The organism is Thalassotalea agarivorans, assembly GCF_030295955.1.
Classification (GTDB): Bacteria; Pseudomonadota; Gammaproteobacteria; order Enterobacterales; family Alteromonadaceae; genus Thalassotalea_D; species Thalassotalea_D agarivorans.
On record NZ_AP027363.1, the window covers coordinates 1,153,428 to 1,211,098 of the forward strand.

Consider the following 57,671-nt stretch of genomic DNA (forward strand, 5'->3'; position numbering starts at 1 on the left):
CTAGCTTGCCGAGCATGTAATTTGTTGGGCTGGGCGATGAACTGGGCAAGGAAGAATAATAATGCTGCAACAATGATTTGGCTAAAATAGCTGATCAACACGGCTAACCTTACCTGTGAATCGCTGGCACCGGTCGCGCTTGGAAACATTTCAATGAGTTCTGGTAAGTACGATTGAGGATCAGCAATGCCTCTTAAAGGGTAAATTATTGTGATTAATGCGGCGAGATATAAAATCCATTTTATTACGGTCATGTTTAAAACTCACTCTTTAACAAGGTGGTTAGTTAACAGACTATTAACATAGGAAAAATGAGGTCAATTCGTCAAGCGATTGTATTGACCTCAGCAACTTTTTTTTACTATAGCTGTTTGTTAAACCAAAGCGTCGCTTGTGTTATAGCAGTATCTACTTCTTCTTGTTGATCGTAAAAATTAAACTGATGAAATGGCGACTCTAATGATGTTTCCATCCAAAACAGTTGTTTGTTGCTTGTCGCAATATTGTCAAAGTAAGTCTTGGTGTACTCAGGCAATACAGCGCCATCAGAATGAATCATTAACGTTGGCGTATGCAATTGTTTTGCACTAGGCATAGGATCAAGTGTTAACCAATCTTCCCATGATGCAACCGCAAATTTATCTGCACTCCATTGCGGCACTGCGCCGCGCTTAGGGTTTAAATAGTAGTCGTATTCACCGAACATAGCTGCACTTTCATCAGTGGTTGAAATACTTGGGATATACTCCATAGCGCCCGTGTCTCGGTAAAGTTGCTTTGCTTGCTTTGCTGCCGCAATTTTTTGAGCAACTCCATCTTCACCGCCATAAAACAACTTCACGGCCTCACTGTCATGTAGCCAAGACGCTGTGGTAACGACTGATTTAATGCGAGTATCAGTTGCGGCTGCTTGCAGGGTATACATTGCTCCTGCACAGATACCCAATGCCCCTATTTTATCCTTTGAAACGTAAGGCAGTGTTTGCAAGTAGTCGATAGCAAAGTGAATGTCCTCTACTTTTTGCGCTGGATTCTCGTGAAAGCGCATGGCACCATCACTTTCTCCAAAGTTTCTAAAATCAAAAGCTAAGGCCACGAAACCTTGTTCAGCGAGTTTTTCTGCGTAAAGGCCTGACATTTGCTCTTTTACCGTAGTCCAGCTGCCAGAAACAATCACTGCAGGGTATTGCTGCTGCTCGTCGAAATTACTGGGTAAATAAACATTTCCAACGACGGTTTCACCGCTTGCCTTGAATGTTACTTTCCTCATGCTAACGTTTTTCATTTCACTCGCCTCTTTTAAAAATGCTTTGTTTCCTTTTTGACCATGCACAATTAAGGTCATATCTGTAATTTTCCAGCCCGACTTAACTTTAGTTAACTTATGATGATACCGCCCAAAAATATCCCAATACTCGATGTTTTCTGCAATATGGGTGGCGTAAACATGAGAATAAACTTCTGCAGTTTCGCCATTTACGCGGACATCAAAGTTGCTCAATTGATGCAATGTACTGACATGCTCTAACAACGACTGCCAGCCCGAGACAAGATCTTTAGCTGCAACGTTACTTCCTGCTTGCCCAGACATGCTTGAGTAGTCAACAAACACTGAATCCGAAAAGTAAGATTCTGCTGTTGTCCATGATTTACTGTCGATGGCATTTACCATGTTAATGATGGTGTCTTGAACCTGTATTTTGGTGGCTAACTCGTTTGCATTGGCAGTGGCGCCAGAGATTAGCATACCGATTGAATAGATAACTGCTGGTATAGATGCTTTCATATGTTGCTCCCGATAGGTGACTAAACCAAACCTTCAACTGAGTTTGTATAGCCATTTTACGAAGCGAGTATGTTTTGCGATTGTAAAAAAGTGCGCAATGTTTTGTACATTATTGCGCATTAATTTATTAGGGATAGGGACTAAAGTTGTTTTAGGTATTGACCTGGTGTTTGTTCGAATTGGGTTTTAAAGGCGCGCGTAAAGTGTGCTTGATCATTAAAGCCTGTTGCATGAGCAACTTCTGCGATATTGGTTGTACCGTTTGTCATCATTGTTTTGGCGGCCTCTAGCCGTTTTGATATTAAGTACTGGTAAGGCGTAACCGACATCAGTTTTTTAAATTCCCTTAGGAAATGAAATTTACTGCAATGCACCTGCTGCGCAAGTTCGTCAATACTCACATTTGTGCCTAAATTGTTTTCAATATAATTGTCGATCTTTTGAATGTGTGAAGCATCAAACTTCGATACTGTCGTTTTAGACTCGGCTAAATCTAAATAATTTGAGTAATGTTTGATGTAATGGCTAGCCAACAAAGACAATAAGTTTGAAACAAAAGCACTACCGTTTTGTCCTCCTGCTTTTGCGTCTAGGAAAAACAATTCGATGATCCCTTTTATGGTGTCATCTTCGACATTGTAGTTGTTTAGAAACTGCAGTGATTTTCCTGTTAAATTAAAAGGGCTTTGCGCAAGCAAAGTGTCTTCTTCGATTGCTAAGATAATGAAGTAGCAGGGTTCAGCTATATCATGTGTAAATGGCGTAGCAGGGGGGTTAATCCATATATTTCCTGGCGCTGATTTTAGTGCTTGCATACCGCCTGGCGTTTCTACTTGCCAACTTAATTCCTGATCTAAAGCCAGTGCAAAATAAAAATATGGGGTGTAAACGTTGTTTGGATAAAAGTGCGGTGAACATCCTTTTTCTAAAATCACGCCTTGCCAATTGAGCCCCGCACTAGAAACCTCAATTTCTAAAACCTCACCACAATCGGATAGCTTATTGGATTCATGGTCAAAAAATTGTAATTGCGATTTCATTAACTCACCCGAATTCTGATTAATGTGCTTCCAAAGGTTTTACGTTATTAAACCGCATTCGCGTTTTGTCTGTCTATTTATAAAAGAGGGGTACGCCGTTTTTTGAATTTATTTAATCTGCAACCTGCAAGTTCGATAACTTAACTTAGTGCTAAAACATTACCCGGGTACCACTTACATAGAATATCTGCCGTTTGTCATGTTTCTCATTTTTCGCCTGATACATCCATTAAATTGGCTTCAACGCAACAAGATAATGTAGATAGGAGAACAACATGTTAAACACTAAACTGATAAAATTTGCCTCAGGGATATTGCTAATGGTGGCGTCGACATTAACCTTTGCAGGGCAAGATTTGACGGGCAGTTGGAAAGGCTCAATAGAGCTTTCTGAAAATAGTGCAATCAAGCTTGTCTTTAATTTTAAAAAGGAAGAAGGGCAGTACGTTGCATCAATTGACGTACCACAACAAAATCAATTTGGCCTTCCATTTAGCTCAGTGATAGTTGATGGAGACAAGCTAGAATTGACCCTTGAAGCCGCTAAAATGATGTACAAAGGCACCATTAAACAGGGGGGCATAGAAGGACAGTATAGCCAAGGGAATTTTGTTGCCCCTCTATCGCTAACTCCAGCAAAAACGGTAGCCAAACGCGCCATCAAGCCTCAAGAGCCTAAAGGAGATTTGCCCTATACAGTTGAGTCGGTATTGATAGAAAACAAGGCATCAGGTGTTACACTTTCAGGCACATTGACTTTGCCCAACCAAAACCCGCTTGCTGTGGCGATATTAATATCAGGCTCAGGCCCTACAAACCGAGATGCAGATATTGCAGGGCACAAATACTTCTTGGTGCTTGCTGATAAGTTAACGCGCCAGGGTATTGCAGTACTTCGGTATGATGACAGGGGCGTCGGTAAATCAACGGGAAACTTTGAATTAGCGACGAGCGAAGACTTCGCAGAAGATGCACATGCGGCATTAACTTTCGTTAAAACACACGCAACGCTTAAACATTCAAAAGTTGGATATGTCGGGCACAGTGAAGGTGGTCTCATCGGCGCAATTGCAGGCGCAAAATATAAAGATGCGGACTTTTTCGTGAGCATGGCAGGGGTTGGTACTTCTGGTGCTCAAATACTTATCGACCAGTCTTATCATATTCAAAAGTTGATGGGCATGAATGACGTTGCGCTAGAGATAGACGACAACAACCAACGAGAAATCATGAAAGCGATTGAAGCTGATATTGACGCTAATTCACTCGAAGCGTTACTCGTTGAGCAAGGTGCAGATAGACGCGCAGCAAAAGCAAAAACGGCATTGTTCCTGAGCCCTTGGTTTTCTTACTTCGTCAAAGCGCAGCCCAAAGAGTATTTACAACAACTAACCATGCCAGTATTCGCCATTAATGGTGAGCTTGATAGCCAAGTATTAGCGCCACAGAACATTGAAGGCTTTAAAAAATCAGTTAATGACGAACAACTGACGACTAAGGTGTATGCTCAGCTCAATCACTTATTTCAACCAGCCAAAACTGGTCTACCTAATGAATACGGTGAGATTGATATTACCATTGAAGAGAGTGTTGTATTAGATATCAGCAGTTGGATAAAAGCGTCAATATAATCTAACAGCCTCTCTAGGAGATCGCTCTAGTAGAGGCTGTTAATTACCTGAAGTATTTAGTATAAATACCTCACTTACAATAATAATTTCAACATCTTGCATCTCAAGTGAAGAGAACTATGAGCAAAACAAATAAAAGCGCTAAAACGTTTTATATTGCCCAGTTGATTGGCTGGCTGTTGTTTGCAGTATTCAACCTTTTTGCGCGCCAGTACTTTGTCCATTTTAATACCGCAGAATTAGTGAACTCTTTGGTATTAGCTGCAAATTTGTTCGTCATAACATCACTACTGAGAGTCTACTACAAAAAGGTCTTTAACTTAGCTAAGTTGTTAAAGTGCTTTGGTCACCTAATCATTGGCTCTATCCTTGGCTGCATAGCAAGTTTATTAATGTATGCCGCTATTGTTTACCCGAATCTTTCATTGCTTTTTGACGTTGAAATAAACAATTTTTTCCAGCAGTTACTGATGAGTAGCCCAGTTATTTTTATGCTCATATTGATGTGGTCGATTATCTATTTGGTATTTAAGAAGCAGTTTGCGTTAAATCGCGCGCAAGCGAAGCAAAAAGCACTTAAAACATCACTAAATGAGGCAAAGCTAGATATATTATTAAGTCAGCTCAATCCTCACTTTTTGTTTAACGCAATTAATAATATTCGAGCGCTGACATTAGAAGATAGCCATAAAGCAAGGGATATGCTGACGACCTTGTCTGAGGTTATGCGCTACACAATGCAAATAGATAAAGCTCCTTTAATTTCGCTTGAAGAAGAGATTGAAGTGGTCAAGCATTATGTCGCACTAAATCAATTGCAGTTCGATAACAAGCTTGACGTCCAGTATCACATTGACGCCGAAACAACGGGATTTTCGTTGCCGCCGATGATACTTCAGCTATTAGTGGAAAATGCGATAAAACATGGTATCGGGCGAATAAAAGAGGGTGGTCAGGTTGTTATTTCGACGTCTATCACAGACGACGGATGGCAATTGGTCGTAGACAACAGTGGCCAACTAAAGCCGGCTGATGGAAAAGGCATAGGGTTGAAAAACATTAGACAAAGACTAGCCCATGTTTATGGCAGTGCAGCTACATTTAGCATAGAAAACAGCCAAGTAGGCGTCACAGCAACAGTAAACTTACCTATTGGAAACAATAATGATTAGTGCAATGATTGTCGAAGATTCTCGATTGGCTCGGTTAGAGCTGAAGGAACAATTAAAATCGATACCTTGGATAAGCCTGGTCGCAGAAGCTGATAATATCTCAGACGCCGCCATGCGATTCGCTCAATATAAACCTGATCTTATTTTTCTCGATATTGATCTGCCTGACGGCACAGGATTCGACTTTTTAACGCAGCTGGAAGTAGCACCCAAAGTTATTTTCACCACGGCATACCAAGAGTTTGCATTACAGGCATTTGAAAAGAATGCTGTTGATTACCTACTAAAACCTTATACCTCAGCGCGGTTGCTAGAAGCGTGTGAAAGACTCGATTTAGCAAAATTAAATGGAACACAATCGCTGGAGCCAAGTGATACATTGACTGCACAAAGTCAGTTTTTCGTTAAAGATGGGACTAAATGTTGGTTGATCAAGTTAAGCCAAGTAGAGCGCTTTGAATCCATGGGTAATTATACTCGTGTGCACTTTGAAGGAAATCACCCTATGGTTTATCGCAGCCTATCTCAAATAGAGAAGAAACTACCAAGTGATAAGTTTTTTCGCGTAAACAGGCAGAATATTGTGCAATTAAGTTACGTCGAAAACGTAGAACAATGCAGTTCGGGAGCTTTAGAAATTACTTTAGTATCAGGTGAAAAAGTTGAAATTTCGAGAAGACAAGCCAGTATTTTTAGAGAGCTCTATTCTCTTTAGTAAGTCAATTCACAGAGGGCTAACCTGCTGTCAAGTGGACCTATCTATTTATAATTCATTATTCATCAGTTAGAACAACGATGTTACGCGTTAAAAAATTGGCGTAATGAAGTTGAAACTATTAGAATTTGCTCTCTTAATATACAAAGTCACACACCTGTTAAAGTTTCATCTTGTGGAGTAAAAATGAAATTACTAGTTAATGCGACATTAGGCGCTTTATTATCGGTAATGAGCATGCCGTCAATTGCTGCCGACTCGCCGATTTCAAAACAACAAAAAGAAACGGCTCAGCAGTTAATGGAAACCGCACTTAAAAGTGATTTGGCGTATGATATCGTTGAATCGTTAACCACTGAGATTGGTCCACGATTAGGTGGTTCAGAAGCTGAAAAACGTGCAAGAGATTGGGGCGCGAACTTAGGAAAAGAGTTAGGCTTTGATAAAGTGGCGATCGAAGAGTTTACGATGCCGTTTTGGGATAGAGGTCATTTACATATTGCATTGACGTCTCCATATAATCAAGAGCTTTACGGCTCGGCGCTTGGTGGCGCAGCGCCAAGTGAAAAAGAAATCAATGCACCTATCGTCTATTTCAGAGACATTCACGCGCTAACCGCGATAAAAGACGGTTCGTTAAAAGGTAAAGTAGCCTTTGTAGATGGCGAGCCAATGGTGAAGAGCCAAACAGGCGCAGGCTATGGCCCATCAAATCAAAAACGTCGAATTGGTTGGCAACATGCACAGCGCGGTGGTGCTAGTGCGCTTGTCATTCGCTCGGTAGGTTCTGATTCTCATCGTTTTCCGCATACGGGTATGATGAGTAAAAAAGATGACAAATGGACAACTATTCCGGTAATCGCTATATCTAACCCAGACGCTGATCATTTGCGCCGTTTACACAACTTAGGTAAGCCATTGTCTATATCGCTTCATTCAGGCTCTGATTGGCAAGGTGAAGTGACTAGCGGTAACGTTGTATTAGACATTATTGGTAGTGAAAAGCCTGAAGAAATTGTACTTATTGGTGGTCACTTAGATAGCTGGGATTTAGGTACAGGTGCCGTTGACGATGGTGCAGGAATTGCAATTACCACAGCAGCAGCAAAGTTAATTGCCAACTTACCTAAACGTCCAAAACGTACTATTCGAGTGGTGATGTTTGGCGCGGAAGAAGTCGGTTTATTAGGTGCGTATGCATATGCTGAAAAACACGAAGCGAACCTTCATAACCACGTTGTTGCAACAGAGTCAGACTTTGGAGCACGAAACGTATGGCGTCTTACATCTGACGTTAACCCAGAAGCGACTGTGTTAGTTGACGAGATTGCTAAAATTATTGCGCCGTTGGGTATCATTCGCGGTGGTTCAGATGTAAAAGGTGGTGGTCCTGATATCATCCCAATGGCGAATAAAGGTGTGCCGACAATTCGCTTGCAGCAAGAGGGTACAGATTACTTTGACTTGCATCACACACCTGATGACACGCTGGATAAGATTGACCCTGAAGAGTTGAAGCAGAATGTAGCGGCTTATGCAGCGACAATATTCTTGTTTGCAGATACGCATATCGATTTGAAAAAGAAAAACTAACCTTTAACGAATCAAACAAATAAAAAGGAGACATATATTGTCTCCTTTTTTTAATGCTTAGTTTATCCTTGCCGTGGCAACCGCCCCTCAGGTGTTAACTATTTTATGCAACCTCAGTCTTATCTTTAAACTCGCATAAATCTTCAATAATACAGCTGCCACAGCGAGGCTTACGGGCTACACAAGTATATCTGCCATGTAATATCAGCCAGTGGTGCACATCTACTTTGAATTCCTTAGGTACAACTTTAAGCAGCTTTTGCTCAACAAGGTCGACGTTTTTACCCATGGCAAATTTAGTGCGGTTTGATACGCGATAGATATGAGTATCTACCGCAATCGTTGGCCACCCAAAGGCAGTGTTTAAAACAACATTCGCTGTTTTTCTACCAACACCAGGCAAAGCCTCCAACGCCGCTCTGTCTTCTGGTACTTCGCCGCCGTGTTTGTCCACCAAGATTTGGCAGGTTTTCATGGTATTGACGGCTTTAGTATTAAACAGGCCAATGGTCTTGATATAGTCTTTAAGTTTATCTAAACCTAAATCTAAAATTGCTTGCGGCGTATTGGCAACCGGGAATAGTTTATCTGTCGCTTTGTTTACGCCAACATCTGTTGCTTGCGCTGACAGCAATACCGCAATGAGTAATTCAAACGGTGAAGAAAAATTAAGCTCAGTGGTTGGGTGAGGGTTGTCGTCTCGAAGACGAGTCAAAATCTCAAGTCGTTTTTCTTTGTTCATAGGTCTTTATGCCCATTTAATTAGCGTCAAAATTTACACGTACGCGTTCAATATTTGATTGTTTTTCCGGTTTAGCTTCTGCTAACTTGTCATCAATCATGTTCTTAATTGCAATGAGAAAACCCATGGCAAAGAAAGCGCCCGGTGGCAGTATTGCTAATAGAAATTGATTATCTAAATTCATCACTTCTATGCGTAATTGACTTGCCCATTCTCCTAGCAATAATTCAGCGCCATCAAACAAGGTACCTTGTCCTAATATTTCGCGGGCAGCGCCAAGAATCATAAGCACGGCTAAAAAGCCTAAACCCATCATTAAACCGTCAAAGGCAGATTCTTTTACACCATTTTTCGACGCGTAAGCTTCAGCGCGCCCAATAATGGCACAGTTGGTGACAATCAGCGGCAAAAATATACCTAACGATTGATACAAACCGAAGGTATATGCATTCATCAGCAATTGCACACAGGTCACAAAGCTGGCAATGATCAAAACAAAAATCGGAATGCGCACTTCTTTTGGCACCCACTGGCGAATAGCTGATACCGTGGCATTGGAACCAATTAATACCAGCAAGGTCGCTAAACCAAGGCCAATCGCATTGGTAAGTGTTGAGGTCACAGCTAACAATGGACATAGGCCAAGTAGCTGTACTATACCAGGGTTATTTTTCCACAAGCCTTGAATAGCAAGGTTTTTATATTCATCAGAGCGATTCATTACGATCTCTACATGCTGGGAATTGAGTAAACATGGCGTCTTTGTTGCGCTCAAAGTAAAGCGCCGTATCTTTTACCGCTTTTACAACGGCACGAGGTGTTATGGTGGCACCGGTAAATTGATCAAATACACCACCGTCTTTTTGCACTTGCCAGCGAGGGTCATCATTTTGCGACACACTGCGCCCGTTAAAGCTTAAAATCCAATCGCTACGCTTTTCTTCAATTTTATCGCCAAGGCCGGGTGTTTCATTATGCTTTAATACACGAACACCACTTACGCTACCGTCATAGTTCATCGCTACCAGTAATTCTATATTGCCATTATAGCCATCAGGTGCGCGGGTTGTGATCGCCGCAGCGCTTGGCTGACCTTCTAGTGTTGCTAGGTAGGCAAGTTCGACAAAGTCATTACTTTGGCTGCCAATAAGCCTGACACAGTCTTGGTACAAATCATTATCATGCTGAGCGGGGGGTATTACTTGGTTTAACGTATTGAGTAAATACTGCTGCTCTTGAAGTTTTATCGTGTCTTTCGTCAGCAAATGAACACCACCTACTAGCGCGGTACAAGCAATCGCAAAGGCAGATAGAATAAGCGCATTTTTTTGAATGGCTTGGCGCATTATTTACCTCCTTTTGCGTGACCATAGGTGCGTGGTCGTGTGTATTGATCGATGAGTGGCGTTGCCATGTTACACAACAATACAGCGAAAGCCACGGCATCAGGATAACCGCCATATTTGCGTATAATAAACACTAAAAATCCACAAAGCGCACCAAACACAAGGCGTCCCTTAACACTTGTCGCGCCTGAAACAGGGTCGGTTAATATAAAGAATGCTCCGAACATCGTTGCACCGCTTAACCAATGGAACATGGTGCTGGCGTTGTGATCAGGGCTCGCAATATAAGCGATTAAAGAACATACGAATAAACTTGTTAAAAAGCTTACCGGCATACTCCAGTGAATGGCTTTTTTGTACAATAAAAATAAACCACCGAGTAAGAAACCGGCGTTAATCCACTCCCAACCCAAACTGAAGTGTTGGCCAAACACAGGGCTGTTATAACTTTCACCTATCGTTAAGCCTAACGTTAAATTAGTTTTTAAGGTATCCAGTGGCGTCGCCATGGTATAACCATCAATATGCGTTTTTAACTGTTCAACTGAATAGCCCGAATGAGTAAATCCCGTAAATATCGCACTGATACTATCAATCAGAGTGACATCATGTTGCAGTAGCTGCAAAGGTGGTTGCCAAGCGGTCATTTGGACTGGAAATGAGATCAGTAGCATGACATACGCAGCCATTGCCGGGTTGAAGATGTTGTGCCCAAGTCCACCGTATAGATGTTTTACAATACTAATGGAGAAAACCATGCCAAGTGCAACAATCCACCACGGCGCTAATGCAGGTACCGAAATACCTAGCAGTACCGCAGTTAAGATGGCACTGCCATCAAAAAGTTGTTCACGTACTGGTTGTTTTCTCAGCCCTAAACACACAAATTCAGTGATTAATGCAAACGCAATAGCTATCCCGATTTGGATAAGGTTACCCCAACCAAAAAAGTACCATTGCGCTAAGACACCAGGGATGGTGGCATAAATAACGAGGCGCATTAAGGCAGACGTTGAATCCTTAACGTGATTATGAGGTGAACTTGCAATCCAATAGGCCATGTTATTCAGCTTCTCTTTGTTCTTTCTTTGCTTTTGCCTTTGCTACTGCGGCAGCAATACGTTGCTTCTTAGCATCTGCGTTATTTTCCGCTGCTTCATCTAGCGGTAAATCAATTTGTGCTGCTTTTTGCTTGGCTTTAGCTTTTGCAACAGCTGCAGAAACTTTCGCCTTTTTCTCAGCAGCAGAAGGTGTTGCTGTTTCTGCAACTTTACTTGTTTTTTTAGCTTTGCTAGCAGTTGTTTTACGCGTAGTTGCCTTTTTAGTGGTCTTTTTGGCAGATGTTGATTTAGCCGGCGCTTTTTTATCAACACTTTCGCCATCCGCTTTTTGTTTTTCTGCTTTTTTCGCTTTAGCTTTTGCAACAGCACTCGCTACTGCTTTAGTGGTCTTTTTCTTGGTTTCTGAGGTTTTGTCTGACTCAGTCGTTGTTTTGTCACTAAGCGCGGCCTTTTTTGCTTTAGCTTTGGCAACGGCAGCGCTCACCGCGGCAGACTTTTTCTTAGCAGTAGCGTCCGTCGGAGTTTTGTCTTCAGCGGCGTTAGTTGCAGAAGCTGCTTCGGCTTCCTTGGCGACTTTTTTTGCTTTTGCTTTGGCTACCGCTGCAGACACTGCTTTAGCTTTCGGTTTTTCTGCTACTTGCTCAAGTTGTGTATCTTGCGTTTCAGTGTCATTACCTTGCTGCTCAGCCTGCGCCGCTTTTTTGGCCTTAGCTCGTGCAACAGCAGCTGCTACTGCAGATGACTTATCTGCTGATTTTGGTTGCTCTTGTGTAGCTGCTTGCGCTGCCTTTTTCGCTTTTGCGCGCGCAACCGCTGCTGCAACTGGTGATGTGTCACTATTCGTTTCTGTGGTTTGCTCTGCCTTTTTCGCTTTAACACGAGCAAGTGCAGCTGCAACTGCTGATTTTTCCTTGTTGCCTTCTTCCGTGCCTGCATTCATACGCGCTTTGCGCGCCTCTGCAGCGAGTCGATGTTTTTCTTCACGCGCAAGTTTGTCGCGCTCTAGTCTAGCCTTACGTGCTTCAAAGCGTGCTTTTGCCTTTTCAGCTTTTACTTCTGCGAAATCTAATTGTCTGATTTCCGCTTTAGCAACACGATAATAATGCACCAAGGGTATTTGACTTGGGCAAACATAGGCGCAAGCGCCACATTCAATGCAATCAAATAGATTAAGCTTACGCAGCTGATCGTAGTCTTGTGCTTTTGCGCTCCATTGCATTTCTTGCGGCAATAACACCGCTGGGCACACTTCTGCACATTGACCACAACGAATACATTCTTGTTCTTGTTGGTCTAAATTGAGCTCGTCCGGCGAGGGCGCCAAGATACAGTTGGTGATTTTTACAACAGGCACATCGGCAGATGGCAAGCTAAAGCCCATCATTGGGCCGCCCATAATAATATGGCGTCTACCATCGTTATTGTATGCCGCTTGTTCAAGCAAGAAGGATACTGGTGTACCTAACAAAGCACGCATATTTTGCGGCTTGTCTAATGCTTGCCCGGTCACAGTGACTACCCGTGATATTAACGGCGTGTCATGTAATATGGCGTCTGCGATTGCTTGGCAGGTACCAACGTTGTGCATCACAATACCGATTTGGCTTGGTAACGTACCAGAGGGAACTTCTTTACCCGTTAAGATTTTGATCAGCTGTTTTTCGCCACCAGACGGATACAGAGAAGGAATGACGCACACTCTAATGTTGCTATGTTGTTCACAAAGCTTTTGTAAAATGGCGATAGCCTTAGGTTTGTTGTCTTCGATGCCAATTAAAATTTGTTTGGGTGAAAGCAGCCCATCAAGAATCTTAATACCTTCAAGAATTTCACTGGCTTGTTCTTGAATCAACAAATCGTCCGCAGTGATGTACGGTTCACATTCAGCCGCATTGATAATCAGGAAATCTACTTCAGCGCTAGTATTTACTTTGATTAACGTAGGAAAACCCGCACCACCCATACCAGCGATACCAGCATTAGCAATCTTATTCAATACGGTTTGCTTGTCTAATTGACTTGGGTCGTTGCACGCTTCGCGCGGGCGCCACTTATCCTGTCCATCAGGTGTTAATATCAAACAGAGTTCCTTCATCGCTGAAGGATGGGCAATAGTATGCTTCTCAATAGCAGAGACAATACCACTTGTTGGTGCATGCACAGGGACTTGCATTGGGTTGCCACTTTGGGTGAGTGGCTGCCCTTTTAGTACCTTGTCGCCAACTTGGACTAATAATTTGCCAGCACTGCCAATATGTTGCTGCAATGGAATAATCAGTTTATCCGGCAGCGGAAGTTGGCGAATAGGCTTATTTTCAGTGAGAAATTTTTGCTCCGGTGGATGAACACCACCGTGAAATTGCCAATAATGCTTTTTGTCGAGTCTTGCTAAAATATTTTCCATCACAGCTTACTTCACCTCCGTGATAGGAATACTTTCTAAATCCCACTGCCACGTTTGAGGCGTTTGCTGGACAGGGCGCATCTCAATACAATCAACAGGGCATGGCGCAACACATAAGTCACAACCGGTACATTCGTCAGCAATAATCGTATGCATCTGTTTAGAAGCACCAATAATGGCATCTACCGGACAGGCTTGAATACACTTAGTACAGCCAATGCAGTCTTCTTCGATAATAAAAGCTACTTTTGGTGTATTGTCTGCTTCATGGCTTTCATCCATGGGGATCGCTTCGACGCCCATTAAGTCCGCAATTTTCTTTATTGTGTCTTCACCACCGGGTGCGCACTTGTTAATCGCGTCACCATTGGCAACTGCTTCGGCATAGGGTTTACAGCCGGGGTAACCACATTGGCCGCATTGTGTTTGAGGTAAGATAGCGTCGATTTGCTCGACGATTGGGTCGCCCTCTACTTTGTATTTTTCAGAGGCAAAACCTAATAACGCACCAAAGGCAGCAGCAAGCAGACCTAATACGGCAATAGCAATGAGTGCTTCCATTACACTTTCACCAAGCCAGTAAAGCCCATAAAGGCAAGCGCCATAAGTCCTGCGGTTACCATAGCAATTGCTGAACCTCTAAAGGCTTTTGGCACATTTGCGTTTGCAATTTTTTCACGCATGGCAGAAAACAAAATAAGCACGAGAGAAAAACCGGCGGCAGCGCCAAAGCCGTAAAAAATTGATTGAAGGAAATTGTGTTGTTCATAAATGTTCAAAAGAGCGACACCAAGTACAGCGCAGTTGGTGGTGATAAGAGGTAAAAATATTCCTAAAACACGGTAAAGATTTGCACTGGTTTTATGCACAACCATTTCGGTAAATTGCACGACTACGGCAATGACCAGGATGAAAGACATGGTTGTTAAAAATTCAAGATCTAGCGGCTGAAGAATATAGGTATTGACGATGTAGCTAAGTAGCGACGCCAATGTCATCACGAATGTCGTAGCTAACGACATACCAATAGCCGTGTCAGTTTTAGACGATACCCCCATGAAAGGGCATAGACCTAAAAACTTAACCAGGACAAAGTTGTTTACTAGCACTGTGCCAACCAGCAACAGTAAATAGTCTGTCATAATGAAAACATTTGATTGCAAGTGGTTGTTATTATCCTTGTTTCTGTCGGAATTAACAACCGACAGAAACTAGGGTTTTTCATATTTAGGTGGGATAGGGGAGGTAGTGCCTAAAGATTCTGCGGTTTACCGATGTAAAAGCCTTGGCACCCGTCCACAAACAATCGTTCTAAGGTGTGTTTCTCTTCCTGTGTTTCAACGCTTTCAGCGAGGACATAAATACTTAATCTATGCGCCAAATCTACCATCAAGCGAAGGAAATACTGATTATTCTTATCTTCGTCAATATCACGCGTATAGGTAGCGTCCATTTTGATAAAGTCCGGCTTAAGATCTCTAAAGAATTTAAATGAGGTTAAACCAACACCAAAGCGCTCAACGGTAATACGAGAACCGACGCGATGTAACATATCGATGAATCGCTTACTGGTTCTAATGTTTTGTTGTAAGCCATATTCGGTAATCTCAAATACAAGCTTAGGTGCAACTTTAGGTTCTCTAAGTAGGCGACGCTCTAACCAAACCAAGAACTGCTCGTCATGGATGGTACGTGCACTAATATTGATGCCGTAACTTTGATCGTACAAATTCTTGTTATTAATTTCAGCAATCGCTGTTTCAATCACAAGTTTGTCGACAGCGACGATGCGATCAAGTTTTTCCGCCATGGCGATAAATGACGCTGTCGGCAACATTTCTTCGTTGCTATTTAAAAAGCGCGCAAGGATTTCGCCGTAAGCACGTGTGTTTCGATTACTTGGCTTGATATGTTGAACAAGCAAAATAATACGCTCGTTTTCAAGTACACCATCAATTTCTTGGCGCCAATTTTGGTTACCATAGTTCGCACTAGTGCTTTTTAATATGTCAGTATCACGTTGCGAATGATATGAATTAACTTGTTGCGTTTGAGCAACACTAATACCCGTATCGGCAAGTGCTAACAATTCACCTAAAGGCTTTTGTTTGTCAAAATAGACCAAACCAGTATTGGCTACAGAATCTAATTCAGAAGAGGTCTGGAAGTCGTCAAATTGTCGTGACAAATCTTTTGCATACTCTTCAGCGTCTTGCAGTTTGGTATTAGGAATGATGGTGGCAAAGTCAGAGCTATTAATTCTGAACAATTCAGCGCCTTGATATTTTTGCGCTGACTTTTTCATAATTTCCGCAACGGCAAGTATGTATTTATCGCCTTCGTGGTAACCATGAATTTGGTTGATGGTTTGTAATTCTGAACAACGCGTAATTAATAGCACACCAAATTCTATTTCATCGTTTTGGTTGATCTTGTTTTCATAGAACTGAACAAACGCATTACGGTTATAAAAACCGGTTAGCTTTTCGTAATAGGCTTCTTTTTCAAGTGCAGATGAGTTCTCTACTTGAGATTCAATCAATTGATGAATTTCACTTAAGCCCTTTTTCAGCTCAGGGATTTCAACAATATCAGGATCAGCACCGCGCGCTACATCGGGCTTCATGACGTGATCAATTTCTTGCTTAATTTGGCGGTTGAAACCGTCAAAGATACGCTTGTACTTAGTGGTACTTAGGTACGCTGACAAGGTCAAAAATAGCGCAGTTGCAGCGATCATGATCAAAATTATTGTAGAGACAAGTGATACTTGTTTTGAAAAGTCCAGCAAATAACTGATTTTAACTTGATGATCTTTAATGATGATTTGTTTCGGTTGCGGCGAGACTAAATTAACCAAAAAGTTAGTTTTACTATTTTTATAGTTAGTCAGCTTGTCACCCGAAATAATATCGATGTTCAATTGCTGAAAGGTAAAGCTTCGTTGCAAAGTTTTGCTAAGAAGGTTAGCTTCTGTGTTGTTCAACGTTTGTGTAGCAAGACTACGTATCGTCTGCTGAGAGTCTTGCTGAACTTGTTCTAAGTAGCTCGACAAAACCGTTAAACTTAATACTGCCATGGTGATGCTAAACAACACACCTAAAACAGTATTTCGAATCAGAAGTTGAGAAAACGTGTACATATTCGCGTCCAATGCCTCAATAAATTAAGCAAATCATCATTAGCCAGCTCATGCGACTTTGCACGAGTTGTTGCTAATTTTAGGATATTTCAATGTTAAATGGCGCTTGAAGTTTGATTTTTATTATTTTCAAACGTTGTTGCGGTTGGCTTTTTATACAAAAATCGCTCGCAACGGGCGCAAGTATATAATTTTATACCATGAAACGAGGCTATAAACTAGCGTAAAAATCGACAACTATTGTATATTTTGTGTTCTGTTTTTCTCAAATACTTCAATAAATTACAGTTTTTTGCTTTTGATGATTCGAAAAAAAAGTAAATTTTATCAAAACGCAGAAAATGCATCAGAAAAAAACTATGTGATTAAAAGTAAATCAACTTGTATTACTAGTGTTGTGGCTATATAATTCGTGCAGTTTTTAATTATTGTATGCACCACTGAGTAGTTTTGCGTTTTTAACTCAAAACTATTGCATAGAATAATTCGACGGGATAGCCCGTCACACAAAGGGTTCAGTGAAATAAAGCCCCGCGTGCAGGGGCTTTTTTGTTTCTGAAAGTGAACATTTTAACCTTTTGATTAGGTTTATTCGCTGGGCTATACGCCCTTTTTTTGTTTCTGGAGAACACATTTGGCTAAATTTGAACAAAAATTGACTGAGATTTTGCGTCCGGCTGTCGAAGAGACAGGCAAGGAATTATTAGGTGTTGAATTTATCAGCGCAGGCAACAATTCAGTTTTACGTTTGTTTATCGATCACCCAGACGGCATTAACGTCGACGACTGTGCGGAAGTTAGTCATCAAGTTGGTGCAATTTTGGATGTCGAGGACCCTATTAGTACAGAATACAATTTAGAGGTGTCTTCACCTGGTTTAGACCGACCTCTATTTGAAAAAGCCCACTTTGAAGCCGTTGTGGGTGAAATTATTAATGTCAAAACGTCAATGCCTATTGATGGTCGTCGCAAATTCAAAGGGACGTTAGAAGCGATAGAAAATGACACTTTGATTGTAATCGTTGATGGTCAAGATTATGAACTGACTATCGGTAATGTAGATAAAGCAAATCTTGTCCATCAATTCGACAAGTAATTTAAAAGGCGAAAAGCATGACTAAGGAAGTATTACTAGTAGTTGATACCGTTTCGAATGAAAAAGCTGTATCGAGAGAGAGTATATTCCAAGCATTAGAAACTGCATTGGAAACAGCGACAAAGAAAAAGTACGAAGGTGATATTGCCGTTCGCGTTGAAATTGATCGTGAAACAGGTGAGTTTGATACATTTCGTCGTTGGTTAGTTGTTGATGATGCTGAGCAACCATTAGAAAATCCATATGCCGAAATTTCTCTTGCGGCAGCACAGTATGATGACAGCACAAAGGAAGTTGGCGATTACGTTGAAGAACAAATTGAATCAGTAAAGTTTGACCGTATTACGACACAAACAGCTAAGCAAGTTATCGTACAGAAAGTTCGAGAAGCAGAGCGCGCTTTGATTGTTGATGCATATCAAGATCAAGTAGGTGAGCTAATCACCGGTGTTGTTAAGAAAGCAAGCCGTGACAACGTTATTTTAGATTTAGGCAATAACGCAGAAGCAATTATCTATCGCGATGACATGTTGCCACGCGAAGTATTCCGTCCGGGCGATCGAGTACGCGGTTTGTTGTATGCGATTAAGCCTGAAGCACGTGGTGCGCAGTTATTTGTGAGCCGCACTAAGCCAGAAATGCTGGTTGAGTTATTCCGTGTTGAAGTACCAGAAATTGGTGAAGAAATGCTTGAGATCAAGGGCGCCGCTCGTGATCCAGGTTCTCGTGCCAAAATCGCAGTTAAAAGTAACGATAAGCGTATCGACCCAGTTGGTGCGTGTGTTGGTATGCGTGGTTCTCGTGTGCAAGCTGTATCTGGCGAATTGGGCGGTGAGCGCGTTGATATCGTATTGTTTGACGACAATCCAGCACAATTTGTTATCAATGCGATGGCGCCTGCTGAAGTAGCATCTATTATTGTTGATGAAGACAGACGCACAATGGACATCGCAGTTGAAGAAGACAACCTAGCAATGGCGATTGGTCGTAGTGGTCAAAACGTTCGTTTAGCAAGCCAATTAACGGCTTGGGAACTGAACGTAATGACAACAGCTGATATGCAAGAGAAGCATCAAGCTGAAAATGACAAAGTATTAGGTCTATTCACTGAGAAGTTAGATATTGACGAAGACTTTGCAACGATTCTTGCTGACGAAGGTTTCACGTCTTTAGAAGAAATTGCTTACGTACCAGTACAAGAGTTATTGGAAATCGATGGTATGGATGAAGATATCGTCGAAGAACTGCGTAACCGTGCAAAAGCAGCGTTAACTACACAAGCGTTAGCTGACGAAGAATCATTAGAAGGTGCAGAACCAGCTGAAGATTTATTAAACCTTGAAGGTTTAGACAAGCACCTAGCATACGTATTAGCGAGTAAAGGCGTTGTAACGTTAGAAGACCTGGCGGAGCAGGGCGTAGACGACCTAGTAGATATTGAAGAGCTAAATGAAGAGCAAGCAGGTGAATTAATAATGGCTGCTCGTAACATTTGTTGGTTTAGCGAAGAAGAGTAATCCCAGGAGAAAAAATTAGATGGCAGAAGTAACAGTTGAACAACTTGCCGAAGAAATTGGTGCTACCGTTGATAAATTGGTAAGCCAATTTGAAGAAACTGGGGTGAAGAAAGTTGCCACAGATGTCGTTTCGGAAGAAGAAAAAGAAGCACTATTAGAGCATCTTAAAAAACAACATGGCGATGATTCAGCGGCTAAACCAAACAAAATGACGTTAAGCCGTAAGAAAAAATCAACGCTTGTATTGGGCTCAGGTAGCAAGGCTAAATCTGTGCAAGTAGAAGTACGTAAAAAACGTACTTACGTAAAACGCAGTGAGCTAGAAGAGCAGCAAATTAAAGAAGCTGAAGAAAAAGCGGCAGCAGAAGCTAAGGCGCAAGCTGAAGCAAACGCGAAAGCAGCAGCGGAAGCAGCAGCGAAGGAAAAAATTGCAGCCGAAGCGGCAGCAAAAGCGCGTGCAGAAGCAGCGGCTGAAGAAAAAGCGAAAGCAAAAGCTGAAGCAGATGCTAAAGCGAAAGAAGCAGCAAAAGCTAAAGCGAAAGAAATAGAAGCTAAGCCACAACCAGATCCGCAAGAATCTGAAGAAGCTAAGAAGCTAAGAGAAGCGCAAGAAGCTGAAGCTCGTGCTAAGGCAGAAGCTGAAGCAGCGGCAGCAGCAGAAGCGGCTCGTAAATTAGCGGAAGAAAATGAAGCTCGTTGGAAAGCGCAAGAAGAAGAGCGTAAAGCACATGAAAATGATGTTGTGCATTTAACCTCTTCTAAATATGCCCAAGAAGCTGAAGACGCAGTAGACAAAGAAGAAGAAGGTGGCGGTCGCCGTCGCAAGAAGAAAAAAGCAGGCAAGCAGCAAGATGCTCAAGTAGCCTTCAAAGGCAAAGGGAAGAAAGGCAAGAAAACGCTTTCTGCTCCGCAAAGCTTACAGCACGGTTTCCAAAAGCCTGTTGAAAAGAAAACCAAAGAAATTCGCATTGGTGAAACAATTTCAGTCGCTGAACTAGCTAACAAAATGGCGGTTAAAGGTGCTGAAGTTGTAAAAGAAATGTTCAAAATGGGGGCAATGGCAACCATTAACCAAGTGATTGACCAAGAAACAGCGGCGCTAGTTGCTGAAGAAATGGGTCACAATGTTGTACTAGTGAAAGAAAATGCCCTTGAAGAAGCGGTGCTATCAGATCGTGGTGATGCAGGTGATGCGGTTACACGTGCACCGGTTGTTACTATCATGGGTCACGTTGACCACGGTAAAACATCATTACTTGATTACATTCGCGAAGCTAAGGTAGCTGCCGGCGAAGCAGGTGGTATTACACAGCACATTGGTGCATACCACGTAGAAACTGAAGGTGGCATGGTAACCTTCTTAGATACACCAGGTCACGCGGCGTTTACATCAATGCGTTCACGTGGTGCGAAAGCAACAGATATCGTTATTATCGTTGTTGCTGCAGATGACGGCGTGATGCCGCAAACAATTGAAGCAATTCAGCATGCTAAGGCAGCTGAGGTGCCAATTATTATCGCAGTTAACAAAATGGATAAAGAAACAGCTGATCCTGATCGCGTTAAGAATGAGTTGTCGCAGCACGATATTATCCCAGAAGATTGGGGTGGTGATACGCAATTTGTTCACGTTTCTGCGAAAACCGGTTTGGGTATTGATGAGTTACTTGAGTCAGTATTACTACAATCAGAAGTACTTGAATTAACCGCTATTGTCGACAAGATGGCAAATGGTGTCGTAATTGAATCTAAGCTTGATAAAGGCCGCGGTCCAGTTGCAACAATTCTTGTACAAGAAGGTACATTGAATCAAGGCGACATCGTGTTATGTGGTTTAGAATATGGCCGTGTTCGTGCGATGCGCGACGAGTTGGGTAAAACCATCACGTCAGCAGGTCCATCAATTCCAGTAGAAATTATTGGTTTAAGTGGTGTGCCTCAGTCAGGTGACGAAGCGACAGTTGTTAAAGACGAGAAGAAAGCACGTGAAGTTGCGTTGTACCGTCAAGGTAAGTTCAGAGACGTTAAATTAGCACGTCAGCAAAAAGCGAAACTTGAGAACATGTTCTCAGATATGGCTGAAGGTGATGTGTCTGAAGTCAACGTAGTATTGAAGTCAGACGTACAAGGTTCACTAGAAGCGATTTCAGATGCGCTTGTTAAGCTATCAACAGAAGAAGTTAAGGTGAAAATCATCGGCTCTGGTGTTGGTGGTATTACTGAAACAGACGCATCCTTAGCCGCGGCATCAAATGCTATCGTTGTTGGTTTTAACGTTCGTGCCGATGCATCTGCGCGTCGTGTCATTGAATCAGAAGGTGTCGATTTACGTTACTACAGCGTTATCTACGACCTAATCGACGAAGTGAAGCAAGCAATGAGCGGTTTACTTGCACCAGAATTCAAGCAAGAAATCATTGGTCTTGCTGAAGTACGTGACGTATTTAAGTCACCAAAAATTGGTGCTATCGCAGGTTGTATGGTAACTGAGGGTATCATCAAGCGTAACAACCCAATTCGTGTACTTCGCGAAAATGTTGTTATCTACGAAGGTGAACTTGAGTCGCTACGCCGCTTTAAAGACGACGTACAAGAAGTTCGTAACGGTACTGAGTGTGGTATCGGTGTTAAGAACTACAACGACGTAAAAGTGGGCGACCAAATCGAAGTATTTGAAACAGTAGAAGTGAAGCGTTCGCTTTAATAGCCACGTTTAGCTTATGCAAAACGGGAGCTTAGCTCCCGTTTTTTAACCCTGCCATTTGATGGCAACAGATAGGAGTTTTACCTATGGCGAGAGACTTTTCTCGTACTGACAGAGTGGGTCAGCAAATTCAAAAAGAAGTCGCTATGATAATTCAACGTGAAGTTAAAGACCCACGTTTAGGCATGGTGACAGTGAACGCTGTTGAGGTGTCACGCGATTTAGCTTACGCAAAGGTGTTTGTAACCTTTCTTGTTATTGAAGAACAAGATTACGCACAAGCCGTAAGTATATTAAATGAAGCCGCTGGTTTTATTCGTACTTTATTAGCTAAGCGCATTAAAGCACGTATTATGCCTGAGCTACGTTTTGAATATGATGCATCACTTGCAGAAGGTGTACGTATGACAAACTTAGTGAATCAAGCTGTCGATACTGATAAGCGTAAAGCTCAAACGGATAGTGACGACGAAGGCGCTTAATCAATGGCAAAACGAAGAAAGGGACGCCCCGTCCATGGCATCGTTCTGCTAGACAAGGGCTATGACATTTCGTCAAATCATGCACTGCAACAAGTAAAGCGCCTTTACTTTGCGCAAAAAGCAGGTCATACCGGTGCGTTAGATCCATTGGCAACCGGCATGCTGCCTATATGTTTAGGCGAAGCAACTAAGTTTTCACAGTTTTTGTTAGATACGGATAAAACCTATCAAGTAACGGCGAAGCTTGGTGTGCGTACCACCACAAGTGATGTTGACGGTGAAGTTGTGTCGACTAAACCTGTGGCGGTTAGTGACGAACAACTAGCACAGGCGCTAGATAGTTTTCGCGGCACGACGCAACAAGTGCCATCGATGTATTCAGCATTGAAATATCAAGGCAAACCTTTATATCACTACGCCCGTGAAGGTATTGAAGTGCCAAGAGAAGCGCGTGATATCACCGTGTTTCGACTTGATCTTTTGCGTTTTGAAGGCGATGAAGTTGACCTTGAAATTCACGTGTCTAAAGGCACATACATTCGTACGATCGTTGACGACCTGGGTGAGAAACTAGGCTGTGGCGCACACGTTTCTGCCTTAAGGCGAATTGCTGTTAGCAACTACCCTGTAGACCAAATGGTTACCATGGAAGAATTACAGCAATTGTTAGATAAAGCGCGCGATGAGGACAAAGCACCATCTACTTATTTAGATCAATTGCTTTTGCCTATGGAAACCGCTTGTGTCGATATGCCAAAGGTACTAGTAGACGATATGTCTGCGAATTATCTACGTCACGGTAACCCTGTTCAAGGCTATCAAGCACCGAGTGAAGGCTTAGTTCAAGTGTTCGCTGGCGATAGCTTTGAAAGTGCTGAATTTATTGGCGTAGGGCAAATTGATGACGACGGTTTAGTGGCACCTAAACGTATTACCGTATTAGACAATTAAATCATCTGATAAAGTACTTGCAATATTAGCGCGTACTGTTAGAATACGCGCTCTTTGATTCCTGCGCTGAATTAGTGTTTGGCCAGGACGATGTAACACTTTAAACACTAAGGTAATTATTATGTCTTTAAATGCAGCAGAAAAAGCAGCAGTAGTTGCAGAATACGCAACTAAAGAAGGTGACACTGGTTCTCCAGAGGTTCAAGTAGCTTTATTAACTACTCAAATTAACCACTTACAAGGTCACTTCAAAGCACACATCCACGATCATCACTCACGTCGTGGTCTATTACGCATGGTAAGCCAACGTCGTAAGCTTCTTGACTACTTGAAGCGTAAAGATGTAGAGCGTTACACTGCGTTAATCGGTAAGTTAGGTCTACGTCGTTAATAGTAGATTTAAACGAAAGATTATTGAAAAGGAGCCTTATGGCTCCTTTTTTGTTTTCGGCGATTCGCTAATGGGGCGAGGGCGCTTCGCTATAGGGGCGCGTTGCTTAAGGGGACAGGGAACAGGGAACAAGGGGCGCGTTGCTTAAAGGAACAAGGGGCAAGGAACACGTAGCACCAAGCCCGTAGCTCGCAGCATCAGAATTTCGTCATCCCGCACATGCCTACAAGGATGTAGGTACTTAGGTTTTGTCTGGAACTGAAAACCTGTGATGTGGGATCTCTTTAATTCTTATTTCTTACGCTGCTTTGCTATCTCTCTCACCTGCAACAAAGCAACCCACAACGTATAGACCGCTAGCGTAAAAAACAAAACAGATAGTTTGCTTTGTTTTATATCTTCAGACAGCAATATCGGAATCGCTTTATAGAAAGACGGTACAGAAACCGCGCTACAAATGGCTATGATGATATATCTAAAACCATTCCACTTTTTAGCAAGAAAATTAATAATTAGAAGAAAACTGACAAACAAGCATATCGAGCCAGCACCGTAACTCCCAGATGGTTGATAACCTCGCCCCATTGTTAAAACAGTAACTAAACCTAGTGCTATGCCACCACCTACAATTAACGTTGCACATCTGTCATAACTGGCAATTGCTCGTGGAAAGCCTGTCTTTACTCTGTAGAATGTTCTCATTTTTTCATGATTAACAGCCTGTTTGAAGACTATTTATTCATACTTGAGACGCTTGTTCAATGCTTTTTATTGGATAGGAATCATAACTTATGTGGCGAGGGTGCTTCGCTATAGGGGCGCGTTGCTTAAAGGAACAGGGAACAAGGAACGTGAATACGTAGCACGAAGCTCGCAGCTCGAAGCTATAAAAAGGGACATGGTCTTCTTTTAAAACGCAGCCATAAAAAAAGCCCCGTAAAAACAGGGCTTTTTTGTTTTCAAATCTTGCTAGGGTTATTCAGCTAAACCAAGCTCAGAAAGTCTTTCTTTCGCCAGTATGTACCTTGCGCGAACATCATCAATTTGTTGTTGCGTTAATGCTTTACCCAAGGTGCGAAGTCCGCCTTCAACATCGTTGTGATGAATGCCAAACGCAAATTTAAGGTATTCTAAAAGCAACGGCTGAGCATCAAGATATGAGATAGAGTTCATTGCTTGAGAGATTTTGTTTGCCTCAGCCCAATTTCCCTCATTCACATACTCCTGCATAGTGACACTCGCCTTTGGGAATATGCAGCCAACACCAGTAATACCACCGCATGCACCGGCAAGTCCGGCATGTACTGTAACCGTGTCTACTCCTGCAAGAATTTTTGCTTCTTTATTTTCTAGCATCAGGGTTTCAATCACTGAAACATCGGTAGTAGATATTTTCAGCGCAGTGACTTCTGGCAGAGCAGCAAGTTTGTTTAATAGTTCTGTTGAAAGTGCATGGTAGCCAGCCGCATCAGGATTGTTATAAGGCATAATTGTTACACCTACTTCTTTTGCTACAGCGGCTGAAAGTGCGTAGTAGTCATACATTTCTTCATCAGAGGGTGTCTGTTGAGTTTTTGGTGGCATTACCATTACGGTATCCACACCTACCGCAGCTAGTTCTTTAACGATGGTAGCAAGCTCTTCTTTTGTTTCGGCTGCTGCGCCACTGATTAATGGTACATTGTATTCTTTGGCAACTTCAGAAAGCGCACTTAGCAAGGAAAGACGTTGCTGGTTGCTTAAGTAGCTATTCTCGCCAAGCGTACCTGACCCAACAAGGCCACCCATTCTGGTGCCACCCTTTCCTTGTACTTTAAGAATACCCGCTGCGTAATCTTTGGTTGCATCAAAATCAATTTCAAGTGCGCCAGATGCCGACGCTTTAAGCCATGTAAACACAGCTGGCATAACGGTATATCGCCAATCTGCACTGTTTGTTCCCATTAGAATTCCTCATACTTAAACTGGATTGTATACAGTATACCAAACAAGTTAAGTCAAATAAATTGGATAATTAAAATACTTTTCCTTCAGTAAAGAATTAACAGGTCCATTATTATTCTGTGGTTGTTAACAATACCCACTTTTTTATAAGCAAGCTCAGTAACGAGCGTCATATTATCCGAGCCGCTTGATCTCCGCTAGTGCTTGTTCAATTTCCTGTTCGTTGTTAAGCAGTGAGGGGGCAAAGCGCGCGTAACTTTCTCGATACGGTGTACTGCTCATTATCACACCACGCTGATGTAAAGCTTTCACCACTTGTTCTGGCGTCATGCCATTAACATCAAAGCAAACCAATCCGGATGAAATAGATGGAGACTTTGGCGTATACAGTTTAACGTGCGACATTTTAGCTAGTCCCTGTTTTGTCTGTGTATTAAGCTGATGAATGCGCTTTTGAATATTGTCTTTACCTAATTGCTGATGCAACGCAAAAGCTTCAGGTAACGCCCAACGGTGTTCAAATGAATGGAAACCGCCCGGTGACATATGCTCTCCAATAGCGACTTTATCTTGTGTTAACTGGCCAAGCCATACCATGTATGACGCGCTAAAACTTGGGATAACCGGCTCAATCATTTGCCAGGCTCTATCTGTCCCCCAAACCACGCCGGTGCCGCGGGGACCAAATATCCACTTGTGGGTACCTGCGATAAAGATATCGCACCCTAACTGGCTAACATCTTGATCTTCAATGCCAAAACCATGTACGCCATCGACACAAAATAAGATGTCAGGATTAACACTGCGTATCGCTTTTGAAATAGCTTTAATCGGCAGTTTTACACCTGTACATGAATGAACCCAAGTCACAGCGACGACTTTCGTTTTTTTACTGATGGCTTGTTTTAAGCGCGCGACAATCTCTGTTTCATTGGCTTTAGCGGCTTCATCATACAAGCTGACACGTTTAACTACGGCGCCGCTGCGTTTGGCTGCATAGGCAAGGGACATATCGGTTGAGTAGTGGTCATGGGTTGTTTGTACAATTTCATCGCCAGATTTAAGCATTAATCCGTTGTACACCATACCCAAGCCCATGGTTGTACTATCCGTCAACGCAATATTTCTACTATTACCGCCCATGTAGTCAGCAGCCGATTGGCAGACATTGGCATCAATGGTTTCAAATTTTGAATGCCAATAATCGGCGGGGTTCTTATCTAACAAGTCCCTGTGCCTATCTATCGCAAGCCTCACAGGCGCGGGATGCGAGGCTAATAAAAATGTCGATAATTGGATGTAGTCTTTAGTGAGCGGGAACAAGGCTCTCAAGCTTTTCCAATCGGCTGGCTTCATATTGCTATAAGAAGCTGTGCCTAAGGCAGCGACAGCAGGAGTATTTGATAGGAGGCTTGCCCCTAGTACGCTAGATAATCGTGTTAAAAATTGACGTCTTAACATGCTTTATTCCTTACGAAGATGTTAGTTAAAGCGTAGTCGATCGTTTTGATATTGCCTATTAGACCAGCGATAGCCTGCGGCTTTGATGGCAGTTAAGGCGTCAAAAAGCACTAATATTGAAGTTTTTGTGAAAATTTGTCACCAAATCACTAGATAAGCTAGCAAATCTTGAATTGATGGTTATAATGTCAGCGAATTTTAAAGAAGACAGAAACGACGGACCAAGTGTGTAATGATTTGGTCGACTTGAGCACAAGACCAGCTTATAAGACAGAATAAGCTACCTTTCAGTTAAGTGAACAAATCATTATACAGTTGGCGTCGTTTCCAAACACAAAAGGAAAGTCAATGACTCCAATTACTAAATCATTCCAATATGGTAAGCATACTGTAACGCTTGAAACGGGCGCTATTGCACGTCAAGCTTCTGCTGCTGTTATGGCTAGCATGGACGATACATGTGTACTTGTATCGGTTGTAGGTAAGAAAGAAGCTGTTCCAGGCCAAGATTTCTTCCCATTAACAGTTAACTACCAAGAGCGTACTTACGCAGCGGGTAAAATCCCTGGCGGTTTCTTCAAGCGTGAAGGTCGTCCTTCTGAAGAAGAAACACTAATCGCTCGCTTAATCGACCGTCCAATTCGTCCGTTGTTCCCAGAAGGGTTCACAAACGAAGTACAAGTGATCATCACTGTAGTTTCAGTTAACCCTGAAATTGCACCAGACATTATCTCAATGATTGGTACTTCTGCGGCATTAGCCATTGCTGGCGTTCCATTTAATGGTCCAATCGGCGCTGCACGTGTTGGTTTCCAAGACGGTCAATACCTTCTTAACCCACTGCAATCTGAACTCGAAAGCAGCCGCTTAGACTTGGTTGTAGCTGGTACAGAATCTGCGGTATTAATGGTTGAATCTGAAGCAGACGTATTAAGCGAAGAAGAGATGCTTGGCGCTGTTGTATATGGTCATGACCAAATGCAAACTGTTGTAAATGCAATCAACGAGTTTAAAGCTGACGTTAACAACCCTGTATGGGAATGGTCTGCTCCAGAGAAAGACGCAGCGTTAACAGCTAAAATCGCTGAATTAGCAACGGCTAAATTTGAAGAAGCATACCAAATCACTGAAAAAGCAGCTCGCTATGAAAAAGTAGGTGAAATCAAAACTGAAGTATTAGCACAGTTAGCAGAAGGCTTAGCTGAAGGCGAAGAGCTAGATGAAGCAGAAGCGAAAGAGCTACTTCATGACTTAGAGAAAAAAGTTGTTCGTACACGTATCACTTCTGGTGCACCACGTATTGATGGTCGTGATCCAGAGAGCGTTCGTGGCCTAGACGTAATGACTGGCGTATTACCACGTACACACGGTAGTGCTGTATTTACTCGTGGTGAAACACAAGCGTTAGTAACAGCTACACTTGGTACACAACGTGATGCACAGAAGCTAGACACATTACTTGGTGAGAAAACAGATAACTTTATGTTGCACTACAACTTCCCTCCATACTGTGTAGGTGAAACTGGTTTTGTAGGTTCACCAAAGCGTCGTGAAATCGGTCACGGTCGTCTAGCTAAGCGCGGTATCTTAGCTGTTATGCCTACAGTAGAAGAATTCCCGTACGCTGTACGTGTTGTATCTGAAATCACAGAATCAAACGGTTCTTCTTCAATGGCTTCTGTTTGTGGTACTTCTCTAGCACTTATGGATGCTGGTGTTCCAATTAAACAATCTGTAGCAGGTATTGCTATGGGTCTAGTTAAAGAAGGCGACGACTTTGTTGTTCTTTCAGACATCTTAGGTGATGAAGATCACTTAGGTGACATGGACTTTAAAGTAGCAGGTACTTCAACTGGTATCACAGCACTTCAAATGGACATCAAAATTGAAGGTATCACCAAAGAAATCATGCAAATCGCGCTTAACCAAGCGAAAGGCGCTCGTTACCACATCCTAAGCGTAATGGACGAAGCGATTAATGCAGCTCGTGACGATATTTCTGAATTTGCTCCGCGTATTCACACAATGAAGATCAACGCAGACAAGATTCGTGACGTTATCGGTAAAGGTGGTGCAACAATCCGTCAACTTACTGAAGAAACAGGCACAACGATCGAAATCGAAGACGATGGTACTGTGAAGATTGCTGCAACTGATGGCAACCAAGCGAAAGATGCGATTGCTCGTATCGAAGCACTAACGGCTGAGATCGAAGTAGGTAAAGTGTACACAGGTAAAGTTGTTCGTATCGTTGAGTTCGGTGCATTCGTTAATGTACTACCAGGTAAAGACGGCTTAGTTCACATCTCTCAAATCTCTGAAGAGCGTGTAAACAACGTTGCTGACGTACTTTCTGAAGGTCAGGAAGTGACAGTTAAGTGTTTAGAAGTAGACCGCCAAGGCCGTGTACGTCTAAGTATTAAAGCAGCGCAAGAAAAAGCTGAACCAGCACCTGAAGCACCAGCGACTGACGACGCTTCAGAATAAGCGTAATGCTTAGCATTAGCTAAAGAAAAAGGGAGCCAATTGGCTCCCTTTTTAATATAATCGAAAAGATACATCTAAAAGGAAGTGATTTTTGGTGAAATATCTAAGTAAATTCAGTGTGTTATTAACAGTATTTTGGCTGGGAGGTTGTTCGTCGATGAACAGCGCACCAACAATCGACAAACTGTTAGTCGCTGAACCCATGCCGGTTAACTATAAAAGTGAAATCGCACTTGCACGACTTACTGAAGTTATCCAACGCGCAGAAGTCACGGACGAACAACGCGCACAACTGTTTTATGATCGTGGCGTTATATTTGATTCAATTGGACTGCGTTCATTGGCAAGGTTAGATTTTAATCGAGCATTAAGACTTAAACCAACCTTAGTTGACGCATATAACTTCCTTGGAATTCATTACACTCAAATGCAAGAGTTCAATGAAGCATACCAGCAATTTGACTCTACCTTGGAGTTAGCGCCTAATCATGAGTTTGCCTATCTCAATCGCGGTATCGCATTATACTATGGCGACAGACCAGGCTTAGCACAAGAAGATCTTGTTCGTTTTTATAATCGCCAACCAAGCGATCCCTATCGCGTGATTTGGTTGTATTTTGCCGAACATCAATTGGATCCAGAAAAAGCTAATCAGAAGTTAGCTGAGCGCAAGCAACAGATTGACGATAAAGTATGGGCGAAACAGGTGTTGCGTTTATATTTAGGTGAGATCAATCAAAGCCAGTTTTTAGCCTCGGTGACTAAGGGCGTAAGATCTAATCAAGAGCTCACAGAAAGACTATGTGAAGCCTATTTTTATTTGGGGAAATATAGTGTTGCTCGCGGCCGTTATAATTCTGCCGCCAATTATTACAAATTGGCATTAAGTACCAATGTATACGAATTTGTTGAGCATCGTTATGCAAAGCTAGAACTTGACTTGATGCGCGCAAGTTTTCAGCAAGGGACTTTACCGCAACCAAATTAAATGAATACTTTAGCGAAGATATTTATAGTGGGGAGCTTGTTGGCAATACTGTCATCAAGCTCTTTTCATTTAATGCACTATCTTAATAAAGCGCTAAGCGAAGAAACACCAACACCAGAAATTATTACCCTCGGCACTAAACACAATATCGCACAAGCGCTGCGCCATGCGCGAATGCAAACCTCACCCCGCAGTCCAACATATCATCAACTGAGCGCTGCTTTAGCAAAACAAGACGTGGAAGAGGCACTTTTGTTGGCGCATCGTTATGCTGAAAATAGGCACGATAAAGACGCTCAACTCTGGTTTGAACAAGCCATGCGCCTTGCGCCTCAAAAAGCGCAAATACCTTATGCAACCTGGTTGTACGAGCGCGGTCAGTACAGCGATATTAACGCTATGTTAGATGCAACCAATACAGCGCATCTACCGCTTTTAATGCGCGTTAACATTCGCTTGGGTAATGTCTATTTTGTTGAGCAGCATATAGAGCAACTCGAAGACGCAAACATTGCCGATGAGCTAGTCGAGCAAATAAACCGCTACCAAGTCGTTACATCGCTACCTAAATTTGTGTCGCAATGTGAAAACAGCGTGCAGCCTATAGCTACCTCATTGGAAGATTTAACATCGCTTGAAAGTAAACTTGCGACATTACGAGATTCTTTTGTGGCGAGTCAGTTTTGTTTTGACACACCTAAGTATGTACCGATAGACAGGCTTCAGTGTAATCGACTGCCTAACGCGCCGATAATGTGTGACGAAGACATTTGGCTTTCTTATCAAGGTGACATTGCGGCTAAGTTGTTATTGGTCATGTTGCCTCGCGGCGGGGCAAATGTTCATGGCGGTATTATGTATATCGACAGAGCAGATACACCTAATGTCATTGAGCATGAACTCATGCATTGGCTTGGTTTTGTCGATGAATATCCGCTGCGAGCTACCCATAATTTTTGCACGGGGGCTTATGTTGCAAAAAATGTAGTTGTACTGGATGCTGACGCTTCGCAGAGCAGCAGAGAGACGCTGCTCGCTCAATTGCCTTGGCGAATTTACATCGAGGAAGACACAGTGCTTGTTTCTGAACAAGATGGGGAGTTAGTGCTAGGGACTCCTAAGAATGGTCAGCAGAAAATTGGACTTTATAGAGCTAAAACTTGTGACAATAGCGCCACCCAAGCTTATCGGCCATTGCCTGGTCGCAATATAATGACCCATTTGGGGGAAGGGCTTCCGCCACTATACCAACGTATGATTTCAGAGGAGCAGAGTATTAAAGTTAATGCAAACTTCAGAGACAATGGTCGCTCAGTTAAACTATTTGAATCGGTACTAAACAAGCAATAAAAAAGCACCTTAAGGTGCTTTTTTTATTACATTTCTTTTCTCATTATTAAGCTAGACGGGTTTTCTTCGACTTTTTCATAGCTAACTACTTTTTGCTTTTTCAGTCGACCTTTAAGCTTCCTTTTCACCTTTGCCGTAGGCCACATGGTTAGATTTTGTAAGCTTTTCAACTCTTCATCTAAAATCTTTTCACTGCCCTTTGACATTAGTTTCTTTTGTTTCTGTGCTAACCAGTAAAACAATGCCATGTTAATATCCTTTACTACATTTTCCTTAACTACTACGGTTTATAAGGTATAGTCAATAATTCAAAAAGTGCATAATTTTTTTGTGAATAAATTCAGACATCAGACCAAACCGCACTATCAGTTTAACTATTGGTTAAAATTTATTCAATCGTTTAACATGACCGTTTAGATATAAATTAGTCCAATAATTAATCACAAAATGACCTAATTAATGCGCTAGTAACGGCTACAATGTTAAACTTTGCTGCATTGCATTATTTAACACTTCTTTAGTGACTACTTCGCGTGTCGGCAAAATGGTTCAACACCTATTTGCATTGAACAATATGCAAACCTCGATGATAATTTAAGATATAATTGCTACAGTCCTATGAAACTTTGATTGCATTTTTGTAAAGAATATCCCGTGACATCTCAATTTCGACATCGCTTTCCTATTTTATCTCAGCAGGTCAATGGCATGCCGCTGGTCTATTTTGACAATGCAGCAACAAGCCAACGCCTTGATGAGGTGATTTCGGCAACTCAGTCCTACTATGAAACAATAAATGCTAATGTGCATCGCTCTTCTCATGCTTTGAGTGCACAAGCGACTAGTCTTTATGAGGGATGCAGAACTGATATCGCTCAATGGATTGGTGCTGATAAAAATGAGGTGGTGTTTACTTCAGGCACAACCGATGCCATCAACTTAGTGGCAACATGTGTTGCTAAAGCGTTTATACAAGCGGGTGATGAAATTCTTATTTCAGTGAGCGAACATCACGCTAATATCGTGCCTTGGCAATTGGTTTGTGAACAATACGGTGCGACGTTGCGCGTTGTTGATATTGATAACCAAGGGCGGATTGATATTGCTCATTTCAAACAATTATTGTCAAACCAAACAAAACTTGTCGCCGTTAGTCAGTTATCAAATGTAGTTGGCAAGTTTAATGATGTCGCTACGCTCGTTCGCCTAGCAAAAGAGCAGGGCGCGTTAACCTTGATTGATGGTGCCCAAGCAATCGCTCATACAGCGCTTAATGTTAAATCATTGGATAGTGATTTTTATGTGTTTTCAGCGCACAAACTGTATGGCCCTACCGGTTTAGGCGTGCTTTATGGTAGAGCGGCTGTGCTTGAAAAACTGCCCCCTTACAAAAGTGGCGGAGAAATGATCAAGAAGGTGAGCCTCAAAACAGGTACAACGTTCAATGAGGCGCCTAGTAAATTTGAGGCGGGTACGCCCAATATTGCTGGTGTCATTGCTTTTGCTCGCGCGCTTAATTTTATCCGTAAACACCATCAAGATATTGCGCAAATAGAGTCAGATTTAACCGACTATATGTGGCAAGCATTAAGCAACATAGAGCAGGTGGCGTGTTTGTTTGAGGGTAAGCCAGATATTCCACTTTTTTCATTTCAGATTGCCGGGGAACATATCAAAGATATTGCAACGGCATTGGATGCTAAAGGAATTGCTATACGGGCAGGGCATCACTGCGCAATGCCTTTGATGGAATACAAACAATGTAGCGGTAGCTTAAGGGTATCGTTAGCGCCATACAATACTCGCGCAGAAGTAGACTATTTTGTTGACGCTCTAGCGCAGATACTTTCGGGAGAGCAACATCAGGTAGAACCATCACTATCGATTGTATCGGAATTTGAGCAAGCTAAAGGTTGGGATCAAAAACATCGGCTGATCATGCTTTATGGCAGAGACTTCGAACGAATGTCGCGTGAGTATCGATTGCCACAAAATCTGATTGAAGGCTGTGAATCTCAAGCTTGGTTAACAATGTCTGAGCAAAATGGCAGTATCAACCTGCAAGGTGATAGTGACGCCCGTATTATAAGAGGGCTGATGCACATCGTATTTCAGGCCTATCAAGGTAAATCGGCCGAGCAAATCGCAGAGTTCGATGAGCAAGCGTATTTTGAGCAACTCGGTATTTTGCAACATTTAAGCCCATCGCGTGGCAATGGACTTAAAGCGATTGTTGAAAAAATAAAAACTCGTGCGAACGAGTTAGCGTGATTTCTTACGAATCAGTTTTTCAAGTAACCTGCCAACGGCAAAGAACGCAAACGAGGCCGTAACATGCGTCGCCGCACCAAAACCGCCGCTGCAATCAAGTCTCATTGCACCTTCTTGTTGCTGCTTAGCAAAACACACGTTGCCTTCATTATCTGGATAAACGAGTTGCTGGGTTGAAAACACTGCATCGATAGAAAACTTACGTTTTACATTGCGAGAAAAGTTGTAGTCGCGACGCAATTGGTTTTTAACTTTCGCCAATAAAGGATCTTGGTATGTTCTACTTAGATCGTCTACTTTAATCTGTGTTGGGTCGGTTTGTCCGCCCGCGCCACCAATTGTAATGACGTTAATTTTGTTACGTTTGCAGTGCGCTATCATCGCCGCTTTCACTCGAACAGCGTCTATAGCGTCAACCACATAATCAATGTCTTTGGTAACTACTTCAGACAAATTATCTAGTGTAACAAAGTCTTCTATTTCACTTACTTGGCAAGCTGGATTGATTTGCTTAATACGCTGAGCCATTAACGCAACTTTACTTTCACCAATGGTGTCATTCAGTGCATGAATTTGACGATTTGTATTGGTGATACAGACATCGTCTAAATCAACTAAACTAATATGCCCAATGCCTGTTCTGGCAAGGGATTCAGCAACCCAGCTACCAACGCCACCGATACCAATCACCATAACATGAGCCTGGCTAATGATTTCAGCACCTTGTATGCCATAGAGTCGGCTTATACCACCAAATCTAAGTTGATAATCTTGTTCTGACATTGTTTACCTGCAAAAAATAGCGACGTTAACGTAAAAAATAAGTAATTGCTTTGAATTAAAAAAGCGCGCCATTATAAATTCACTGAGCTAAAACAGCAATTGGTATTACAATTTTGCACTAAATTGGTGAGGTAATCGGGTTAGGTTTTGATGAAAAAACATCCATCACTTTAGGGCGAAAGGTGAATAAATAGTCATTTTTTTGGATAAATATGAATAACGTCAGAAAATATAAACAGAGTTTGGTATTTATTACATTTATAGTAAAGATAAACTGAGTGAATGCTCTAGACGTAAAAAAAGGCGGTAAAACCGCCTTTTTTCTACATTTAATTGCGCGTTATTTGTTCAACGGCGTAAATGTTTTGTTCAATTCACCGGTGTAAAGTTGGCGAGGACGGCCAATTTTTTGACCTGGTTGCGACAACATTTCGTCCCAGTGAGAAATCCAACCAACAGTTCTTGATAAAGCAAAGATTACTGTGAACATGTTTGTAGGGATACCAATCGCTTTAAGAATGATACCTGAGTAGAAATCCACATTCGGGTATAACTTCTTCTCAATGAAGTAAGGGTCTTCTAATGCTACTTTCTCAAGCGCCATAGCAACGTCTAATAATGGATCGTCAATACCTAGCTCTTCAAGCACCTGGTGACAGGTTTCACGCATTACCGTAGCACGTGGGTCGAAGTTCTTGTATACACGATGACCAAAGCCCATAAGGCGGAATGGGTCGTTTTTGTCTTTTGCTTTAGCAACAAACTCATCCACGCGAGATACGTCGCCAATTTCTTCAAGCATGTTCAAACATGCTTCGTTAGCACCACCGTGCGCAGGGCCCCAAAGTGACGCAACACCTGCTGAAATACAAGCATAAGGGTTAGCACCAGAAGAGCCGGCTAAACGTACAGTTGACGTTGAAGCGTTTTGCTCGTGGTCAGCGTGAAGGGTAAAGATTCTGTCCATTGCTTTTGCAAGCACTGGGCTAACTTTATAGTCTTCAGCTGGCACAGAGAACAACATGTGTAAGAAGTTTTCTGCGTAAGATAAATCGTTACGTGGGTATACAAATGGTTGACCGATACTGTACTTATATGCCATTGCAGCGATGGTAGGCATTTTAGCGATTAAGCGGTGTGCACAACGCATGCGTTGGTCAGCTTCATTAATATCTAAATCACTGTGGTAGAAAGAAGAAAGAGCACCAACAACACCACAAAGCATAGCCATTGGGTGAGCGTCTGGTAAGAAACCTTGGAAGAAGTGAGCGATTTTTTCATGCACCATTGTGTGATTAGTGATGATATTTACGAACTCTTCATATTCCGCTTCGTTTGGCGCAGCGCCGTTTAAAAGCGTGTAACAAACTTCTAGGTAATCAGCGTTTTTCGCTAAGTCATCGATTGCATAGCCGCGGTGTTGAAGAATGCCTTTACCGCCGTCGATAAACGTAATTGCAGACTCACAAGATGATGTTGCTAAAAAACCTGGGTCATATGTGAAGTAACCAGCGCTTCCTAAAGTGCGGATATCAATTACATCGTTACCTGCAGTACCTGACAAAACAGGTAGTTCAGCAACTACTTTTCCGTCAATACTTAAAGAGGCTTTTGAATCAGCCATATGTTTTATCCCCTTAATAATTTGTTTTAACTAACAAATATGAAAATTTAGTCAGTTTTTATGCATATAAAACTGGACTATTGTACTTCAACATACCTAGGGGAAGTCAATGCTACGTTTGTCTAAGATGGACTTTTCTACAAAGACGTTACAATAAGTGTACAAAAAATGGACACAAGCCTTTAAAACAGCATACTTTTTGTCTTTTCTAAAATTGTAATTGTGGCCATTGGATTATATAATCTGTTTGATCTGCCTTGCTTCATTTTGCACTATTAAGGTGCATAAAAAGTCAGGTGAATTTGCTAGGGGTCGTTCTGCAGAAAATGAACGGCAATAATAAAAAATGAACAAAGCTTACAAAAGCTCGTTAGGTACATAGGCACAATTGTGAAAAAACAACGTCCTGTTAACTTAGACCTGACCACAATAAAGATGCACGCAGCAGCAAACGCATCAATATTACATCGTATTAGCGGTGTGATTATGATCTTTGCTATCGGTATCCTGTTGTGGACACTTTCTCTTTCTCTATCTTCAGCCGAAGGTTTCGCACAAGTCGAAGCAATGTTAGGCGGCTTTTTCTTTAAATTCATTATCTGGGGTATTTGTGCAGCACTTATCTATCACCTATTAGGTGGTGTGCGTCATTTACTTATGGATATGGGTTTCTTTGAAGAAAAAGTGTCCGGTAACTTAAGCGCTAAATTTGTTATCGCGCTTTGGATTATTCTATCTATCGTTGTGGGGGTTTGTTTATGGTAAATAATGTCGCAACAGTAGGTCGCAGTGGTATCCACGATTTTGTATTGCTTCGTGCAAGTGCCATCATCTTAGCGTTATACACGTTAACGATTGCAGGCTTCTTTGTTATCACGCCAGACGTTACATACGAGAACTGGACAGCATTCTTTGCTTGTTTGCCAGTTAAAATTTTCACTTTAGTAGCAACAATCGCATTACTTGCTCACGCTTGGATTGGTATTTGGCAGGTATTGTCAGATTACGTAAAACCAACTTTCTTACGTGGCACATTGCAGTTCTTATTCGCGGTATTACTGCTGGTTTACCTTGTTTCTACTTTCTTAATTGTGTGGGGTGTGTAAGTGAGCGTTCCAGTTCGTGAATTTGACGCCATTGTAATTGGCGCAGGCGGTGCGGGTATGCGCGCTGCATTAGCAATTTCTGAATCAGGCCAGTCATGTGCTCTGATTTCTAAAGTATTCCCAACGCGTTCGCATACAGTATCTGCTCAAGGTGGTATTACTGTAGCGCTAGGTAACGCGCATGATGATAATTGGGAATTCCATATGTACGATACCGTTAAAGGTTCTGATTATATCGGTGACCAAGACGCTATTGAGTACATGTGTAAAACAGGCCCAGAGGCGATTATTGAACTTGAAAATATGGGTTTACCATTTTCTCGTTTCGATAACGGTAAAGTATACCAACGTCCTTTCGGTGGCCAATCTAAAGATTTTGGTGGCGAGCAAGCCGCACGTACAGCAGCTGCAGCTGACCGCACTGGTCATGCACTTTTGCACTGTTTGTATCAACAAAATGTTAAAAACAAAACCAACGTATTCAGTGAATGGTACGCACTTGATCTAGTTAAAAACGCTGACGGCTCTGTCGTTGGTACAACGGCTATCAACATTGAAACAGGTGAAGTTGTATACTTCAAAGCACGCGCAACAGTACTTGCTACTGGTGGTGCTGGTCGTATTTATGCTTCAACCACTAACGCACACATCAATACTGGTGACGGTGTTGGTATGTCACTTCGTGCTGGCGTTCAAATGCAAGACATGGAAATGTGGCAGTTCCACCCAACGGGTATCGCTGGCGCTGGTGTACTTGTTACTGAAGGCTGTCGTGGTGAGGGTGGTTACTTACTAAATAAAGATGGCGAGCGTTTCATGGAACGTTATGCGCCAAATGCTAAAGACCTTGCCGGCCGTGACGTTGTTGCTCGTTCAATGATGACGGAAATTCGTGAAGGTCGTGGCTGTGACGGTCCTTGGGGACCACACATTAAACTTAAGCTAGATCACTTAGGCCGCGAAACGTTAAATCAACGTTTACCAGGTGTTTGTGACCTATCTAAAACGTTTGCTCACGTTGATCCAGCGGAAGAACCAATTCCAGTTATTCCTACTTGTCACTACCAAATGGGTGGTGTGCCTTGTAATGTTCACGGTCAAGCACTTAGCTTCAACCCTGAAACAGGCGAAGATACAATTATCGAAGGTTTGTTTGCAGTTGGTGAAATTGCAAACGTATCTGTACACGGCGCAAACCGTTTAGGTGGTAACTCACTACTTGATTTGGTTGTATTCGGTCGTGCTGCAGGTAACTTCTTAGGTGAATATCTAGCAAATACTGAATCTGCTAAAGACGCTTCTGCATCTGATCTTGACGCTGCGCTAGCGCGTTATAATCGTTGGGAGTCATCTGAAAAAGGTGAAGACCCAGTGCAAATTCGTAAAGACCTACAGCAATGTATGCAACTTAACTTCTCGGTTTTCCGTGAAGGTGAAGCTATGGCTGAAGGTATGAAGGAATTAACTGAAATTCGTGAACGTCTTGAGCACGCACACCTAGCGGACAAGTCGAGTGAGTTTAATACTCAGCGTATCGAGTGTTTAGAATTAGACAACCTAATGGCTACTGCATTCTGTACAGCTAAAGCGGCTAACTTCCGTACTGAGTCTCGTGGTGCGCATGCACGTCAAGACTTCCAAGAGCGTGATGATGAAAACTGGTTATGTCACTCTATCTTCTCTCCAGACACTGAAGAGATGAGTAAGCGTGGCGTTAACATGAAGCCAGTACATCGTGAAGCTTTCCCACCGAAAGTGCGTTCTTACTAGGAGTTTAATGATGAAGCAAATTTTCTCAGTATATCGTTACAATCCTGATGTAGATGCAAAACCTTACATGCAGGATTATGAGCTGGACCTTCCAGAAGGTTCAGACATGATGGTATTAGATGCCTTGATTCTGTTAAAAGAACAAGATCCATCGTTATCATTCCGTCGCTCATGCCGTGAAGGTGTTTGTGGTAGTGACGGCTTAAACATGAACGGTAAAAATGGCTTGGCTTGTATTACGCCGCTTTCTGCTGTTAAAGCAAAGAAAATCGTATTACGTCCATTACCTGGCTTACCGGTTGTGCGTGACTTAATTATCGACATGTCGCAATTCTACGCGCAGTACGAAAAAATTAAGCCTTACTTAATCAATGATGGTAAGAACCAACCAGCACGTGAACATTTACAATCACCTGAAGAGCGCGAGCATCTAGATGGTTTGTATGAGTGTATTTTATGTGCGTGTTGTTCAACTTCATGTCCGTCATTCTGGTGGAACCCAGACAAGTTCATTGGTCCAGCAGGTCTACTTCACGCTTATCGCTTCTTAATCGATAGCCGTGATACTGCCACTGACGAACGTTTAGATGATTTACAAGATGCATACAGCGTATTCCGTTGTCACGGCATCATGAACTGTGTGGACGTTTGTCCTAAGGGACTAAACCCGACGAAAGCGATTGGCCATATCAAGTCAATGCTTCTCTCCCGCGCAGTATAAGAAACTATGGCGCAGTACCGCCTGCGCCTTAAAATTAGCGTATGTTGGAGCAGGGCTATAAGCGCTGCTTTCTTGTTTGAGTTTTGTTGCTTTTTACCCGAGCAAAGGAACAGGTAATGCCAGAAGGTGTAATGAAGGCTTGGTTAGAGTCTTCCCATTTGAGTGGAAACAACTCCGCTTATATAGAAGAGTTGTACGAATCGTATCTGGACAACGCCCATTCAGTATCTGATGAATGGCGTGAAGTTTTTGACAGTTTACCAAAGGTAGACGGAAGTTCTGTTGAATATAGACACTCAGAGATTCGAGAAGAATTTAAAGAATTAGCGAAGCAAGTTGGTCGTCAAGTTATCGTAAGCGGTGGCAGTGACGCGAAACAAGTTAAAGTGCTTCAGCTTATTAATGCGTTTCGTTTTCGTGGCCATCAAAATGCCAATATCGATCCATTAGGATTGTGGCAACGTGACCAAGTGAGAGATTTGCAATTATCTCACCACGATTTATCAGACAACGATCTAAATACCGAATTTAATGTCGGTTCATTCGTTGCTGGCCAAGAAACAATGAAGTTAGGTGACCTGCACAAAGCCCTTAAGAACACATATTGTGGTTCTATTGGTGCTGAGTACATGCACATGACCTCGACTGAAGAAAAACGTTGGATTCAACAGCGTTTAGAATCAATTCAGTCAAAAGCGCAATTAGACACCGCACAAAAAGAAGAAATTCTCAAAGGCTTAATTGCTGCTGATGGTTTAGAAAAATACCTTGGCGCAAAATTCCCAGGTGCAAAACGCTTTTCATTAGAAGGTGGTGATGCGCTTGTTCCTATGCTGAAAGAGCTGATTATGCGTGCAGGTAGCCACGGTACCAAAGAAGTGGTTATCGGTATGGCGCACCGCGGTCGCTTAAACGTACTGGTTAACGTATTGGGTAAAAACCCTTCAGTATTGTTTGATGAGTTCGCGGGTAAGCACGATGAATCTCTTGGTAGTGGTGATGTTAAATACCACATGGGTTATTCATCTGATTACGTAACTGAAGGTGGGAATGTTCACTTAGCATTGGCCTTTAACCCATCACACTTAGAAATTGTAAACCCAGTAGTTATGGGCTCTGTACGCGCACGTCTAGACCGTCGCGGCAGCAGTGGTGACTTGGTATTACCTATTACGATTCACGGTGACTCTGCTATTGCAGGTCAAGGTGTGGTGCAAGAAACCTTTAACATGTCGCAAGCGCGCGCGTTTGGTGTAGGCGGCTCAGTTCGCATTGTTGTAAACAACCAAGTTGGCTTTACAACATCAAATGCAAGCGATACTCGCAGTGGCGAATACTGTACTGAAATTGCAAAAATGGTACAGGCACCGATTCTTCACGTGAATAGCGACGACCCAGAAGCGGTTATTCTGGCGACTCAAATTGCATTAGACTTTAGAAATACCTTCAAGCGCGATGTTGTTATCGACCTTGTTTGTTATCGCCGTCATGGCCATAACGAAGCAGACGAGCCAAATGCAACACAGCCATTGATGTATCAAAAAATTAAGAAACATCCAACGCCACGTCAAATTTATGCAGACAAGCTTGCAGCAGAAGGTTCTATTGCTGCGGCAAAAGCAAAAGAGCTTGTAGATTACTATCGTAAACTGCTTGATGAAGGCCAGTGTACGGTAGAACAGTGGCGTCCAATGTCTGAACATTCAGTGGATTGGACACCGTTCATCGGCCACGAATGGGATGACAAATACGACAACAATATTTCAGTAGATGCTTTAAAAACGCTTGCTGAAAAAGTATCTAGTTACCCAGAATCGCATCCAGTGCAATCGCGCGTTAAAAAGATTTATGACGATCGCAAGAAAATGGCTGCAGGTGAACGCCCACTTGATTGGGGTATGGCAGAAACACTAGCTTATGCTGCTATCTTAGAGCGTGGCGAGCGTGTCAGAATCACAGGTCAAGATTCAGGTCGTGGTACTTTCTTCCATCGCCATGCGGTATTGCATAACCAAGACGATGCCTCTACTTACATGCCACTTCAAAACCTAAGCGACAAGCAAGGGCCATTTGAAGTACATGACTCAGTACTATCAGAAGTGTCTGTACTAGCATTTGAATATGGTTATACAACGGCAGAACCAAACGGCTTAACGATTTGGGAAGCACAATTTGGTGACTTCGCTAACTGTGCGCAAGTGGTGTTTGACCAGTTTATTTCATCAGGTGAGCAAAAGTGGGGCCGTTTATGTGGCTTAACCATGTTGCTTCCTCATGGTTATGAGGGCCAAGGGCCGGAGCATAGCTCAGCGCGTTTAGAACGTTTCTTACAGCTTTGTGCTGATCACAACATGCAAGTATGTATTCCATCTACACCAGCGCAGGTGTTTAACATGTTGCGTCGCCAGGTTGTTCGCCCTATGCGTCGTCCGTTGATTGTTATGTCACCTAAATCTCTGCTACGTCATCCATTAGCGGTGTCAAGCTTAGAAGAGCTTTCTGTTGGTGAATACAAAAACGTTATCGGCGAAATTGACGACATTAACCCGAAAGACGTAGAGCGCGTTGTATTTTGTAGTGGTAAAGTTTATTACGAGCTACTAGAGCAACGTCGTAAGAACGAGCAGAAGAATGTGGCAATCGTTCGTGTAGAGCAATTGTACCCATTCCCTGAAAAAGAATTAGCAGCGGAACTTGAACAATACCAACATGTTAAGCAATTTGTTTGGTGTCAAGAAGAGCCTCAAAACCAAGGTGCTTGGTACTGTTCGCAGCATCACTTTAGAGCCGCAATTCCGCAAGGGACATATTTAACTTATGCTGGCCGCCCAGCGTCTGCTGCACCTGCTGTAGGTTATATGTCTGTGCATGTTAAACAACAAAAAGCGCTTGTCGATGACGCGCTGAATGTCGAATAACCAATCATTGGTATTAGTGAGTAAGGATTAAGTAAATGACAACCGAAATTAAGGTTCCTGTTTTACCCGAGTCAGTTGCCGATGCAACGGTAGCAACCTGGCATGTACAAGCTGGCGATGCGGTATCTCGCGACCAGTTATTGGTAGAAATCGAAACAGATAAAGTTGTATTAGAAGTGGTAGCGCCAGAAGATGGTGTAATTTCCGAAATTAGCCAAGAAGAAGGGGCTACCGTATTAGGTGAACAAGTAATTGGTATTATTGCTGAAGGCGAAGGCAAAGCTGCCGCTCCAGCACCAAAAGAGGAAACTCCTGCCGTGTCTGCAGATGTAAAAGTAATTGATATTTTAGTTCCTGTATTGCCAGAGTCTGTTGCTGACGCAACAATTGCTACATGGCATGCACAGGAAGGTGACGCTGTTTCTCGTGATCAAAACTTAGTTGATATCGAAACAGATAAAGTTGTGCTTGAAGTTGTGGCACAAGACGATGGTGTACTGGGCAAAGTATTGTTTGCTGAAGGTGAAACAGTATTAGGCGAGCAAAAAATTGGTGAACTTAATGCAGGCGTTGCCGCAGCAAGTGCAGCACCAGCACCAGCAGAAGCTGAAGAAGCGCCAGCAGCTGGCGACGAAATTGCAAGCCCATCTGTACGTCGTTTAATGAACGAAAAAGGCCTTAGTGCATCAGACGTAACTGGCACAGGTAAAGGCGGTCGTATCACTAAAGAAGACGTAGAAAAAGCGGCTAACAAGCCGGCAGCTGCACCAGCTAAACCGTCTCCTGCACCAGCGGCACAAGCAAGTGCTGTATTAGGTGAGCGCACACAAAAACGTGTTCCAATGACACGTTTACGTAAAACAATTGCTAATCGCTTATTAGAAGCGAAAAACTCTACTGCTATGTTAACCACGTTTAACGAAGTTAACATGAAGCCAATTATGGACTTACGTAAGCAATACAAAGACGTATTCGAAGACCGCCATGGTGTGCGTTTAGGTTTTATGTCTTTCTACGTTAAAGCAGTAACAGAAGCATTAAAACGCTTCCCTGCGGTAAATGCGTCAATTGACGGTGATGACATTGTTTATCACAACTTCTTTGATGTATCTATTGCGGTTTCAACGCCACGTGGCTTAGTAACACCAGTACTGCGTGACGCTGATCAACTTGGTATGGCAGGTATCGAATCAGGTATTCGTGAACTTGCTATCAAAGGTCGTGACGGCAAGTTAACAATGGACGAAATGCAAGGCGGTAACTTCACCATTACTAATGGTGGTGTATTCGGCTCATTGCTTTCAACACCAATTATTAACTTACCTCAAACAGCGATTTTAGGAATGCACAAGATTCAAGATCGTCCAATGGCGGTCGACGGTAAAGTAGAAATTTTACCTATGATGTATCTAGCGCTTTCTTATGATCATCGTTTAATTGATGGTAAGGAATCTGTTGGTTTCTTAGTAACAATTAAAGAGTTATTGGAAGATCCAACACGTCTATTGTTAGACATCTAATTAATTGCGCATTATAGCCCTTATTGACACTGGTCGTTGGGTGTTAAACGTACTATAATCGCGATGCTTTTTTAACTGGCAGTTATCTCAATTTAGATAGCTGCCATTATCATTTACAAGTAAGTGGAAAATCATCATGAATTTGCATGAGTATCAAGCGAAACAACTTTTCGCTGAATATGGTTTACCAGTTTCTGAAGGGTTCGCTTGCGATACTCCTCAAGAAGCTGCAGAAGCTGCTGATAAAATCGGTGGCGATATGTGGGTTGTTAAAGCTCAAGTTCACGCAGGTGGTCGCGGCAAGGCAGGCGGTGTTAAGCTTGTTAAGTCGAAAGAAGAAATCAAAGAATTCGCACAACACTGGTTAGGTAAAAACCTAGTAACGTATCAAACAGATGCGAACGGTCAGCCAGTTGCTAAGATTCTTGTTGAGAGCTGTACAGACATCGCTAACGAATTGTACTTAGGTGCAGTAGTAGACCGTGGTACTCGTCGCGTTGTATTCATGGCGTCAACTGAAGGTGGCGTAGACATCGAAACAGTTGCTGAAGAAACACCACACTTAATTCACAAAGCGGCTATCGACCCATTAGTTGGTCCTCAAGCTTATCAAGCGCGTGAGTTAGGTTTCAAACTTGGTTTAAACCCAGTACAAATGAAGCAATTTGTTAAGATCTTCATGGGTCTTGGCAACATGTTCATTGATCACGATTTTGCACTATTAGAAATCAACCCACTAGTTATTACAGACGAAGGCAACCTTCACTGTCTAGACGGCAAGATTGGCGTTGATTCAAACGCTTTATATCGTCAACCTAAAATCCGTGCAATGCACGATCCTTCACAAGAAGACGAGCGCGAAGCGCACGCTGCACAGTGGGAACTTAACTACGTTGCATTAGACGGAAACGTTGGTTGTATGGTTAACGGTGCCGGCCTAGCAATGGGTACAATGGATATCGTAAACCTACACGGTGGTAAGCCAGCTAACTTCTTAGATGTTGGTGGCGGTGCTACTAAAGAACGTGTATCAGAAGCATTCAAAATCATCCTTTCTGACGACAATGTTAAAGCAGTATTAGTTAACATCTTCGGTGGTATCGTTCGTTGTGACATGATCGCAGAAGGTATCATCGGTGCTGTTAAAGAAGTAGGTGTTGAAGTACCAGTTGTTGTACGTTTAGAAGGTACTAACGCTGAAGCAGGTCGTGAAGTATTAGCTAGCTCTGACCTAGCGATCATCGCTGCTGAATCTTTAACTGATGCGGCTCAAAAAGTTGTTGCTGCTGCGGAGGGCAAATAATGTCTGTATTAATTAACAAAGATACTAAAGTTATCTGTCAAGGTTTCACAGGTGGTCAAGGTACTTTCCACTCTGAGCAAGCAATTGCATACGGTACGCAAATGGTTGGTGGTGTATCACCAGGCAAAGGCGGCCAAACTCACTTAGGTCTTCCAGTATTCAACACAGTACGTGAAGCAGTAGAAGCAACAGGCGCAACAGCAACTGTGATCTACGTTCCAGCACCATTTTGTAAAGATGCTATCTTAGAAGCAATCGACGCTGGTATTGAGCTAATCGTTACGATTACTGAAGGTATTCCAACGCTTGATATGCTTGACGTTAAAGTGAAGCTTGAAGAAACTGGCGTTCGCATGATCGGTCCTAACTGCCCAGGTGTTATCACGCCGGGTGAAACAAAGATTGGTATCATGCCTGGTCACATCCACAAGCCTGGTAAAGTAGGTATTGTTTCTCGCTCTGGTACATTAACGTACGAAGCAGTTAAGCAAACAACTGATGCTGGCTTTGGTCAATCAACGTGTGTTGGTATTGGTGGTGACCCAATCCCAGGTACGAACTTCATCGACGTATTAGAAATGTTCGAAAACGACGACCAAACAGAAGCAATCGTTATGATTGGTGAAATTGGTGGTACAGCTGAAGAAGAAGCAGCTGAGTACATCAAAGCGAATGTTACTAAGCCTGTTGTTTCTTACATTGCAGGTGTTACGGCTCCTCCAGGTAAGCGTATGGGCCACGCTGGTGCGATTATCGCTGGCGGTAAAGGTACAGCTGACGAAAAATTTGCTGCATTAGAAGCAGCTGGTGTTAAAACGGTTCGCTCTTTAGCAGATATCGGTGTAGCACTAAAAGAAAAAGCAGGTTGGTAATAAACCACTTGATGAAAAAGGTCGCATAAGCGACCTTTTTTTATGTCAAAAATATCAGTACAAGACTGATAAAGTTTAATAAAAAGTGCATGGCAATTGCCATACTTGTACTCTTCGATATTAATCTAACAAAGCCCAAATATAGCCCTGTAGCAAACACAAAAAGCAATGTAGTAACGTCATACTGACTGTGAACCAAAGTAAACACTAGGCTAGTTATCACCATAGCGCCGATGTTTCCAACTGGCGATAGCGCAAAGCGTTTAAACAATAGACCTCGAAACACAACTTCTTCATAAATGGGCGCATAAACACACACAAATAAGGCGACTACAATAGGGTAAGGGTAGTTTGCTAAAGCCGTTATAAAGGCCTGTTCAGGCACTTCTAGCGCGACTTGAAGTAATAAGGTGATTATGTAAAAAAGTAGGGTAACGAGTGCATACAGTGCGACTTGTTTCTTGCTGATAGGTGTTAATGCTAGAAACTGGCAAAACGCTTTTATACTGCGCTGTTTACTTGCATAAACAATAAGCGGCAGGGCGCAAACTGCTGTTAATACAGTGTGTAACATAGCGATATCAATTCGCTGCATCCAAGCCGGTGTATCTGCTATTTGTTGAATACCGGCGTAAATGCCAAATAGTGCGCCCACAACCAGCGGCAACACAATAAATAAAACAAACATGACAGCAACCGTAGCAGTAACTGTAAACGTTGATTTATCGGTGTTCATTTGGGGTTTGATTGTACTTGAAAGTGTAATTTGTTGTTCCATCCGTGTAGTCCTTTACATTGAATTTCAATACTAGGTATAGGTAAAGATGGATATAAATGCAAACTAGACTTTTCGCTGAAAAGGTAGGGGCGCTTCGATAAAGGTGCAAGGAGCAAGGACGCTTCGCTGAAGAGAGAGTAGCATGGAATGTGTTTTTACCCGCAGCATACAGCCTGAAGCACGTATCATAAAAAAGCCAGTCATTCGACTGGCTCTTTTTACATCCTTACAGCTTTATAGCTCTAAAGCGACATACAAGGAGTTTACTTAACTTCTTCACCAGCAGCTTGTTTGTCTGCATGGTAACTAGAACGAACAAGTGGACCACAAGCAGCATGCTCAAAGCCCATCTTTTCAGCTTCTTGCTTGAACATTTCAAACTCGTCTGGGTGCACATAACGCTCAACTGGCAAGTGATGCTTACTAGGTTGTAAGTACTGGCCAATGGTTAGCATAGTTACGCCGTGAGCACGTAAGTCGCGCATCACTTCTAGAATCTCTTCATTGGTTTCACCTAAACCTACCATTAGGCCCGACTTAGTTGGCACGTTAGGGTTGGCTTCGCCAAACTTTTTCAATAGATCTAACGACCATTGGTAGTTGGCACCAGGACGCGCTTTAGTATACAAACGCGGCGCTGTTTCAAGGTTATGATTAAATACATCTGGCGGACTTTGATTTAAAATCTCTAGTGCTCTGTCCATGCGGCCACGAAAATCAGGCACTAAAATTTCAATTTTAGTGTTAGGCGACTCTTTTTGGATTTCGGTAATACAATCCGCAAATTGTTGTGCGCCACCGTCACGCAAATCATCACGATCTACAGACGTAATAACCACATACTTTAACGCCATATCTTTTAACGTTAGCGCAAGTTTGCGTGGCTCTTCCGCTTCTGGTTTCAATGGACGACCATGGGCAACATCGCAAAACGGGCAACGACGCGTACAAATAGCGCCTAGGATCATAAAGGTTGCAGTGCCGTGGTTAAAACATTCTGATAAATTTGGGCAAGATGCTTCTTCACACACCGAATGCAAATTGTGCTTACGTAAAGACGACTTAATGTGGTCAATACGTTCAGAGGTACGCGGTAATTTTATACGTAACCATTCTGGTTTACGTAACATGGTTTCACGTTCTGTTGGCACAACCTTTATGGGGATGTGCGCCATTTTTTCGGCATCTCTTAATTTAGTGCCGGCAACCATTTTAGAAGACTTAACTGACATACTTTTCATCTAACCCTGTTAAGTAGTCAACCTGCTCGCTGTCGAACAAGTTGATCAAATGTTTTGTTAGCCCTTCACCCGCTTTTTCAACCGTATCAAGAGCACATAAATCTGTTGTTTGAACCATTGCTAGCCCCGCATAACCACACGGGTTAATACGCAAGAAAGGTTCTAGGTCCATGTTTACGTTCAACGCAAGGCCGTGGAATGAACAGCCATGACGAATGCGTAAACCTAACGATGCCACTTTTTGGTCATCGACATACACACCCGGCGCATCGGCTTTAGGGTATGCGGTTACTTGGTAATCCGCTAAACAATCGACGATGGCTTGTTCAATTAAGCTAACTAGCTGTCGTACACCCATATTTCGGCGGCGTATATCTATCATAAAGTACACCACTTGTTGGCCTGGACCATGGTAGGTAACTTGCCCACCTCTGTCGACCTGAACAACAGGAATGTCACCTGTCATTAATAAGTGTTCTTCTTTACCTGCTTGTCCTTGTGTAAAGACAGGCGGATGTTCGACTAACCAAATTTCGTCTACTGTGTTTTCATCACGTTCATCGGTAAACTGCTTCATTGCATGCCACACTTGGGTGTAGTCAGCTTGACCTAGTTGTCGAACGCGTAGTTGATTTTGCAAAGGAATGTCCAAACCGTTGTAATCGTGTAATTTTAATGGATGGTAACCTAAATTACACCCCATCAATTTTGGGGTTATAGTACGTAACGCACTTCTTCAATGTCGTTAAGTGTTTTATAGATTAATTCTATATGGTCTTTACTTGTTACCGTTACTGCAACGCTTACAGAGTGGTAGTTACCTTTTGAACTTGGCCTAATTGACGGCGAGTAATCACCTGGCGTGTGTTTTTGTAACTCTTCAATAATACGGTCAGGTAAATGATCTACCGCTAAACCCATTATTTTAAAGTTTAAAACAGTTGGAAAATCCAATAGCTCGTCAAATTTTGTTTGCATGTCAAACCTCAGAACTGCCAATACGGCCTTACGATTGCCCCTTAGGCAAAATGAATGGCGCGTATTCTAACATTATTGCTAAATAGTATACAGCACATGTGTGGTCTGCTTTGTAAAATTCAAGGGGTGAGGGGAGATGTGTGAACTAAATCGTACAAACCACCGCTAAACTTGCCTATCTAGCGGTGGCTGCAAGTGTTATTTGTTTTGCTTTTTCTTGTTAACGTATTCTTGTTTAGCGACTTCTAGCGCAACCAGTTTTTCCAGTAATTCTGGATTTTTCTCAACCAGCTTTATCACATACTCCTTTGCGCGTTGATATTCTGCCCTTAGCAAAAACTCGCTTCCTTTATAGGTTGGGATATATCCTTTTCGATTAAATTCGTGTAAAAAATCTTGGCTTTGTTGTGCAGTGTGATTACGAATATAGTAGGGCACACAAAAGGTTTGTTTCAGGCGAGAGCCGGTGATGTTGTCGGTACGACATCGAACTTTGTACTTAGGCTCATCGATTAGCTCATTTAAGCTATCGTAAAAATCTAGCTCTGCAACTTTCATTTTGTTGCGCAAGTACATCAGCGATGTTTCGCCAACCACCTCAATGACTTCGGTATTATCCTCAGGTGTTTGATCATTCGCTGCAGCATTAGTAGCCAAAGTTGCGCCGCAGATAATCAGCAGAAACCGAACGGCACTGCGAACATACTTACTCATTGAAATATTCATCCCAACTCCTAACGTGTTAAAACCAACATATAAATGATTGTTTTTTGTACATAGTCAGATTAGCACTGAATCGGTAATCGAACAATGGCGCCACTATTGTGTTATGTAGAGGGTGGGAAGTGAACCGCTAGCCAAACACTGTGCTCTTTCTCAGTGGTTGATGCCACTTTGTGCTTACAACCTGCGGGCAGATGGATATGGTCACCTGCTTTCATATCAACCGTTTTCCCTTCTGCAAAAGCAAGTGTTGCTGCGCCTGTGAGCAACACTACCCATTCATCTTGGACTTGATCGTACCATTGCCCATCAGCTGTGCTGTGGCCTAGCGAAACAATACGCTCAATATGCACATTTTCATTTTTAAGTAAGGTTTGAAAATGCTCATCATCACCTAGTGTAGGCAATGGGTTGAATAGGTTGTTTACCTTCACTAGTTACTCTACGTATATGCGCTGGCTATCAGTAATATCGATGCCTTTAGCGTCTAGGCGAGCTTCAATGTGCCATTCGATAGTGCGCCTTTCACTAGTGAGCAGGCTGCCTAGCATATTCATCGCTTGCCCTAGCGTTGAAGCGGCAAATTCGCTTGTGCCGGTTTTCGGCAAGAAAAATTCAAAGATAAAATTGGCTTTTGAACCCGCTTGATAAACCTTTGCACCTTCAAGGCGTTTTTCATTGCGATACACCTCATGCGTGCGCGTTCTGCGTTTACCTTCACTATCTCGCTTTTCAATTTTTTCACGCGCAACCAAAGTAACTGAAAGCTCATTGCCTTCAATTGCTTTTTTCGCTTCTAGGTCAAAATGGCCAGTTAACGTTTCGCCAAAGCGAAAACTGGTTTTGTTTAGGTGTAGGGTAATTTTGCCTTTTAAGTGCGCAAGCAATTTATAGCCGACAAAGGCAACGACAACAGCAATAATTACTGAAAAGAAAATGACTTCTGGAGACACAACAATTCCTCAATACAACGCGTTAAACGCTTAATAAAATCAACTGCTTATACTGTAGCGATTATTTGTGTTGAGACCAAGATGTTTTTTATGGGAAGGAAAAGCGGGTGAGTAAGGTGTTGTGAACAGATACTGAATGAATCACTATGGCAGCTTTATGTATCAGCTGCCACATAAATGTTGAAAATTAATGGCTAGCAGCTAACTTCTCTTGTAATGCCATTAAGGTTCCCGAGACAACAAAAGTGGTATGGATAATCACACGCCACATCACAACGCCTTGGTCGCTCTCTTCGGTCATGGTTAAAAACACTTTTAATAACTCTATTGATGATATCGCAACGATAGAACCAATCACTTTAATTTTTAGCCCAGCAAAGCCAACTTTGCCCATCCAACCTGGGCGATCGCCGTCGTCTTCTACTTCAATTTTTGAGACAAAGCTTTCGTAGCCACTAAAGACAATAATAAAAATTAAGCTAGCAATAAGCGAAATATCGATTAGCGTTAATGTATGGAGAATGACTTCAGAACCGCTTAGCTCATTAATATTAATGATCATATGCGCTATTTCTTTGATAAATTTCAACATCAACACCGCAACGGCCGCGACCAAGCCAACAAAGAACGGCACTAATAGCCAACGACTAGCAAACAAATTACGTTCAAATACTTCTTCAAAATTTTTCATTGTTACCCTTAATTTTTATTACTTGTTCACGCTTTTGCAGCGCAGCCGCTTCGAGTCAGCTTTTATTTTCCTTGTTAGCTATTTCTTTATAAAAGCCAGGTAAGCTTTCAACATTAACAATGTTAAAGAATTAAGCTGGCGTAATTTTACCGCTAATAGAACAAACTATGCCACCAATTGTTTCACCATTCATGTGGTGAACATACTTAGGGCTTTTATCCACTCTCATCACAACTACTTTTTGCGACAGTATTTACAATTACCTTGCTAATAGGGTTGGCATCTTTATGAGCATCGTTAAGAATTTCTTGAAAAAAAGCGGCTAGTGACTTTTTGACGGAACTTTGGACTGTCTTATTTGAAAGATAAGCATCGGCTGCCTGCTTCACTTTTTTATTAGAGAGGCTTTGCATCCATTTTTGGGCAGCAACCTGAGTTTTCTTAAATCCGCTGTTGAATATTTCGACAAGTTTAGGTGAGGCACTTGAAGTATTGAGTTGTTTAATCTGCGGTGCATTCAAGGTAACAATGCCATTCTCTTCATCAACTTTTATACACCAGTTCCAACCTTCATTTATCTTGAAACCAAAATGAAAAGGATATTCCCATTTATACAAGGCTTTCCATCGAGCAGATTTCTTTGCACCATGACCAATATCCTTACCTTTTTTATCCATGTAATAAACAAACTGGTTGGTTACTTTCATAAAAGTAAATTCGGTAGTTTCTGATAATATTGTGGAGGTGATAGATATTTTCCCTTTTTCTATTTCCTCGCTAATTTCATCCTGAAGTTGTGCATTCTTACTCCATAAGAAAAAGGACAATACTGCCAGCCCAGTCACTGTTAATACAAGTATTATTCTATCCATATGCAACTCTCTTTTGTTAAGTTTATCTGGGTTTATTGTCATAATGACTGCCCTCGAGTTGCTAGCTTCCTTTACCGTAAGTGAGTAAATTCAGAGTTATTATTGGTATATAAAATAACTAGACATCAAAGGCTAGCATGGATAACAGTAGCATGTTTTTTAACCGGTTAGATATCGATAAGGCCATAGTCTGTGTTTCAATTGCAGAACAAAGCTTCATCAAATATCCTGGAGACATTGCGGCTTAGGTAAATGCAATGCACATTAAATAGGCAAATAATGCTGTGTAACAACTTGGAACCGAACAAGCAGTTAGCAGTCCCGCTTGAACAGCTTGATACTTATTGAACCTTCTCCCCGAAGTTTAACCATTGGCTAAACTTCAAGGCGACCAAACCAAAAGGAGAAAGCTCAATGAAATTCTATACTAAATTACACGATTTTTATTGTGGAATCGACTTACACGCCAGAATTCTTTATGTCTGCATTTTGAATAGAGACGGCGAAAAAGTCGTTCACCAAAAAATTAAGGCTGAACAAGCAGCATTAAATCAACTGCTTTCACCGTACTTTGGCAATATCGTTATCGGTGTTGAATGCATGCATTGCTGGTACTGGGTGAGTGATTGGTGCGAACAACAAGGCATTAATTTTGTTCTCGGTCATGCACTTTATATGAAGGCCATTCACGGCGGCAAAGCCAAAAATGACAAAATAGACTCCTATAAAATTGCCAGCTTACTTCGTGGTGGTAATTTCCCATTAGCCTATACCTACCCACAAACCATGCGCTCCACGCGCGATTTACTACGCAGAAGAACCAAGCTCGTCAGGCATGGCGCACAACTTAAAGCGCATATCGTTAATACCAATAGCCAATACAACTACCCAGCACTAGAGTTGCATATGAAAAATCCGTCAGCGCGCGAAGCCTTTCGTCACCGCTTTGACGATGAAGTGGTGCAACGTAATGTGAATTTTGATTTAGCAATACTCGATAGCTACGCCAAAGAGCTAAAGTACCTTGAATACTTTATTGAGCGAAAAGCCAAACTGGTAAGGCCCTAGTTCACTAAACAGTTCTTAGCTTTATAATATATAAAACTAAGAGGTGTAATAATGAGCCGTCAGCGCTATACAGAAGAATTTAAAATCCAAGCAGTCAAACAAGTAACAGAGCAAGGTCACTCGATGACTTCCGTTGCTGAGCGATTGGGAGTCAGCTACAAGTCCATTCATGATTGGGTAAAAAGATATTCCAAGCCCGCCAAGCAGCGTCAAGTAGATGATGCCCAATCTGATGAAATACGTCGCTTAAAAGCCGAATTAAAGCGGGTTACAATGGAACGTGACATCTTAAAGGAGGCCGCCGTGTACTTTGCAGGGGAGTCAAAGAAAAGTACACGTTCGTGAAATCTCGACTCAAGCAATATCCTGTCGAGTTAATGTGTCAGGTTCTTAACATCAACCGCAGTGGTTTTTATGCCTGGCAGAAAAAGCCATTGAGTAATCGTGCAATCGAAGACCAAAGGCTGTTGGGCAAGATTAAACAATTCTGGCTCGAAAGTGGCTGTACCTATGGTTATCGCAATATCACGATTGACTTGAAAAATGATGGTGAGATATGCGGTAAAAATCGCATCCATCGGATAATGCGAACCAATAAAATTAAAGCTATCAGAGGTTACAAACGCCACCGAGGCTTTGGAAATAATAAACAACATCCCGCAGCGCCTAACACTTTAAATAGGGAGTTCAAGGTGAATAAGCCCGATCAAACGTGGGTGACAGATTTCACATATATCCGCACTTACGAGGGGTGGCTATATCTCACGGTTGTGATTGACTTATTTTCTCGAAAAGTCGTTGGCTGGACGATGAAAAGCAGCCCCAAATCTGACCTAGTAATCGATGCTTTACTGATGGCCGTATGGCGTCGAAGACCACAAAGTAAGGTGCTGGTTCACTCTGATCAGGGAGTCCAATATACCTCCTCTGATTGGCGTAGCTTCTTAAAAGAGCACAACTTGGAAGCTAGCATGAGTCGGAAAGGTAATTGCCATGATAACGCCGTGGCGGAGAGCTTTTTCTCATTGCTCAAGAAGGACAGAGTTAAACGTAAGATCTATAAAACCCGTGACGAAGCAAGGGCTGAGATATTTGACTACATTGAATGTTTCTACAATTCAAAAAGAAATCATGGTACAAATGGTGGTGTTTCTCCAAACGAATTTGAGAAACGTTATTTTAAGGAGCTAGAAACTGTCTAGAATTCTGGGGCCTTACCACACATTAAGTATTAACGCAACAAAACAAAATGATAATGCAAAGTTGTATTTCCTAGAGTTTATGGTTTTATCATATTCACCAAACCTAGTTTTCAATAGTTTCAGATTGATACCCAATGAAATTTGAACCACCAATGCTATAACGCCTAGCGAAAGTAATGCTATTAAACACGAGAATGCTAAATTTAACGAGCCATAGTTATATAATGAAAAAGCCAATAAAATGGCCACAGGAATAAGCCAAAGGGTTTTCTTTTTAGTCTCATCGTACTTTTTGTTACGGTTATATCGATTCATGACTTTATTGTCTTGTTACATTGCTAATTACTCAAAACAGCAAAAGCAATAAACCCAATTACAGTAACAGTAAAAAGTAAAATTACCCAACCTACAAAAATAGAAATAGAACCAACAATGTTGTTTAAGCTAGCACTATTGATTTTTTGCAGACTGTTAAGTTTTAAAATTGCAGAGATAGAAAGTAATGCTCCAATTACAATTGCTGGAAGCAACGTAACATATATAAATAAGCCAACCGAACCTGCTTGAGCTGTAGCTTCATCAGGAGCGATGTTACTTAACATTATGGCTGCGGGGATAAAACCAACTAGAAACAAGAGATTTCCCCAAATTAACCTCGACTTATACACCTAACCTTCCTTTGCAATAACGCCCTGTTAATGGGCAGATTACGCTTGGCTAAAATTAGCGAAGAATGAGCGCAAGCCAAGCAGTAAGGCGTCCATTTTAAACAGCTTGTTATATGCCGATTTCAGTTTCAAGCCTAGGGCCACAAAGCCCGTTATAGTACATAGCTAGAAACTCCAAATTAACAAAATTACCAGATACACTAAATTGGCCTTTTGCTATTTTTCCTTCAATTTCAAAAGTAATAGGAATTGCTAATTCACCCGGTGTATCACCTGATTTAGGGAAAACCCAAATAACTATTGAATCTAAAGGCTTACCTTCAAATTCTGCCGGTATAGAAAAATGCCTAACATTATTCTCCACCGTAATGCTGAGTAATGATTTATCAGGATGCTTTTTAACGTTACATGTAGACGCATGGGCTTTCATCACGCTAATTAAAGCCAAAAACAGAACTACCAGTATTTTCTTCATAGGCATATAACGCCGTAATAATGTGGGAGCTAGTTTGGCAATTTTATTGCGTCGTTTGCAACTAAAAATGACAAACTCAAGCGAATCACTTTAATTACCTTGTTAGGTGACGCTTTTAAAGTAGTCACGTCCGATATAAATTAAATGACCTAAAACTATAATTGGTGCAAAAGCAAAGACTTGGACTGCAAAAGTATCCAATTGATTACTTTTAATGAACGTAAATAACCAATTGATAAGCCAATATAAAATAAAAAACATTATCATTTTAGGGTGTCTTGCTGGTTTATTACCAAATACGTACCCCATTAATTTAAAGACAGAATAAAATACTAGAATACATCCGAGTGACAAGCTCGCAGCTAGTACAATTAATTCGACCGGAGCGCCTTTTGAGTCTATTTGAAATACAATTGCTGGTATCAGCACAACTGGTACAGAGAATAGGCAGATTTCAAATTTAAACCATATTCGGAACGCTTCGCTCATAGTCACCTAACGCCCGAATAACGGGCTAAAAGAGCTTGGCTAAACTTAGTGAGGAACGAACTAAACCAAGCTTTTTTAGTCCGTTCGTTGATTCGTTTGTTATATTTTTACATACGCTGATATTGATTCATCCCAAGTGAATTCGTGCTCGTAATCCTCCAACTCTAGTAAAGAGGCAAACCTATCACATTGATTTAGAACAGCTCCAAGTGATACGAAATTCCAGTTTTCAGAGTTATTTAAGTATTCCTCATTTTCTAGACCAGAAAACAAAGTCCAACCACTGTAATTGTTTTCGTTTTCTTCTGGTTTCTCTCTATATAGTTGGCCGACAGGGAAACCGTCTTTCAGAACATGTGAAGTTACGTAACATCTCGGGTTATATTTTTCGACAATATCGCTTTCTGACTCTTCTATGTCCGTTTGCATAATATGCTTAGATTCAAATTCAACTATGTCTTGATATTTAATGTCTGGAATATAGCTAGGGTCATTATCCAAAGTTCCTTTGTAGTAACCATCATTTACTTCCGTAATGATGACCCACATTCTTTCGGCTGACCAACCCTGTTCGTTTTCTACATTGCAATTGAACATTAATTTTACAACGCTACCGACTTGAAGCTGGTTGATTACAGACTT

General features: G+C 42.1%; 52 protein-coding genes and 1 pseudogene (2 of these 53 cut by a window edge). 24 read left to right on the top strand and 29 right to left on the bottom strand.

What is annotated here, in order from left to right:
- From QUD85_RS05440 to QUD85_RS05450, 3 genes are all read right to left on the bottom strand, one after another.
- Positions 1 to 254: the 5' portion of a hypothetical protein gene (locus tag QUD85_RS05440; protein ID WP_093327546.1), read on the bottom strand. 85 nt of this gene lie to the left of the window's left edge; only the first 254 of its 339 coding nucleotides appear in the window; its start codon is at positions 252 to 254; its stop codon lies beyond the left edge, outside the window.
- A gap of 107 nt (positions 255 to 361) precedes the next feature.
- Positions 362 to 1,786 (bottom strand): alpha/beta fold hydrolase, encoded by a 1,425-nt coding sequence (locus tag QUD85_RS05445; protein WP_177168831.1) that lies wholly within the window; start codon positions 1,784 to 1,786, stop codon positions 362 to 364.
- 140 nt (positions 1,787 to 1,926) lie between these two features.
- Complete coding sequence (locus QUD85_RS05450) at positions 1,927 to 2,826, bottom strand: helix-turn-helix domain-containing protein (protein WP_093327548.1); 900 nt, start codon at positions 2,824 to 2,826, stop codon at positions 1,927 to 1,929.
- Between the two features lie 275 nt (positions 2,827 to 3,101).
- Between QUD85_RS05450 and QUD85_RS05455 the strand changes: the two genes are divergently transcribed.
- The 4 genes from QUD85_RS05455 to QUD85_RS05470 all read left to right on the top strand — a co-directional run bounded on the left by QUD85_RS05455 (position 3,102) and on the right by QUD85_RS05470 (position 7,937).
- Entirely contained in the window at positions 3,102 to 4,457 is a 1,356-nt protein-coding gene (locus tag QUD85_RS05455) for an alpha/beta hydrolase (RefSeq protein WP_093327550.1), read from the top strand.
- A gap of 119 nt (positions 4,458 to 4,576) precedes the next feature.
- The gene (locus tag QUD85_RS05460) at positions 4,577 to 5,629 is read left to right on the top strand and encodes a sensor histidine kinase (RefSeq protein ID WP_093327551.1); all 1,053 of its coding nucleotides are present in this window, start codon (positions 4,577 to 4,579) and stop codon (positions 5,627 to 5,629) included.
- A complete protein-coding gene (locus tag QUD85_RS05465; RefSeq protein WP_093327553.1) occupies positions 5,622 to 6,344 on the top strand; it encodes a LytR/AlgR family response regulator transcription factor in 723 nt (240 codons plus the stop codon). Before QUD85_RS05460 ends, QUD85_RS05465 begins: the two co-directional genes overlap by 8 nt.
- A gap of 186 nt (positions 6,345 to 6,530) precedes the next feature.
- Positions 6,531 to 7,937, top strand: a complete 1,407-nt coding sequence (locus tag QUD85_RS05470; RefSeq protein ID WP_093327554.1) for a M20/M25/M40 family metallo-hydrolase — start codon at positions 6,531 to 6,533, stop codon at positions 7,935 to 7,937.
- A 103-nt stretch (positions 7,938 to 8,040) separates the two neighbouring features.
- On the opposite strand, the gene nth is transcribed toward QUD85_RS05470, so the two are convergent.
- The 8 genes from nth to QUD85_RS05510 all read right to left on the bottom strand — a co-directional run bounded on the left by nth (position 8,041) and on the right by QUD85_RS05510 (position 16,632).
- Positions 8,041 to 8,679 (bottom strand): endonuclease III, encoded by a 639-nt coding sequence (nth, locus tag QUD85_RS05475; protein WP_093327556.1) that lies wholly within the window; start codon positions 8,677 to 8,679, stop codon positions 8,041 to 8,043.
- A gap of 16 nt (positions 8,680 to 8,695) precedes the next feature.
- Positions 8,696 to 9,400 carry an electron transport complex subunit E gene (locus tag QUD85_RS05480; RefSeq protein WP_093327558.1) on the bottom strand — a complete coding sequence of 235 codons (705 nt, stop codon included), beginning with the start codon at positions 9,398 to 9,400 and terminating at the stop codon, positions 8,696 to 8,698.
- Positions 9,387 to 10,025, bottom strand: a complete 639-nt coding sequence (rsxG, locus tag QUD85_RS05485; RefSeq protein ID WP_093327559.1) for an electron transport complex subunit RsxG — start codon at positions 10,023 to 10,025, stop codon at positions 9,387 to 9,389. The genes QUD85_RS05480 and rsxG overlap by 14 nt, the downstream gene beginning before the upstream one ends.
- Positions 10,025 to 11,086 (bottom strand): electron transport complex subunit RsxD, encoded by a 1,062-nt coding sequence (rsxD, locus tag QUD85_RS05490; protein ID WP_093327561.1) that lies wholly within the window; start codon positions 11,084 to 11,086, stop codon positions 10,025 to 10,027. Before rsxD ends, rsxG begins: the two co-directional genes overlap by 1 nt.
- A 1-nt stretch (position 11,087) precedes the next feature.
- Positions 11,088 to 13,490, bottom strand: a complete 2,403-nt coding sequence (gene rsxC / locus QUD85_RS05495; protein WP_093327563.1) for an electron transport complex subunit RsxC — start codon at positions 13,488 to 13,490, stop codon at positions 11,088 to 11,090.
- Positions 13,491 to 13,496: 6 nt separating this feature from the next.
- On the bottom strand, positions 13,497 to 14,051 hold the full coding sequence (gene rsxB, locus QUD85_RS05500; protein ID WP_093327565.1) for an electron transport complex subunit RsxB: 555 nt from the start codon (positions 14,049 to 14,051) through the stop codon (positions 13,497 to 13,499).
- Complete coding sequence (gene rsxA, locus QUD85_RS05505) at positions 14,051 to 14,632, bottom strand: electron transport complex subunit RsxA (protein ID WP_093327566.1); 582 nt, start codon at positions 14,630 to 14,632, stop codon at positions 14,051 to 14,053. Before rsxA ends, rsxB begins: the two co-directional genes overlap by 1 nt.
- 110 nt (positions 14,633 to 14,742) lie before the next feature.
- Entirely contained in the window at positions 14,743 to 16,632 is a 1,890-nt protein-coding gene (locus QUD85_RS05510) for an EAL domain-containing protein (protein ID WP_093327568.1), read from the bottom strand.
- Between the two features lie 634 nt (positions 16,633 to 17,266).
- Between QUD85_RS05510 and rimP the strand changes: the two genes are divergently transcribed.
- The 6 genes from rimP to rpsO all read left to right on the top strand — a co-directional run bounded on the left by rimP (position 17,267) and on the right by rpsO (position 23,773).
- Positions 17,267 to 17,728: a ribosome maturation factor RimP gene (gene rimP / locus QUD85_RS05515; RefSeq protein WP_093327569.1), complete on the top strand. Its 462-nt coding sequence runs from the start codon at positions 17,267 to 17,269 to the stop codon at positions 17,726 to 17,728.
- A 17-nt stretch (positions 17,729 to 17,745) separates the two neighbouring features.
- Positions 17,746 to 19,245: a transcription termination factor NusA gene (gene nusA / locus QUD85_RS05520; protein WP_093327571.1), complete on the top strand. Its 1,500-nt coding sequence runs from the start codon at positions 17,746 to 17,748 to the stop codon at positions 19,243 to 19,245.
- A gap of 19 nt (positions 19,246 to 19,264) precedes the next feature.
- Positions 19,265 to 21,949 carry a translation initiation factor IF-2 gene (infB, locus tag QUD85_RS05525; RefSeq protein ID WP_093327572.1) on the top strand — a complete coding sequence of 895 codons (2,685 nt, stop codon included), beginning with the start codon at positions 19,265 to 19,267 and terminating at the stop codon, positions 21,947 to 21,949.
- Positions 21,950 to 22,035: 86 nt separating this feature from the next.
- The gene (gene rbfA, locus QUD85_RS05530; RefSeq protein WP_093327574.1) at positions 22,036 to 22,431 is read left to right on the top strand and encodes a 30S ribosome-binding factor RbfA; all 396 of its coding nucleotides are present in this window, start codon (positions 22,036 to 22,038) and stop codon (positions 22,429 to 22,431) included.
- A 3-nt stretch (positions 22,432 to 22,434) separates the two neighbouring features.
- Entirely contained in the window at positions 22,435 to 23,382 is a 948-nt protein-coding gene (truB, locus tag QUD85_RS05535; protein WP_093327576.1) for a tRNA pseudouridine(55) synthase TruB, read from the top strand.
- Positions 23,383 to 23,503: 121 nt separating this feature from the next.
- Positions 23,504 to 23,773 carry a 30S ribosomal protein S15 gene (rpsO, locus tag QUD85_RS05540; RefSeq protein WP_093327577.1) on the top strand — a complete coding sequence of 90 codons (270 nt, stop codon included), beginning with the start codon at positions 23,504 to 23,506 and terminating at the stop codon, positions 23,771 to 23,773.
- 291 nt (positions 23,774 to 24,064) lie between these two features.
- Here the strand turns inward: rpsO and QUD85_RS05545 are convergent, their stop codons facing one another.
- The 3 genes from QUD85_RS05545 to QUD85_RS05555 form a co-directional block, all read right to left on the bottom strand.
- Positions 24,065 to 24,475 (bottom strand): hypothetical protein, encoded by a 411-nt coding sequence (locus QUD85_RS05545; protein ID WP_093327579.1) that lies wholly within the window; start codon positions 24,473 to 24,475, stop codon positions 24,065 to 24,067.
- A 273-nt stretch (positions 24,476 to 24,748) separates the two neighbouring features.
- On the bottom strand, positions 24,749 to 25,717 hold the full coding sequence (locus QUD85_RS05550; RefSeq protein WP_093327580.1) for a dihydrodipicolinate synthase family protein: 969 nt from the start codon (positions 25,715 to 25,717) through the stop codon (positions 24,749 to 24,751).
- Between the two features lie 174 nt (positions 25,718 to 25,891).
- Entirely contained in the window at positions 25,892 to 27,178 is a 1,287-nt protein-coding gene (locus QUD85_RS05555; protein ID WP_093327582.1) for an aminotransferase class V-fold PLP-dependent enzyme, read from the bottom strand.
- A gap of 348 nt (positions 27,179 to 27,526) precedes the next feature.
- On the opposite strand from QUD85_RS05555, the gene pnp reads away from it, so the two are divergent.
- The 3 genes from pnp (at position 27,527) to QUD85_RS05570 (ending at position 32,003) form a co-directional block, all read left to right on the top strand.
- Positions 27,527 to 29,665 (top strand): polyribonucleotide nucleotidyltransferase, encoded by a 2,139-nt coding sequence (pnp, locus tag QUD85_RS05560; RefSeq protein WP_093327584.1) that lies wholly within the window; start codon positions 27,527 to 27,529, stop codon positions 29,663 to 29,665.
- A gap of 118 nt (positions 29,666 to 29,783) precedes the next feature.
- Positions 29,784 to 30,653, top strand: coding sequence for a lipoprotein NlpI (gene nlpI / locus QUD85_RS05565; protein ID WP_093327586.1), 870 nt, complete (start codon positions 29,784 to 29,786; stop codon positions 30,651 to 30,653).
- A gap of 39 nt (positions 30,654 to 30,692) precedes the next feature.
- Positions 30,693 to 32,003: a tetratricopeptide repeat protein gene (locus tag QUD85_RS05570; RefSeq protein WP_286219635.1), complete on the top strand. Its 1,311-nt coding sequence runs from the start codon at positions 30,693 to 30,695 to the stop codon at positions 32,001 to 32,003.
- A gap of 26 nt (positions 32,004 to 32,029) precedes the next feature.
- On the opposite strand, the gene QUD85_RS05575 is transcribed toward QUD85_RS05570, so the two are convergent.
- Positions 32,030 to 32,251 (bottom strand): hypothetical protein, encoded by a 222-nt coding sequence (locus QUD85_RS05575; protein WP_093327589.1) that lies wholly within the window; start codon positions 32,249 to 32,251, stop codon positions 32,030 to 32,032.
- Between the two features lie 406 nt (positions 32,252 to 32,657).
- Here QUD85_RS05575 and QUD85_RS05580 point away from each other — a divergent pair, with 406 nt between their 5' ends.
- Positions 32,658 to 34,274 carry a SufS family cysteine desulfurase gene (locus tag QUD85_RS05580; protein WP_143047910.1) on the top strand — a complete coding sequence of 539 codons (1,617 nt, stop codon included), beginning with the start codon at positions 32,658 to 32,660 and terminating at the stop codon, positions 34,272 to 34,274.
- Here QUD85_RS05580 and tcdA read toward each other — a convergent pair.
- Positions 34,266 to 35,057 (bottom strand): tRNA cyclic N6-threonylcarbamoyladenosine(37) synthase TcdA, encoded by a 792-nt coding sequence (gene tcdA / locus QUD85_RS05585; RefSeq protein WP_093327592.1) that lies wholly within the window; start codon positions 35,055 to 35,057, stop codon positions 34,266 to 34,268. The two genes, QUD85_RS05580 and tcdA, sit on opposite strands and share 9 nt — an antisense overlap.
- A gap of 340 nt (positions 35,058 to 35,397) precedes the next feature.
- The gene (gltA, locus tag QUD85_RS05590; protein WP_093327593.1) at positions 35,398 to 36,681 is read right to left on the bottom strand and encodes a citrate synthase; all 1,284 of its coding nucleotides are present in this window, start codon (positions 36,679 to 36,681) and stop codon (positions 35,398 to 35,400) included.
- A 390-nt stretch (positions 36,682 to 37,071) separates the two neighbouring features.
- On the opposite strand from gltA, the gene sdhC reads away from it, so the two are divergent.
- The 8 genes from sdhC (at position 37,072) to sucD (ending at position 46,891) form a co-directional block, all read left to right on the top strand.
- Complete coding sequence (sdhC, locus tag QUD85_RS05595) at positions 37,072 to 37,446, top strand: succinate dehydrogenase, cytochrome b556 subunit (RefSeq protein ID WP_093327595.1); 375 nt, start codon at positions 37,072 to 37,074, stop codon at positions 37,444 to 37,446.
- Positions 37,440 to 37,787, top strand: a complete 348-nt coding sequence (gene sdhD, locus QUD85_RS05600; RefSeq protein ID WP_093327596.1) for a succinate dehydrogenase, hydrophobic membrane anchor protein — start codon at positions 37,440 to 37,442, stop codon at positions 37,785 to 37,787. The genes sdhC and sdhD overlap by 7 nt, the downstream gene beginning before the upstream one ends.
- Positions 37,788 to 39,557: a succinate dehydrogenase flavoprotein subunit gene (gene sdhA, locus QUD85_RS05605; RefSeq protein WP_093327598.1), complete on the top strand. Its 1,770-nt coding sequence runs from the start codon at positions 37,788 to 37,790 to the stop codon at positions 39,555 to 39,557.
- Between the two features lie 10 nt (positions 39,558 to 39,567).
- Positions 39,568 to 40,278: a succinate dehydrogenase iron-sulfur subunit gene (locus QUD85_RS05610; RefSeq protein ID WP_093327599.1), complete on the top strand. Its 711-nt coding sequence runs from the start codon at positions 39,568 to 39,570 to the stop codon at positions 40,276 to 40,278.
- A gap of 116 nt (positions 40,279 to 40,394) precedes the next feature.
- The gene (locus QUD85_RS05615; RefSeq protein ID WP_093327601.1) at positions 40,395 to 43,196 is read left to right on the top strand and encodes a 2-oxoglutarate dehydrogenase E1 component; all 2,802 of its coding nucleotides are present in this window, start codon (positions 40,395 to 40,397) and stop codon (positions 43,194 to 43,196) included.
- A gap of 35 nt (positions 43,197 to 43,231) precedes the next feature.
- Positions 43,232 to 44,716 (top strand): 2-oxoglutarate dehydrogenase complex dihydrolipoyllysine-residue succinyltransferase, encoded by a 1,485-nt coding sequence (gene odhB / locus QUD85_RS05620; RefSeq protein WP_093327602.1) that lies wholly within the window; start codon positions 43,232 to 43,234, stop codon positions 44,714 to 44,716.
- Between the two features lie 136 nt (positions 44,717 to 44,852).
- The gene (gene sucC / locus QUD85_RS05625) at positions 44,853 to 46,019 is read left to right on the top strand and encodes an ADP-forming succinate--CoA ligase subunit beta (protein ID WP_093327604.1); all 1,167 of its coding nucleotides are present in this window, start codon (positions 44,853 to 44,855) and stop codon (positions 46,017 to 46,019) included.
- The gene (gene sucD, locus QUD85_RS05630; protein ID WP_093327605.1) at positions 46,019 to 46,891 is read left to right on the top strand and encodes a succinate--CoA ligase subunit alpha; all 873 of its coding nucleotides are present in this window, start codon (positions 46,019 to 46,021) and stop codon (positions 46,889 to 46,891) included. Before sucC ends, sucD begins: the two co-directional genes overlap by 1 nt.
- A 40-nt stretch (positions 46,892 to 46,931) precedes the next feature.
- Here the strand turns inward: sucD and QUD85_RS05635 are convergent, their stop codons facing one another.
- From QUD85_RS05635 to QUD85_RS05675, 9 genes are all read right to left on the bottom strand, one after another.
- Positions 46,932 to 47,669 (bottom strand): CPBP family intramembrane glutamic endopeptidase, encoded by a 738-nt coding sequence (locus QUD85_RS05635; RefSeq protein ID WP_093327607.1) that lies wholly within the window; start codon positions 47,667 to 47,669, stop codon positions 46,932 to 46,934.
- Between the two features lie 263 nt (positions 47,670 to 47,932).
- The gene (gene lipA / locus QUD85_RS05640; RefSeq protein WP_093327635.1) at positions 47,933 to 48,901 is read right to left on the bottom strand and encodes a lipoyl synthase; all 969 of its coding nucleotides are present in this window, start codon (positions 48,899 to 48,901) and stop codon (positions 47,933 to 47,935) included.
- On the bottom strand, positions 48,891 to 49,487 hold the full coding sequence (lipB, locus tag QUD85_RS05645; RefSeq protein ID WP_245732051.1) for a lipoyl(octanoyl) transferase LipB: 597 nt from the start codon (positions 49,485 to 49,487) through the stop codon (positions 48,891 to 48,893). Before lipB ends, lipA begins: the two co-directional genes overlap by 11 nt.
- A 137-nt stretch (positions 49,488 to 49,624) precedes the next feature.
- Positions 49,625 to 49,888, bottom strand: coding sequence for a DUF493 family protein YbeD (ybeD, locus tag QUD85_RS05650; protein WP_093327609.1), 264 nt, complete (start codon positions 49,886 to 49,888; stop codon positions 49,625 to 49,627).
- 198 nt (positions 49,889 to 50,086) lie between these two features.
- The gene (locus QUD85_RS05655; protein WP_093327610.1) at positions 50,087 to 50,614 is read right to left on the bottom strand and encodes a hypothetical protein; all 528 of its coding nucleotides are present in this window, start codon (positions 50,612 to 50,614) and stop codon (positions 50,087 to 50,089) included.
- Positions 50,615 to 50,715: 101 nt separating this feature from the next.
- The gene (locus tag QUD85_RS05660) at positions 50,716 to 51,045 is read right to left on the bottom strand and encodes a cupin domain-containing protein (protein WP_245732046.1); all 330 of its coding nucleotides are present in this window, start codon (positions 51,043 to 51,045) and stop codon (positions 50,716 to 50,718) included.
- A gap of 3 nt (positions 51,046 to 51,048) precedes the next feature.
- Entirely contained in the window at positions 51,049 to 51,564 is a 516-nt protein-coding gene (locus QUD85_RS05665) for a hypothetical protein (protein ID WP_093327611.1), read from the bottom strand.
- A 187-nt stretch (positions 51,565 to 51,751) separates the two neighbouring features.
- Positions 51,752 to 52,255, bottom strand: coding sequence for a TIGR00645 family protein (locus QUD85_RS05670; protein ID WP_093327612.1), 504 nt, complete (start codon positions 52,253 to 52,255; stop codon positions 51,752 to 51,754).
- Positions 52,256 to 52,470: 215 nt separating this feature from the next.
- Positions 52,471 to 53,169 (bottom strand): hypothetical protein, encoded by a 699-nt coding sequence (locus QUD85_RS05675; RefSeq protein ID WP_093327614.1) that lies wholly within the window; start codon positions 53,167 to 53,169, stop codon positions 52,471 to 52,473.
- A gap of 372 nt (positions 53,170 to 53,541) precedes the next feature.
- Here QUD85_RS05675 and QUD85_RS05680 point away from each other — a divergent pair.
- Positions 53,542 to 54,192, top strand: a pseudogene (locus tag QUD85_RS05680) (IS110 family transposase); the annotation flags it as partial.
- A 54-nt stretch (positions 54,193 to 54,246) separates the two neighbouring features.
- A protein-coding gene (locus QUD85_RS05685; protein ID WP_286218627.1) for an IS3 family transposase occupies positions 54,247 to 55,397 on the top strand; the annotation gives its coding sequence in 2 pieces (ribosomal slippage) (positions 54,247 to 54,481 and positions 54,481 to 55,397; 1,152 coding nt in all).
- 338 nt (positions 55,398 to 55,735) lie between these two features.
- Here QUD85_RS05685 and QUD85_RS05690 read toward each other — a convergent pair.
- The 3 genes from QUD85_RS05690 to QUD85_RS05700 all read right to left on the bottom strand — a co-directional run.
- A complete protein-coding gene (locus tag QUD85_RS05690; protein WP_143047979.1) occupies positions 55,736 to 56,032 on the bottom strand; it encodes a hypothetical protein in 297 nt (98 codons plus the stop codon).
- A 142-nt stretch (positions 56,033 to 56,174) separates the two neighbouring features.
- Positions 56,175 to 56,540 (bottom strand): hypothetical protein, encoded by a 366-nt coding sequence (locus QUD85_RS05695; protein ID WP_143047980.1) that lies wholly within the window; start codon positions 56,538 to 56,540, stop codon positions 56,175 to 56,177.
- 588 nt (positions 56,541 to 57,128) lie between these two features.
- A protein-coding gene (locus QUD85_RS05700; protein WP_245732154.1) for an immunity protein Imm33 domain-containing protein crosses the window boundary here: on the bottom strand, positions 57,129 to 57,671 show its 3' portion. Its footprint extends 75 nt past the window's final position; only the last 543 of its 618 coding nucleotides appear in the window; the start codon falls outside the window, past its right edge; it ends in the stop codon at positions 57,129 to 57,131.

Bases quoted from the DNA above. Each gene is read 5' to 3' on its own strand.
- QUD85_RS05480 (WP_093327558.1), bottom strand. From the start codon at position 9,400: ATGAATCGCTCTGATGAATATAAAAACCTTGCTATTCAAGGCTTGTGG.
- rsxC (WP_093327563.1), bottom strand. From the start codon at position 13,490: ATGGAAAATATTTTAGCAAGACTCGACAAAAAGCATTATTGGCAATTT.
- sucC (WP_093327604.1), top strand. From the start codon at position 44,853: ATGAATTTGCATGAGTATCAAGCGAAACAACTTTTCGCTGAATATGGT.
- sucD (WP_093327605.1), top strand. From the start codon at position 46,019: ATGTCTGTATTAATTAACAAAGATACTAAAGTTATCTGTCAAGGTTTC.
- sdhD (WP_093327596.1), top strand. From the start codon at position 37,440: ATGGTAAATAATGTCGCAACAGTAGGTCGCAGTGGTATCCACGATTTT.
- nusA (WP_093327571.1), top strand. From the start codon at position 17,746: ATGACTAAGGAAGTATTACTAGTAGTTGATACCGTTTCGAATGAAAAA.
- pnp (WP_093327584.1), top strand. From the start codon at position 27,527: ATGACTCCAATTACTAAATCATTCCAATATGGTAAGCATACTGTAACG.
- rbfA (WP_093327574.1), top strand. From the start codon at position 22,036: ATGGCGAGAGACTTTTCTCGTACTGACAGAGTGGGTCAGCAAATTCAA.
- QUD85_RS05695 (WP_143047980.1), bottom strand. From the start codon at position 56,540: ATGAAGAAAATACTGGTAGTTCTGTTTTTGGCTTTAATTAGCGTGATG.
- rsxD (WP_093327561.1), bottom strand. From the start codon at position 11,086: ATGGCCTATTGGATTGCAAGTTCACCTCATAATCACGTTAAGGATTCA.
- truB (WP_093327576.1), top strand. From the start codon at position 22,435: ATGGCAAAACGAAGAAAGGGACGCCCCGTCCATGGCATCGTTCTGCTA.
- odhB (WP_093327602.1), top strand. From the start codon at position 43,232: ATGACAACCGAAATTAAGGTTCCTGTTTTACCCGAGTCAGTTGCCGAT.
- QUD85_RS05545 (WP_093327579.1), bottom strand. From the start codon at position 24,475: ATGAGAACATTCTACAGAGTAAAGACAGGCTTTCCACGAGCAATTGCC.
- QUD85_RS05635 (WP_093327607.1), bottom strand. From the start codon at position 47,669: ATGGAACAACAAATTACACTTTCAAGTACAATCAAACCCCAAATGAAC.
- QUD85_RS05615 (WP_093327601.1), top strand. From the start codon at position 40,395: ATGCCAGAAGGTGTAATGAAGGCTTGGTTAGAGTCTTCCCATTTGAGT.
- QUD85_RS05655 (WP_093327610.1), bottom strand. From the start codon at position 50,614: ATGAATATTTCAATGAGTAAGTATGTTCGCAGTGCCGTTCGGTTTCTG.
- QUD85_RS05455 (WP_093327550.1), top strand. From the start codon at position 3,102: ATGTTAAACACTAAACTGATAAAATTTGCCTCAGGGATATTGCTAATG.
- tcdA (WP_093327592.1), bottom strand. From the start codon at position 35,057: ATGTCAGAACAAGATTATCAACTTAGATTTGGTGGTATAAGCCGACTC.
- rpsO (WP_093327577.1), top strand. From the start codon at position 23,504: ATGTCTTTAAATGCAGCAGAAAAAGCAGCAGTAGTTGCAGAATACGCA.
- QUD85_RS05610 (WP_093327599.1), top strand. From the start codon at position 39,568: ATGAAGCAAATTTTCTCAGTATATCGTTACAATCCTGATGTAGATGCA.
- QUD85_RS05555 (WP_093327582.1), bottom strand. From the start codon at position 27,178: ATGTTAAGACGTCAATTTTTAACACGATTATCTAGCGTACTAGGGGCA.
- nth (WP_093327556.1), bottom strand. From the start codon at position 8,679: ATGAACAAAGAAAAACGACTTGAGATTTTGACTCGTCTTCGAGACGAC.
- lipA (WP_093327635.1), bottom strand. From the start codon at position 48,901: ATGTCAGTTAAGTCTTCTAAAATGGTTGCCGGCACTAAATTAAGAGAT.
- QUD85_RS05675 (WP_093327614.1), bottom strand. From the start codon at position 53,169: ATGACAATAAACCCAGATAAACTTAACAAAAGAGAGTTGCATATGGAT.
- rsxB (WP_093327565.1), bottom strand. From the start codon at position 14,051: ATGGAAGCACTCATTGCTATTGCCGTATTAGGTCTGCTTGCTGCTGCC.
- QUD85_RS05550 (WP_093327580.1), bottom strand. From the start codon at position 25,717: ATGGGAACAAACAGTGCAGATTGGCGATATACCGTTATGCCAGCTGTG.
- ybeD (WP_093327609.1), bottom strand. From the start codon at position 49,888: ATGCAAACAAAATTTGACGAGCTATTGGATTTTCCAACTGTTTTAAAC.
- rsxA (WP_093327566.1), bottom strand. From the start codon at position 14,632: ATGACAGACTATTTACTGTTGCTGGTTGGCACAGTGCTAGTAAACAAC.
- QUD85_RS05460 (WP_093327551.1), top strand. From the start codon at position 4,577: ATGAGCAAAACAAATAAAAGCGCTAAAACGTTTTATATTGCCCAGTTG.
- lipB (WP_245732051.1), bottom strand. From the start codon at position 49,487: ATGAAGCAGTTTACCGATGAACGTGATGAAAACACAGTAGACGAAATT.
- gltA (WP_093327593.1), bottom strand. From the start codon at position 36,681: ATGGCTGATTCAAAAGCCTCTTTAAGTATTGACGGAAAAGTAGTTGCT.
- QUD85_RS05510 (WP_093327568.1), bottom strand. From the start codon at position 16,632: ATGTACACGTTTTCTCAACTTCTGATTCGAAATACTGTTTTAGGTGTG.
- QUD85_RS05470 (WP_093327554.1), top strand. From the start codon at position 6,531: ATGAAATTACTAGTTAATGCGACATTAGGCGCTTTATTATCGGTAATG.
- QUD85_RS05575 (WP_093327589.1), bottom strand. From the start codon at position 32,251: ATGGCATTGTTTTACTGGTTAGCACAGAAACAAAAGAAACTAATGTCA.
- QUD85_RS05445 (WP_177168831.1), bottom strand. From the start codon at position 1,786: ATGAAAGCATCTATACCAGCAGTTATCTATTCAATCGGTATGCTAATC.
- QUD85_RS05450 (WP_093327548.1), bottom strand. From the start codon at position 2,826: ATGAAATCGCAATTACAATTTTTTGACCATGAATCCAATAAGCTATCC.
- QUD85_RS05465 (WP_093327553.1), top strand. From the start codon at position 5,622: ATGATTAGTGCAATGATTGTCGAAGATTCTCGATTGGCTCGGTTAGAG.
- QUD85_RS05670 (WP_093327612.1), bottom strand. From the start codon at position 52,255: ATGAAAAATTTTGAAGAAGTATTTGAACGTAATTTGTTTGCTAGTCGT.
- infB (WP_093327572.1), top strand. From the start codon at position 19,265: ATGGCAGAAGTAACAGTTGAACAACTTGCCGAAGAAATTGGTGCTACC.
- rsxG (WP_093327559.1), bottom strand. From the start codon at position 10,025: ATGCGCCAAGCCATTCAAAAAAATGCGCTTATTCTATCTGCCTTTGCG.